The organism is Hymenobacter persicinus, from assembly GCF_004167665.1.
GTDB lineage: Bacteria > Bacteroidota > Bacteroidia > Cytophagales > Hymenobacteraceae > Hymenobacter > Hymenobacter persicinus.
The window spans coordinates 57672-113851 of sequence record NZ_SEWE01000003.1 but is presented as its reverse complement, the minus strand read 5'-3'; the positions used below and the strand labels follow the sequence as shown (position 1 = coordinate 113851).

Sequence of the window (56180 nt, the reverse complement as noted above, 5' to 3'; positions counted from 1 at the left end):
GGTTCAGGCGCAAAAAGTGAAGTCCGCCCCGTTCAGCTACTTGCCCGAGCAGGCGGAAGACCGCTACAACCAGCGCGTGACCCGCAAAATGCTGCCCCTGGAAAACGGCGGCTTTATTATCCTGGGCCATAAGTCGGCGGCGGAATATGCCGTGGAGCGCTACGACACCGACCTGAAGCTGCTCTGGACGGCCCCGGTGCCGGTGGCGGCCGGCGAAAGCATCGAGGCCTTCAGCCGCAGCCCCGAGCAGGCCTGGGTTATTATCCACCACAAGGATGCCACCAGCCAGAACCTGTCGGCGCTGGCCGTGGACCTGCGCAACGGCCAGAAGACGCCGCTCAAAAAGCTGGTTGATGCCTCGGCCCGCGACCGGCGCCCGAGCGTGGCCATTTCCCCCGACGGCACCAAGCTGGTAGCTTACCGCTACCTTACCCGGGAGGTGCAGATCAAGGCCATCAGCGCCACGATTTACGACCAGAAGCTTACTAAGCTCAAAGACCGCACCTACGATTTCCACGACCTGGGCGACTTCTTCTCCCCCACCGTATTCGTCGCCAACGACGGCACCCAGTACGCTACGCTCGTCAGCGACCATATGCAGAAGCTCACCGTGCGCCGCTACCGCAACGATAATCCCGATATCAAGGTGATGTCGGTGGCCGTGGGCGGCACGTTTGGTGGCAAGGCCGTAACCGTGTTCGACTCCCGCTTTAGCCTGCAGCCCGACAACATGCTCTACGCCGCGGCCATCTGCAACGAGCGGGAAAGCGGCCTTTACTACAGCCTGAAGGTGGTCAAGTTCGACTTCACGGATAAGGGCGACATGAAGTTTGCCCCCGAGTTCCGCTTCACGCCCGAATACCTGGCCGAAGTCAACAAGGCCACCCAGGGTAGCGCTAAGCGCCTCGAAGACGTGTACATCTCCGACTTGTTGCTTTCCGACGACAAGCAGCTGGTGGTGATGGCCGAGAAAAAATACGAGGAAGGTGGCGACGACTCCCCGGTGCACGCCCGGGAACTGCACCTGTTCGGCTACAATGAGTTTCAGAGCCCGGCCTGGCACAGCATCATCGCCAAGGATCAGGTGGCACCGCCGGCCGAGTCGTTTACCGGTATCGGCTACCGCGCCACCGTCTTTGGTCCTGACCTGCAGATTCTGACCCAGGAAAAGCTCGGCGGCAAGTCGGATCTGTACCTGCGCCGGGTGAATACCCGCACCGGCGTGGTCCAGCCGGCCAAGGCCCTCGGCCTCACCGTGGCCGCCGACCAGAACCTAGCTTACGTGAAGGATTTCACGGGCTGGCTCGACGCCAAAACCATCATCGGAGTAAGTCGGCCCAGCAAAAAATCGGCGGCGCTGATGCTCAATAAGATTGTGGTGAAGTAGATGCTACGCTTTTATCTGCTGGCCGACGAGGCCCCGAATCCGCAGCCGACGGCCCTGGAGCGCCTGCCGCCGGCCGGGGAGCTTACCGAAGACAGCTTTGCCCAGCTCCAGCACCAACGCCTCGTCGAAGGCCGCCTCGACTACCACACCGGATTCCGCTGGAGCAGCAGCGCCGTGCAAGCCAAGCTTCAACTGCTGCTCCAGCAGTTTCCCCAAGTCCGCCCCGCTACCGATCCGGGAGCTACTGCGGAGCAACAGCTGCTGCTGATCCTGCTCAATGCCTCGGCCCAGCACACCGGCGTTTTCGCCCTGGCCGGTTAACAGCCGCACCGACCCCAATAGAAAAGGCCGCTCCTGTAATCAGGAGCGGCCTTTTACTTATCCACATTTTCGAATCCGGATGTTGTGGATAACTGCCTGCCAGCAGCCCCCTCCAACGTCCGGCCGAAACCGTGGTCTAGTCTTAATACACGTACTCATTGGCCGAAATCTGCTTGTCGGCAATGCGGCGACGGGCTTCCTTGGCGTTGAACAGGTCGGCCTTGGTGAAGCGCTTCAGGCCCATGGCCAGCAGCTTCTGCTCGTCGCCCTCGGTCATGGAGGCCAGGGCGTCCTTGCCGGCTTTGTTCACAAGGTCCACGGTGTCGTAGAGGTAGACGCGGGCAATGTCGATTTGCGTGGCTACGGCTTCCTCGCCCTGGGCGGCAGCTTCCTTCTCCACGCGCAGCACGGTGCTTTCGGCCGTGTACACCTTGATGGCCATGTCGGCAATGTTCATCAGCACTTCCTGCTCTTTGGCCAGGGAGTTCATGTACTTCTGCACGGCCGTGCCAGCCACCATCAGAATGGCCTTTTTCAGCTTCTGAATCGTTTTTTTCTCGGCGGCAAACAGGCCGGTTTCCTCTTCCGCGTTGAAGTCCGGAATGGCCATCAGCTCGGCCTGCACGGCCTGGGCCGGCCCCATCAGATCCAGCTCGCCTTTCATGGCCTTCTTCAGGATCATGTCGACGGCCAGCATGCGGTTAATTTCGTTCGTGCCCTCGAAGATGCGGTTGATGCGTGAATCCCGGTAGGCGCGGTCCATGGGGTAGTCGGCCGAGAAGCCGTAGCCGCCGTAGATCTGCACGCCTTCGTCGACCACGTAGTCGAGCACTTCGGAGCCTTCCACTTTGAGAATAGCGCACTCCACGGCAAACTCGCGGGCGGCGCCCAGCAAGGCTTCGTTGTGGCTCTGGCCCTGACTGAGCAGCTCCTGCTCCATGCGGGCAATGTCCATGCCGGCGCGGTAGATGGCCGACTCCACGGCGTAGATGCGGATGCTCTGCTGAGCCAGCTTGTGCTTGATGGCGCCAAACTTGGCAATGGGCATCTTGAACTGCACCCGCTCGTTGGCGTACTTCACGCTCAGCGAAGCGGCCATCTTGGTGGCGCCCAGGCAGGCGGCAGCCAGCTTGATGCGGCCAATGTTGAGGATGTTGAAGGCAATCAGGTGGCCTTTGCCGATTTCGCCCAGCACGGCTTCCTTGCCCACTTTCACGTCGGAGAGGAACACCTGACGGGTCGAGGAACCCTTGATACCCATCTTGTGCTCTTCGTTGCCCAGGCTCAGGCCGGGCGTGTTGCGCTCCACGATGAAGCCGGTGAACTTGTCCCCGTCCACCTGGGCAAACACGATGAACACGTCGGCGAAGCCGCCGTTGGTAATCCACATTTTCTGGCCGTTGAGCACGTAGCCGCCGTCTTCGGTCGGCATGGCCTTGGTCTTGGCGCCCAGGGCGTCGGAACCGGAGCCGGGCTCGGTGAGGCAGTAGGCCCCCATCAGCTCGCCGTTGGTAAGGCCGGGCAGGTACTTGGCTTTTTGCTCCTCGTTGCCGAAGTACAGAATGGGCAGCATGGCAATGCCGGTGTGGGCCGCAAAGGCCACCGGGAACGAGTGGCCGCCACCCACGCCTTCCGTCACGCGCAGGGACGTGGTGAAGTCCATGTCGAGGCCGCCGTACTGCTCGGGGATGCTTACGCCGAACAGGCCCAGCTGGCCGGCTTTTTCCATTAGGCTGCGCATCAGGCCCTCCTCGTGGTTGTCGAGGCGGTCCAGCAGGGGCTGTACTTCCTTATCCACGAAATCCAGGGCGGTCTGGTGCATCATGTTCTGCTCCTCCGAGAAGTCAGCGGGGGTGAATACGTCCTGGGCGTCAGTTTCTTTGATGATAAACTCGCCGCCTTTAACAAGCTTGTGGGATACTTCCATGACTAAAGGGAGTTTTTGGAGTTGGGTGTTGAAGTCGAAAGAAGGCAAACTGTTCGGCTTGCCGAGTAATATGGCCGCCCGGGGCGGTAGAGTTGTCGTACCGAAATATACGAAGAAAATGGTATGCTTGCCGAGTACTTTTTGAAAAAAGAAGCTCCGAACGAGTCAGAGCTGCTTTTTCAACGCGCTACTGCGGGAAAGGTCCGTACCAGGCGTCGGTCAGGGCCGAGCTGGTAGCCTGAGCTACCTCGGGCCGCTGGGTGAGCCACTGCTGGAGTTGCTGCTGACGGTCCTGGGTTTGCTCCTGGCTCATGCGCACCACGGGCTGCACGAAGAAGGAAACGATAGAGCCGCCCATCATCAAATCCAGCGCATCCATCTGTTCCAATAGCGGCTCCCGCAGGGCTTCCTTGGTCTGGGCGTCATCGTTCTTCAAGACCAGCGTGACGTACCAGCCGAACTCCTGGAACTCGCCGATGTACTTCTTCTTGCGCAGGCGCTTTTTCATAGCTCAGGAAAAAATCGGGGCGGCAGGCGGGCTCCAGCTTACCGCCCCGGGGTTGACTTACTTCAACAGCTCGTAGATGCCGGCTACGCCCTGACCGCCGCCCACGCAGGCCGTGACCATGCCGTATTTCAGGCCGCGGGCCCGCAGCTCGTGGAAAAGCTGAATGCTGAGCTTAGCACCCGAGCACCCCAGCGGGTGCCCCAGGGCAATGGCGCCGCCGTTCACGTTCACCTTGCTCTGGTCCATGTCCAGCTCGCGCATAACGGCTAGGCTCTGGGAAGCAAAGGCCTCGTTAAGCTCAAACAGGTCGATGTCGCTGAGCTTCATGCCGGCTTGCTTCAACGCCTTCGGCACGGCCTTGATCGGGCCCATGCCCATGATGCGCGGGTCGATGCCTTCGGTGGCGTAGGTGACCATGCGGGCAATGGGCTCCAGGTTCAGCTCCTTCACCATGCGCTCCGACATCACCAGCACGAAAGCCGCGCCGTCGGAGGTCTGGGACGAGTTGCCGGCCGTCACGGTGCCATTGGCGGCAAATACCGGACGCAGCTTGCTCAGGGCTTCCACCGAAGTGTCGGCGCGGGGGCCTTCGTCGGTATCCACCACGAAGGAGCGGTTTTTCTTTTTGCCGGTGGCTTGGTCGAGGTAGGTTTCCTCTACCGTCACGGGCACAATCTGCTCCTTGAACTTACCCGCCTCAATGGCTTTGATGGCCTTCTGGTGGGAGTTGTAGGAAAACACGTCCTGGTCTTCGCGGCTGATTTTGTAGTCGTTAGCCACGGCCTCTGCGGTCAGGCCCATGCCCAGATAGTAGTCGGGGTGCTTCTGCGACAGTTTGTAGTTGGGCACCGTTTTCCAGCCCACGGTGGGCACCAGGCTCATGCTTTCGGTACCGCCGGCCACGATGCAGTCGGCCATGCCGGCGGCAATCTTGCCGGCGGCCATGGCAATGGTTTCGACGCCCGAGCCGCAGTAGCGGTTCACAATCAGGCCCGACACGTTCATGGGCAAAGCCAGCAGCGAAATCAGGCGGCCCATCTGCAAGCCCTGCTCGGCTTCGGGCACCGCGTTACCGACAATCACGTCGTCGATGCGCGTGGGGTCGAGGGCGGGCACGGAGGCTACCAAGTGCTTGATAACGTCCGCGGCAAGGTCATCGGGGCGGGTGAAGCGGAAGCCGCCGCGGTTGGCTTTGCCAACGGCCGTGCGGTAACCGGCTACGATATATGCATTCATGGGGAAGTTGTCAGTTATTAGTTGTCAGTTGTTCGTTGCTAGCTGGTAGTTGTCAGTCATTAGGCCGTTGTGCTTTCGGTGTACCTAACAACTGACAACTACCAACTATGAACTACTAATTGCGCAGCGGTTTGCCGGTGGTCAGAATCGACTGAATCCGCTCCAGGGTTTTCCGCTCACCGGTTAGGCTTAGGAAAGCTTCGCGCTCCAGGTCCAGCAGGTACTGCTCCGATACTTCGGTGGGGCTGCTCAGGTCGCCGCCGCACATGATGTAGGCCAGCTTGTTGGCAATTTTCACGTCGTGGTCGGAAATGTAGTTGCCCACCCGCATGGCGTGCACGCCGGTCATGAACATGCCCAGGGCGCTTTTGCCGTGCACCTTGATGTTGGTTTTCTGCACCGGCTGGGTGTAGCCGTCCTCGGCCAGCTCAATGGCCGCGGCCTTGGCCTGGGCAATAACCCGGTTGGAGTTGACGACGATTTCGTCGCCGCGGCGCATGAAGCCCAGGTCGAAGGCCTCGGCAGCCGAGGTCGAAACTTTGGCCGTGCTCACGGTCATAAACGAGTTGCGGAGCAGGTTGAATTCGGGCTCCCCTTCCTCGTACTTGGCCGCGGTGCGCAGGGTCATTTCCTTGGTGCCACCGCCGCCGGGAATCAGACCCACGCCGAATTCCACCAGGCCCATGTAGGTTTCGGCCGCGGCCACCACCCGGTCGGCGTGCAGGTTCAGTTCGCAGCCACCGCCCAGGGTGAGGCCGTGCGGGGCGCTGACCACCGGAATGCTGCTGTAGCGCATCCGCATCATGGCCTGCTGAAACTGCGCAATCATCAGGTTCAGCTCGTCGTACTCCTGGTCGAGGGCAAACATGTACACCAGGCCCAGGTTCGCGCCGGCCGAGAAGTTCGGTGCGTCGTTGCCAACCACCATGCCGCGGAAGTCCTTTTCGGCCAGCTCCACGCCTTTCAAAAGGCCCTGAATAACGTCGGAGCCCAGGGCATTCATCTTGGAGTGGAACTCCACGTTCAGGATACCGTCGCCGAGGTCGAGCACCGAGGCCCCCGAGTTTTTCCAGATGACCTTGCCCGTCGCGCGCAGGTTGTCGAGAATGATAAAGTTCTCCACGCCGGGAATGGCTTTATAGGCCTTCGACTCCAGGTCGTAGAACTGCTTCACGCCCTGCTCGCTCACCTTGTAGAAGGTGGTATTGCCGGCAGCCAGCATTTCCGCTACCCACGGGGCCACGGTTTTGCCCTCGGCCTGGGCTATTTCCAGGCCCTTCTGCACGCCTATGGCATCCCAGGTTTCAAACGGGCCCAGCTCCCAGCCAAAGCCGGCGCGCAGGGCGTCGTCAATCTTGTATAGCGAGTCGGTGATTTCCGGAATCCGGTTCGACACGTAAGCAAACAGGCCGGCGAAAGTCTTGCGGTAGAAGTCGCCAGCCTTGTCTTTGCCGGCGGCCAGCACCTTGAAGCGGTCCGCCAGCTTTTCAATCGGCTTGGTGGCTTCCAGGGTGGCAAACTTGATTTTGGCGCTGGGCTTATACTCCAGCGTATTCAGGTCGAGGGCCTGAATTTCGGACTTGCCGCCTTCGCCCTTCACTTTCTTGTAGAAGCCCTGGCCGGTTTTGTCGCCGAGCCACTTGTTCTCGCCCATCTTCTTGAGGAAGTCGGGCAACTGGAACACGTCCTTAGCCTCGTCGTTGGGCAGGCCCTGGGCCAGGCCGTTGGCCACGTTCATGAGCGTATCGAGGCCCACCACGTCGGAGGTGCGGAAGGTGGCCGACTTGGCGTGGCCGATAACGGGCCCCGTGAGCTTGTCGACTTCCTCCACCGTCAGACCCAGCTTCTGCATCACCTGCAGCACGTCCAGAATGGCGAAAACGCCGACGCGGTTGGCAATAAAGGCCGGGGTGTCCTTGGCCAGCACCGTGGTTTTGCCCAGGTACAGGTCGCCGTAGTGCATCAGGAAATCAACTACCGCCTGGTCCGTATCCGGGGTCGGGATGATTTCGAGCAACTTCAGGTAGCGCGGGGGGTTGAAGAAGTGGGTACCGCAGAAGTGCTTTTTGAAGTCCTCGGAGCGGCCTTCGGTCATCAGGTGAATCGGGATGCCCGAGGTGTTCGAGGTAATCAGCGTGCCGGGCTTGCGGAACTGTTCCACCCGCTCAAACAGGCTCTTTTTGATGTCGAGGCGCTCCACCACCACCTCAATCGTCCAGTCGCAGCCGGCAATGTCCTTGAGGTTGTCGTCGAAGTTGCCGGTCTTGATGCGCGCCGCGTCGGCCTTGCGGTAGAGCGGCGAGGGGTTGGCCGCCACGGCCGCCTGCAGCGAGGAGTTCACGATGCGGTTTTTCACCGCCGGATTGTCGAGCTTCAGGCCTTTGGCTTCCTCGGCCGGCAGCAGCTCCTTGGGGGCAATGTCGAGCAGCAGCACCTGCACCCCGATGTTGGCGAAGTGGCACGCAATGCGCGAGCCCATAACCCCGGAGCCCAGCACGGCTACTTTTTTGATGGTACGATTCATTCTTGGAGAGGAATGAGTGGGTGAGAAATGAAAGAATCAGCGGATGGAATCAGCACGCAAACTACTCGTCATGCCGAGCTTCTAAGAGCACGAAGGCCCCGTCGAAGGGTAAGTGTCAAAAAGCAAAGCCCCGAATCCGCGCGGCTAGGCCGCGGAGGATTCGGAGCGCAAAGGCTTAAGCTTGAAGTCGTCGAAGAGGTTTTTACCCTCAATCATACCCGTAATCTGGCTCACGACCTTGAAGAACACGGCCAGCTCGCTCTGGGGAATCTTGTCGCGCACCTTCAGGTTGAAGTGGCGCACCGTTTGGCGGGAAATTTCCTTTTTCTGCAGGCCTTCCTCGGTCAGGAAAATGCGCACCGAGCGTTTGTCCTGGGTGTCGGCCTGCTTGTAGATCAGGCCCTTTTCCTCCATGCTGCGCAGGATGCGGGTCAGCGACCGGGTTTCCAACCCCAGCAGGGGCGCGATTTTGGTCGCCGGAGTTCCGTTTTCCTGGTCTATATTCAGCAGCACAAAGCCAATGCTCGTGGTGATGTCGTGCTTGGCGGCCTGCGTATTGTACATGCGCGAAATGGCGTGCCAGGCAACTTTGATGTTATAATCGACGGTTTCTTCGGGGGTCATGGCGCAATAGAAGTCCGGTAAACATACAAAGAATATGTTATGCTTGCATACTAGTTCCGGAGAAAAAAGTTTGGGCCAGCTCCCGACCTCTACAGTTCGGAAGCTGGCCCAAAGCCGTGCTTACTGAGCACCGCCGGAATTCGGCTAGAGCACGAAGCTCACCACGTTGGAAGGCGTCGGATTCAGTGAAGGGTACACAAACCGGCCGGTGAGCGGATCTACGTAGCTGGCCAGGTTCACGGCGCTGCCATAAGCCACCAGATAAATAGTGGAGCCGGTGGCAAAGCCAACGTTTTGCAGGGAAGTACGGGCCAACGACAGATTCACCACTCCCCCGTTAGTGAGAATGAAAGTGGTTACCAGCGTGCCGGTGGCGGAAGTAACCCCGGGCGTGGTGCTGGCAAAAAACGACACCCGGAAGTTGGTCGCCGGGTTGGGGTTGGTGACCAGCATGGTCAGGGGAATGGACGTCGCGGTGGGCGAGCCCAGCACGAGGTTGCCGGCCACGGTATTGGAAACCTGCGACAAGGTGGCCAGCCCCAGGAACGTGGGCTGGTCGCCGCCGACGTGGGTGACGGCGAAGCGCCGCAGCGTGGCTAGGCCGGTGCGGGAATAGGTCATGTTGTAGGTGCCGTTGCGCACGCCGGGAAACTCGTAGCGGCCGTTAGCGTCGGTGGTCGCCGTCAAGGTCGTGGCGCCTTCCAGAGTCACGGTAACGCCGCTTTTTGCCAGCGTCGTGTTGCTGCCGTTTTCATCCACGGGGTTCACGAAGCCATACACGGTGCCAGTCAGGTTCTGACCCGACGGGCCGGTGGGACCGGTAGCGCCAGTGGCACCCGTGGCGCCGGCCGGGCCTGGTTCGCCCTTTTTGGTGCAGCCCGTCAGTAGCACGGCGGCCGTGGAAAGCGTAAACAATGCAGTGGTAATTCGTTTCATCAAGCAGGCTGATTTTTAGGAATAAAACAGACCCGAAAGTTACGCAGCAACCCGCTAAAATAATAGCCTTTCGCGGGAGCGGCGCGCACACAAAAAAGCCCTACTCCGGGGAGCAGGGCTTTTTTTGCGTCGAAAATAGCGGGGCCTTTACCGCCGCTCGTCGTGGTGGTAGAGGGCTTCGATGACGTCCTTGTTGTTTTCAGTGATGATTTTGCGCTTCACCTTCATGGTGGGCGTCATCTCGCCGGTTTCCACGGTCCACTGGTTGGGCATGAGCACAAACTTCTTGACCTGCTCCCACTGGGCGAAGCTCTGGTTGTACTTCTTGACCAGCTCGTCGTACATCTTGACCACCTTCTCGTTCTTGACCAGCTCCTCCTTCGGGCCGTTGCAGTCCACGCCGTTGCGCTTGCACCAGCCCTTGAGGTCGTCGAACGACGGGATGATGAGGGCAGCGGGGAACTTCTGGTCGGCGCCCACCACCATGCACTGCTCCACCAGCGGCGACTCCTTGAGCTTGCCCTCGATGACCTGCGGGGCAATGTACTTGCCGCCCGAGGTTTTGAACATCTCCTTCTTGCGGTCCGTGATTTTGAGGAAGCGGCCGTTGACGAACTCGCCGATGTCGCCGGTATGGAACCAGCCGTCGGCGTCGATTTCCTTGGCCGTCAGCTCGGGCTGGTTGTAGTAGCCCTTCATCACCGAGGCCGAGCGGGTCAGGATTTCGCCGTCTTCGGCAATCTTGACTTCCACGTTGTCGATGAGCGGGCCGACGGTGCCAATTAGGTTGTTTTCGGGCTCAAAGCCCCCCACGGCAATAACGGGGGAGGTTTCGGTCAGGCCATAGCCTTCCATCACCCGGATGCCGGCCGCCCAGAACACCCGGGCCAAGCGCGGCTGCAGGGCCCCGCCCCCGCTGACGATGCAGCGCAGGTTGCCGCCCAGGGCCTCGCGCCACTTGTTGAAGATGATCTTGTTGGCCAGGGCCAGCTGGGTGTTGTAGACAAAGCCCTGGTCTTTCTGGGTGTCGTACTTCAGACCCAGGTCCAGAGCCCAGAAAAACAGGCTTTTCTTGATGCCTTCCTGCTCGTGGCCCTTCGCCACAATCTTGTCGTAGACCTTTTCCAGCAGGCGGGGTACGGTGGTGAAAATCTGGGGCTTCACCTCGCGCAGGTTGTCCGCAATGACTTCCATGCTCTCGGCGTAGTAGATACTCACCCCATTAATCATGTAGAGGTAAGTCACCATCCGCTCGAAGATGTGGCAGAGCGGCAAGAAGCTCAGGGCCGTATCGGCGGCATTCACGGGCACAAAGCGCTGGGAGTTGCGGCAGTTGCTCAGGATATTGTCGTGACTGAGCATCACCCCCTTCGGGTTGCCGGTGGTGCCGGAGGTGTAGATAAGCGTGAGCAGGTCGTCGGGCTGCACGGCGGCCTTGAGGGGCTCAAGCGTGGCCGGGTCACCCTTTTTGCCCTTTTCGAGCAGCTCACTGAAGTGCGGAGCGCCCTGCACCTTGTCGAAGGTAAACACGTGCTTGACCTCGGGCAGGTCGGCGGTGGCTTCCTTCACTTTGGCGTAGAGCTTGTCGTCGGACACGAACACGGCCTTTACGCCGGCATCCTTGAAGATGTACTTGTAGTCCTCGACCGTGATGCTGGGGTACATCGGCACGCTGGTGGCGCCCACCTGGGCAATGCCGAAGTCGGCAAACATCCACTCGGGCCGGTTCATGGAGATGATAGCCACCTTGTCGCCCTTCTGAATGCCGAGCTCGAGCAACCCCAGGCTGACCTGGTTGACGTTGTCCTGGAGCTGCTGGGTGCTGATTTTTTCCCAGGTGCCGTTGATTTTAGCCGCCAGCGCGTCGGTTTTGGGCGTGGTGGCGAGTTGGTGAGTCAGGATGTCAAATGAACGACGAACTTCCATGGAGAGAGAAACACAAAGGGTGGGAAAAGCAGATTGCCAGGGCGCGCGAGGCGCAGCAAAATGCTCTTGGAGCGAACAATGCGGAGCGGGCCTGAAGGGTAAGGCTGCTTAAATAAATAGATTTTTTGCCGTAAAGCCTATTTACAGTGCAGCTTGCCGGCTTCTCTAACGCGGAACAGCGCGCGAGGGTGGCCGCTTTTGCGTAGTTTTGTTGGCCTGCTCTTTCCGCGCCCGATGAATCTGGCCATCTTCTTTGATCCGCTCCCCGAGGAGCTTACCGCGGCCGCCGCGGCCTCTACTACGCTGGCGAACTACGCCACGCGCTTCCAGGACACCACGTTCCCGGACTGGCGCACTGCCGATCTGGCCCTTATCGGGCTGGACGAGTGGCGCGGCAGTGCCGCCGGCGCCCCGGCCGCACACGGCGCCGACGAGGTGCGCCGCCGCTTCTACCAGCTACAGAAAGGCACCGGCACGCTGCGGCTGGTGGATCTGGGCAACCTGCGGCCCGGCCTGACGCTGGAAGACACCTACCTGCGCCTGCGCGAAATCATCAGCACCCTGCTCGAGCACAACACCGTGCCCATCCTGCTCGGCGGCAGCCACGACCTCGATTACGGGCAGTTCTTGGCCTACGAAAACCTGGACCGCCCCGTGAGCTTCGCCACCGTGGATTCGCACGTCGACATGGCCGAGCACGACTCGGCCGCGCCCGAGGCCGCCCACCTGCGGCGCATTCTGATGCACGAGCCCAGCTTTCTGTTCAACTTCGCCCAGCTCGCCCACCAGCAGTACCTGGTAGCCGCCGAGGTGCTGGCGGCCCTGGAAAAGCTGCACTTCGAAACCCTGCGCCTGGGCCAGGTGCGCGACGATATCCGCCAGGCTGAGCCCCTGCTGCGCCAGGCCGACTTCGTGAGCTTCGACGTGGCGGCCCTGCGCTGGAACGACGCGCCGGCGTATTCGCCCGCCAACCCCTTCGGCCTCACCAACGAGGAAGCCGCCAAGCTGGCCTGGTACGCCGGCCACAACGACCAGCTCAGCTCCTTCGGCCTCTACGGCTACCGCCCTGACCACGACGTGCACGGCCTGGCCGCTTCCACCCTGGCCACCATGCTCTGGTACTTCGTGGAAGGCTTCTACCACCGCCGCGGCGAAACTGACTTTCAGAGCCGCCGCTTCACCCGCTACGCCGTGGGCCTGCCCGGTTCCCCGGCCAAGCTGGTGTTCTACAAGGCTAAGCGCACCGAAAAGTGGTGGCTGGAAGTGGAAAGCCTGGCCAACAGCGACATCAAGCGCATCGTCCCCTGCAGCTACGAGGACTACTTCAAAGCCGCCCAGGGCGACCTGCCCAACCGCTGGATCCTGACCCAGGCGCTGTTGGGGTAGTTGTTAGTTGTCCGTTGCTAGTTGTCGGTTGTTAGTTTGTTCTGCCCCGCCCGGCGAAAGGGTAACACCAAAGCTCAGCTTCACCAATCGACTAATCACCTTCCTCTTCCACAACTGGCAACGGACAAAGGACAACTGAATGACCCTAACAACTAACAACGGACAACTAACAACCAATGACCTCCCCGAGTACTCCCGCGCCCAGCTGGCCCTGCGCAATGGCCAGGACCGGGACGAAATCTGGGTGGGCTACCAGGGTCTGATCTACGACGTAACCAAGTCGCGGCTCTGGCGGCGCGGCAACCACTACGAGCACTGGGCCGGCCAGGACCTGACCCGGGAGCTCCAAAAGGACGCCCCCCACACCGAGCACGTCTTCGACAAGTTCCACGCCATCGGCCGCCTGAAATGAGCAGAAAACGTAGTAGCAGCTATACCAGTAAGAACGTCATGCAGAGCGAAGCGAAGCATCTCGCGGGCTCACGTCTGATTAGTAACTCAACATCAGCCCGCGAGATGCTTCGCTGACGCTCAGCATGACGGCCCAACAAACGGCTCTGCTTATCCCGACCCACCCCTCCTCTCCCTCCTTCACCCTTTCCCCAACTCCTCTCCCGTGAGCACTGAAAGCCCCTCCCAATTCGACAACCTCGAAACGCTTTCCACCCGTGAGCTGCTGGCCGGCATCAACAGCGTGGACCAGACCGTGCCGCAGGTCGTGGCCGGGGCCCTGCCGCAGATTGAGGCGCTCGTCGAGGCCACCGTGGCCCGCCTGCAGCGCGGGGGGCGGCTGTTCTACATCGGGGCCGGCACCAGCGGCCGTCTCGGCATTCTGGACGCCTCCGAGTGTCCGCCCACGTTCGGGGTGCCCGCCGGGCTGGTGGTCGGCATCATTGCCGGCGGCGACTCGGCCATCCGCAAGGCCGTGGAAAACGCTGAGGACGACCCCGCCCAGGCCTGGCGCGACCTGAAGGCCTACGACATCACCGCCGACGACATGCTCGTGGGCATTGCCGCCTCGGGCCGTACGCCCTACGTGGTGGGCGGCCTGGCCATTGCCCGCCGCCACGGCATTGCCACCGGCTGCATCGTCTGCAACCCCGCCTCCGCCGTGGCCGCCGTGTCCGACTACCCCGTCGAAGTCGTCACCGGCCCCGAGTTCCTAACGGGTAGCACCCGCATGAAGGCCGGCACCGCCCAGAAGCTGGTGCTCAACATGCTCACTACCGCCACCATGATCCGTCTGGGCAAGGTCAAAGGCAACAAGATGGTCGACATGCAGCTCTCCAACCACAAGCTCGTGGACCGCGGCGAAAAGATGATCATGGACGAGCTGGGCATCCAACAGGAAGAAGCCGCAGCGCTGCTCAAGCAGCACGGGTCGGTTAGGGCGGCTATTGAGGCGCGGCGGTAGGTAGAACTTCTTCACTCCATCTGGAAACAAAGAGGGCCCTCGTGTAAGGGCCCTCTTTGTTTTTGATTACTTCCTCTAGGCTAGCCGGTGTGTTTTCTTACTTCTGCGTCGCGGCCCAGGCGTCCATGGCCTTTTCGGCAATGGCCAGGGGCATGGCGGCGTTGGCCAGCAGCTGGTCGTGGAAGGCGCTGAGCCGGAACTTCGGGCCCAACTGCTTTTCGTACTTGCGGCGCAGCTCCAGAATCTTGAGCTGCCCGATCTTGTAGCTCAAGGCCTGCCCGGGGTTGGCCATGTACCGCTCAATCTCGGCCACGGCGGCCTGCTCCGAAATCGGGCGGTTATCCATCAGGTACTTAATAGCCTGCTCCCGGGTCATGCCCTTGCTGTGCATGCCCACGTCCACCACGAGGCGGATGGCGCGGTGAATTTCGGTGTTCAGGGCGCCCACGCGCTGGTAGGGGTCAGTGTAGAGGCCCAGCTCCTTGCCCAGGCTCTCGGTGTAGAGGGCCCAGCCCTCCACGAAGGCCCCGTAGCCCCCGAAGCGGCGGAACTTGGGCAGGCTGGTGTTTTCCTGCTGGAGCGCAATCTGGTAGTGGTGGCCCGGAATGGCCTCGTGCAGAAACAGCGCCTCCATGCCCCGGGTCACGTTGTACTGGGTCGGGTCGAGGATGGGCACGTAGAAGATGCCGGGGCGGGTGCCGTCGGGTAGGCCGCGGTTGTACTGGGCGCTGGCCGAGGCGGCCCGGAAGGCTTCGGTCTGCCGCACCTCGAATCCGGTTTTGGGCACCTTGCCGAACATCTTCTTCAGGTTGGGGTCAATCTTGGCCTGAATGCCCCGGTACACGGCCAGCACCTCGTCGGCTGTCCTGAAAGGCATGAACTGCTTGTCGGTGCTCAGGTAGGTGAAAAAGGCGTTCAGGTCGCCCTGGAAGCCTACCTCCCCCCGAATCTTGTCCATCTCCGCCCGAATGCGCTTTACCTCGCTCAGGCCGGTCTGATAGATCTGGTCGGGGGTCTGGTCGGTGGTGGTCCACTGCTTCACGGCGTAGCGGTACAGCTTTTCCCCGCCGGGCACAGCGCTGATGCCGGTGCTGGGGCGGGCCTTGGGCAGGTATTCGTTCTGCAGAAAGTCGTGTAGCTTCTGGTAGGTGGGTGCTACCTGCTCCCGGATGGCCTGCTGGTAGGCCGCCGTCAGGCGGGGCTGGTCGGCGGCCGGCACGGTGGCCGGAAACTTCGCCACGGGCCCGTAGAACGCGCTTTTGGCGGGGTCGGCCGTCACCAGGGCCTGGAGCTGGGGCAGCATCTTCTCCACCAAAGCCCGGGGCAGCACCACGCCCGCGCGCATCCCCCGGCGAAAGTTGCTGATGGCCGTATCGGCCCACGCCGGGTAGGCCCGCACCCGGCTCAGCCAGTTGTCGTAGTCCTGGGTCGTCTTGAAGGGCTGGTCGCCGGTGCCCGCGCCTAGCTGGGCCAGCGAAATCGGCAGGCCATTGACCTGGGTGAAGGGCATCATCCAGGTGGGCTGCCGGAGCCCTTCCAGCCGCATCTGCATCTCGTAGAGAAAGATGTCGTAGCTCACCCGGTCGTGGTCGGAGAGCTTGGCGCGGTCGAACGTGCGGACTTGGGTGAGGTAGCGCTCGAAAAACTGCTGCTGGGCCGCGCGGTAGGCCGCGGTGCCGGAGTTGGGCAGCTGGTCGTTGTAGCGGTTGTCGCCCAGGCCGGTAGCTTCGAGCGGGTAGAGCCGGGCGCGCTCATCCCAATACTGGTCAAACAGCTTGGCCAGGGCCGGGGAGTCGGCGGGCGCCGCGGCCAGGGCCGAGGCCGCAGTCGGGCGGGTATAGCTCATCAACGGGCCCAGCAGGGTCGCGGCCAGCGTCGCCGATAAAAACAGATACTTCACGGGAAGGGGGGGAATGGTGGTGGCAGCCCAAGGTAACGCCGTTTGGGCCGGAGTTGCAGCCCGCGCCGCCCAACAGCTCGGTTTTCCCGCCCGGCGCCGCATTTCCGGCCTTCCGCAAAGCCGCTCACACGCCCGGTAGTTCGCCAACGCCAGCAGAATCCCCGTAGGAGAAGGAGCTTTTTGCGCCGCTAGTTGTTGCTATTCCGTACCACCACACCCGCGTCCTGCCGTGCATACCATTGAGCCGCACTACAACTGGATTGACCAGTACTCCGCCTCCGAGGACCCCCGGTCCCCCCTCTTCGAGGCCGAAAACAGCCTCGACACGTTCACCAACACCATCTACGGCTACTACATCCACCCCCAGTGGGACAGCCTCGACTCCGACACCCTATTCCTCAAGATCCTGTTCGTCGACTACGACGAGGGCATCGGCATCATCGAGCTGATCGGGGAGTGGAACGACGCCATCGAAAACGACATCATGCAGCTCAAGCGCAACATCATTGATTTGATGGTGCACGAGGGCATCCGCAAGTTTATCCTCGTCGGGGAAAACGTGTTCAACTTCCACGGCTCCGACGACTCCTACTACGAGGAGTGGTTCGAAGACGTGGAGGACGGCTGGATTGCCGGTGTTAATTTCCAGGAGCACGTCATCCGCGAAATGCGCCAGTACAACGTCGACAGCTACGTCAACTTCGGCGGCCAGCTTGACGAGCTACCCTGGCGCACTTACCCCCCGCGCAAGCTTTTCAAGGCCGTTGACAAGATTATCGGCCACCGTCTGGGCTAAGGGCCACTGGCAGCCACAAAAAAAGAGGCTCCCCGGGTTGGGGAGCCTCTTTTATGCCTTTGCAGGCAAGATCAACTACTTGGTAGCGCCTTCAGCGGGAGCTGGAGTAGCCTGGCTTGGCATAGCGTCAGCGTTGTCTTCCATAGCGTCAGCCTTAGCATCGGCCGAGTCACGTACGGCGTCAGCCTGGTCTTCCATAGCGTCAGCTTTGGCTTCGCCGGAAGCTTCTACGTTCTCAGCAGCATTCTCCTGAGCGTTTTCTTTCTTGCTGTCGCACGAAGCGAAGGTAAACGAAGCAGCAGCCAGGGCGAGGAACAGAACTTTTTTCATGATGAGGGTTTGTTGGGGGAAATGAAAAATCAGTTTTTGAGCGAATCCGGCGGCTTTCCACGCGGGGCCGCCGCCAGATTCTGGTCTTTATATCAAGCTCCTCAGAAGGTAACCCGCCCGGCCCGAAAAATTTTTCATCATTTCCTCATCCGTTGGCCTGACCGGAAAGCCAAAACGCCCTGCCCGACAAAGTCAAGCAGGGCGTTCTTCACTCAGAAATCGGAGCTTACTTCTTGCGGAAGATGACGCCAATCGGGACGCCTTCGAAGCCGAAGTTCTCGCGCAGGCGGTTTTCCAGGTAGCGCACGTAGGAGTCGCGCACGTACTGGGGCAGGTTGCAGAAGAAGGCAAACACCGGGTTGTGGGTCGGCAGCTGGGTCACGTACTTGATGCGGACCATCTTGCCCTTCACGGACGGCGGCTGGTGCTCCTCGATGGCGCGCAGCATTACCTCGTTGAGCTGGGACGTCGGGATTTTCTTGGTCTTGTTCTCGTACACCTGGATGGCCGTTTCGATGGCCTTGTGCACGCGTTGCTTGGTGGTGACGGAGGTGAAGATGATGGGCGGATACGCAATGGGCGCAATCTTCTCGTAAATCTCCTCCTCGATTTTCTTGGTCGAGTTGGTTTCCTTGTCCTCCACCAAGTCCCACTTGTTGACCAGAATCACGATGCCCTTGCGGTTTTTGTCGGCCAGGGCAATGATGTTCACGTCCTGGGCCTCAATGCCGCGGGTGGCGTCGAGCATCACGATGCAGACGTCGGACTCTTCCATAGCCCGGATCGAGCGGAGAACGGAGTAGAATTCGATGTCTTCCTTCACCTTGGTCTTGCGGCGCAGGCCGGCGGTGTCAATCAGCACAAACTCGTTGCCGAAGGCGTTGTAGCGGGTTTTGATAGCGTCGCGGGTGGTGCCGGCAATGTCGGTCACGATGGTGCGCTCCTCACCCAGCAGCAGGTTTACCAGGCTCGACTTGCCCACGTTGGGGCGGCCGACCACGGCAATCTTGGGCAGGCCCTCGTCCTGCACCTCTTCCCACGGATCTTCGAAGTGGGCCACCACGGCGTCGAGCAAATCACCCGTGCCGGAGCCGCTCTGGGAGCTGATGGTGAAGATGTCGCCGTCGCCGACGCCCAGGGCGTAGAACTCGCCAGCCGCGTGGGCCCGGGCGTTGGTGTCGGCCTTGTTGGCCACGAGGTAAATGGGCTTTTTGCCCTGGTAGCGGCGCAGGAAGCCGGCAAACTCCTCGTCCAAGCCGTGCATGCCCGCGTCCACGTCGACCATGAACAAGACCACATCGGCCTCTTCCACGGCCAGCTTCACCTGCCGGCGAATGCTTTCCTCGAACACGTCGTCGGAGCCGTGCACGTAGCCGCCGGTGTCGATGACCGTGAAGTGCTTCCCGATCCAGTCGCCGTAGCCGTAGTGCCGGTCACGGGTCACGCCGCTCTGGTTGTCCATGATGGCCTTGCGCTGGCCAACCAAGCGGTTAAAAAGGGTGGATTTGCCCACGTTCGGGCGCCCCACAATGGCAATGGTATTCTTCATACATCTGACTCCAGCCGCCGGCCCGACCAAGTTCGGCAGTGCCCGGAGTAGTTAAGTGAGTGTGAGGTCGGAAATGGTGAGATGGTGAGATGGTGAGGTGGTGAGATGGTGAGTTTTCTGTTCCGCTTGCGCCAGTGGCACAGAAGGCGCAAACCGCGCCAGCCGAACATCAACTCACTATTTCACCATCTCACCATTTCACCTTACTGCTTATACCCAAACTTATTCAGCGCTTTGGGGTCGGTGCGCCAGTTTTCGTTGACTTTGACGTAGGTTTCGAGGAAGACCTGCTTGCGGAAGAACTTCTCCATTTCCTCCCGGGCCCAAGTGCCGACTTTCTTCAGCGCGGCGCCTTTCTGACCGATGATGATGCCCTTCTGGCTGGCCCGCTCCACGTAGATGACGGCCCGCACGTGGATGATGGTTTCCTCTTCCTTGAACTCCTCGATTTCGACCTCGCAGCTGTACGGGACTTCCTTTTTGTAGAGCTTGAAGATCTTCTCCCGGATCATCTCGGCGGCGAAGAAACGCTCGGGCTTGTCGGTGAGTTCATCCTTGGGGTAGTAGGCCGGGTGCTCGGGCAAATAGCCGAGAATCAAATCCAGCAGCTCCCCGGTGCCGAACTGCTCGAGAGCCGAAATGGGCAGCACCCGGGCCGCGTTGGGTAGTTGCTCCCGCCAGTACTCCACCTTGGCCTCCACCTCGGCCTGGTCGGCCTGGTCGATTTTGTTGACTAAGAGCAGAATCGGCGTATCGGTCATCTTGCGCAGGCGCTCCACCACCGGCTCCTCGTCGTGCTTTTCGTAGATGTCGGTCACGAACAGAATCACGTCGGCATCTTCCAAGGACGAGTAGACGAACGACATCATGGCGTTGTGCAGTTCGTACTTGGGCTGAATGATGCCGGGCGTGTCGGAGTACACCAGCTGGAAGTCGTCGCCGTTCAGAATGCCTAGAATGCGGTGGCGGGTGGTCTGGGCCTTGCTGGTCACGATGCTGAGCCGCTCGCCCATCAGGGCGTTCATCAGCGTCGACTTGCCCACGTTGGGCTTGCCGATAATACTCACGAAGCCAGCACGGTGCGGTTTGGGGTCAGTCATGATTTCCGGTTCTGAAATTGGGCCCGCAAAGGTACAACTTTTACGCCGCCGCGCCGCCGGTGCCCAAAACATCGGGGCCCGGAAGATTGTCTGCGGTCTACAGTTTCACTTCGCCCCGCGTTGTACGACCTTTGCAGCCGCTTCGCCCGGGCTGACTTTCGACCCGGTCCCGGAGTAGATTTCCGCATTACCCCTTTCGATTATGCCCGCTCCCGCCTCCGCCCAACGCCGCACCGGCGTGCTGCTCGTCAACCTCGGCACGCCCGACTCGCCCCAGACGCCCGACGTGCGCCGCTACCTCAACGAGTTTCTCACCGATGCCCGGGTGATTGACATGCCGGCCGCCGTGCGCTACCCGCTGTTTCGGGGCTTGGTCGTGCCGCTGCGGGCGCCCAAGTCGGCCAAAATCTACCAGCAGCTCTGGACCGAGCGGGGTTCTCCCCTACTCTACCACGGCCTGGATTTGCAGAAGCTAGTGCAGGAAAAGCTGGGCAAAGATTACGTGGTGGCCTTCGGCATGCGCTACCAGAACCCGAGCATCGAAAAGGCGCTGGAAGAGCTGCGCGAGGCGTCCGTTGAGCGCATCATCGTGCTGCCGCTGTTTCCGCAGTACGCGGCGGCCAGCACGGGCTCGGTGCAGCAAAAGGTGATGGAAATTGTGGGCCAGTGGTGGGTGGTGCCCAGCATCAGCTTTATCAGCACCTTCACCGACGACCCGGGCTTTATCGGCACCTTCGTGACCCTGGGCAAGGAGGAAATGGCTAAGCGTACCTACGACCACGTCGTGTTCAGCTACCACGGCATCCCGGAGCGGCACGTGCTCAAGGGCAGCCACAAGGGCTACTGCAAGCTGGGCAGCTGCTGCAACAGCTACAACAAGAACAACCGCTACTGCTACCGGGCCCAGTGCTTCGAAACCTCCCGTCAGCTGGCCGCCGGCCTGGGCCTGGCCCCCGACCAGTACACCACCACTTTCCAGAGCCGCCTGCAAAGCCGCCTGCGCGACCCGTGGCTGCAGCCCTACACCGACGAGGTGCTGAAGGAGCTGCCGGCCAAGGGCATCAAGAACGTGCTGGCCTTCAGCCCCGCCTTCGTCGCCGACTGCCTGGAAACGACCATTGAGGTGGGCACTGAGTTCAAGGAAATGTTTGAGGAAGCCGGGGGGGGACACTGGCAGCTGGTGCCGTCCCTGAACTCTCACCCGCAGTGGGTGGAGGGCGTGGTCAACATGATCCGGCAGAATTAAGGCTGGTCGGCGGTAGCGGCGGCCCCGCCGAAGTGGTACTGTACGCCCAGGCCTACGGCAAACGGCATCACGGAGGGAAACTCCGTCCGCAGCGGAATGTACAGGCTTCCGCTGAAAGTGAGCCGCAGGTGAGGTGCTATTTCCCGAAACGTGCTGAAGCCCGGCTGCAGCACCAAGCTTCCGTAACCGGCCCGGCTCTGCACCACCGTGCCCCCAGCGACCCGGACCGAGTCGTTGAGGAAGTTATCCGGGTAATACGTCGATTTCTCCAGGCGCCGAAAGTCCACGAGCATGACTTTCACGGCGGTGCTGAAGCCGGAAGAAGCATCCGGCCTCCAGCGGTAAGTGGGCTGCACGTAGGCGTAGCCGTAGCCAACCCGGTAGGAACTGACCGAGCCGCACAAATCCAGGCAGAGCGTGCCGCCCGACTGCCCAGTGCCGTAGCCCAGTCCGCCGTACACGCCCAGCGTCTGCCCGGCCGAGCGGCCCCAAGTGCGCCCCGCCCCTGCTTCGCCCTGATAAGTCCAGCTGCCCCGGCCACTCAAAACCCGCTGGTGGTAGCTGCCGAGCAGCGTGACCCGGTCGGTAAGAGCGTGCGCCGCCTGCAGATCGGAGCCGTGCAGGCCTGTGTTCAGGGCCAGCTCCGTCTCGCCCCGCCGGCTCACCCAGGGCGTTTGCAGAGTGTGGGGCTCCACGGCGGCGCAGGCGCTCAGGCCGGCCAGGCCGCTCCAGATCAGATAATGGGTAGAAACTCGCATAGGCCGGCTACTGGATAAGGGTAGTGTCTGGTGAGTCCGGCCGGCCCGCATCGGTTGGCAAGGGCAGCTATGTTTTCAAATTTGATCTGGTGGAAGCTAGGCGGTTACCTTCGAAAAATCTCTACCTTAGGGGCCCTTTTTTCATCCTGCCCCTTACATGCGCCTTTTTACTTTTCTGACGGCTGGCCTTCTGCTGACGGCCGGCCTGAGCTACGCTCAACAGCAACCCCTCAAAGTTCTTTTCGACGCCACCCGGGCCGAAATGGCCAACAATGCCGACTGGGTTATCGACGCCGACCTGCACAACCTGGGCGTGGGCTCCAACGGGGCCATGACCACCGGCGCGGGCTCCGACTCCAACCCGCAGCGCTTTCCCAACCCGGCCCAGAGCGGCATCACGGCCAACACCCCGGAAACCTACTGGCAGGGCGCTATTTCGTCCTGGGGCGTGGCCTTGGTGAAGCGGGGCTTTCAGGTGGAAACGCTGCCCTACAATGCCCGCCTCACCTACGGCGACGCGTCCAACGTGCAGGACCTGAGCAACTATCAGGTCTACATCGTGGATGAGCCCAACATCCGCTTTTCCACGGCTGAGAAGGCCGCCCTGCTCAACTACGTGCGCAACGGCGGCGGCCTGCTGATGATTTCGGACCACGACAACTCCGACCGCAACGGCGACGGCTGGGACTCTCCCGAAATATGGAACGACTTGATGCAGCCTACCGCGGGCGCGCCCAGCGTGTTCGGCTTCACCTTCGACCTGAACAATCTGGTGGTAAACACGACCAACGTGGCCGCCCTGCCCACCGACTCGCTGCTGCACGGCCCGGCCGGCCACGTGGCGGCCATGGAATACCACAACGGCGCCACCATGACCCTGAACCCCACGGCGAATCCGTCGGTGCGGGGCATCATCTACAAGCCCGGCGTCGCGGCGGGCGGCACTACCGGCGCCTTTATGGCCTACGCCCGCTACGGCAAAGGCAAAGTGGTAGCCCTGGGCGACAGTTCCCCCGCCGACGACGGTACCGGCGACCCCGGTGACAGCCTTTACAACGGCTGGAGCGCTGAAGCCAACGGCGACCACGCCCGGGTGCTGCTCAATGCGACCATCTGGCTGAGCATTCCCAAACGCACTACGCTGGCTACCCGCAACGCGGCCCAGGCGGGAATCCGCCTCTATCCCAACCCCGCCACCGACCGCCTGCACCTGAGCAGCCCCACGAAGCCCGCGCAGGTGCGCTGGGTGAATTCGCTGGGGCAGGCCGTAGCCGTGGCGCCGGTGGCAGAAACGTCCGGCGAGTTGGTGTACGACCTGACTGCGTTGCCCGCCGGGCTGTATCTGGCGCACATCACCCTGGCCGATGGGCAGGTGGTGAGCCAGCGCGTGGAGCGGCGCTAAACGCCTTCGCTGGGCACGTCGGGTTCCGGACCGCTCAGGCGCTGGCGCGACTGGTAAAACCGATGGTCGTTGTAGGAATCCTGGTCGTAGAAGCTTGCGGCGGAGGCTGTCGGTACGGGCAGGCGCAACGAGCGGAGCATGGCTTCCTCGTACTCGCGGGTAATCTGAATTTCGACGTAAGGCGGGTATTCCAGCACCGATTCCAGCGTGAGCGAGGTCACAAAAACGTTGTCGCCGTCTTCGTCGAGGGCGGCCACGCCGATAGGCAGCAGGATGTGCCGCTCGTGCTCATTCACCTGCAGGCCCGCGTCGAGTTCCACGTCGAGGTAGCGCACCTTCAGGGCCTGGGTATCGACGATAAGCTCGAAGACTTCGCCAAACTTCTTGCCGTCGCCGCCGCGCACCGACCAGCCCCGCACGTCGGGGTTGCCGTCGGCTACTTCAAACTCGGTCAGGTCGCGGAGGCGGCGCAGGTGCATGCCGGCAGCCGGCGGAATGGTGGGCGTGTCCATGAAGGGCAAAAGGGGCTTGGTTGATGACGGAAAAAAGTACTGCCTCTAAGCAGCGGGCTGGCTGAAGCTGCGTACGACCTCGGCGGCTTTGGTGAAAAAGCTTTGGAGCGGAGCCTGGTCGGCCGCCGTTTGCCGCCCCGATAGTTCCCGGGCCTGGTCGGCCAACTCCCCAACGGGCCCTTCCAGATCTGGATACGCTTTCTGCTGCATGGCCTGCATCAGGGCCGTGGCGGCCACTAGCCCCGGCTTGAGGTTGGCTCCGGGCTCGTCGAGGCGGCTGATGGCGCTGGTCAGGTCGTTGCGCTTTTCGCTCACGGCCGCGTCGCGCAGGTCGGCGCGGTCAGCTAGGTCGGAGAGCGTGGCGCTGAGCATGCGCAGACCGCGGCGGCCGTAGTCGGGGGCCGCGGCTTCGTTGGCGGCAAAGCTGGCCAGTTCGTCGGGCGTGGCGGGGGCCTCCTCAGCGGCCATGTCGGCCACGGCGGCGTTACCCGAACCATCAGCGGGCGGCGGTGTGGCGCGGGCCATGGACTCGGCTTCGGCGTCGGTGGCGGGCGTGCTGGTGGCCGTGGCCGGCGCGGCGGCCGGATCCGGGGCGCTGGCGTTGTCGGCGCGGAGGAAGAAGTAGGCAATCAGACCCAGCACGGCCAGGGCCAGGATAATGAGCAGCCAGGGGCTGGGGGAAGACTTTTTGCGTTGAATGTTGATTTCGGCCATGCGAGCAAACCAGTTAGGCGAGTGAATGCTGCCAATGGCAGCCAGTACTGGCGAATAATACGCATTCCGCAAGAGTTGGTATGTTTACCCGCACCGTATTGGCTTCCGGCCGCTGCCCATGTCTTCCGACCAAATCATTGCTGATCTGACTGCCAAGGGGTTACTACCTCCCGAGCAAGCCGCCGCAATTGCGCAGCACGAGCGCACCCGGCCGTTTTCGGTGCACTACGAGCTGCGCACCCTGCTGTACCTGGGCATTACCTTACTCAGCGGCGGTCTGGGGGTGTTGCTCTACCAGCACCTCGACGACATCGGGCACGGCGTCATCATTGCCGGGCTGGCGGCGCTGATGCTGGCAAGCTTCACGTACGCCTTCCGCCACCGCCGGCCCTTTACCTGGGGGCAGGCGCCGCCGGCCGGCGTGGTTCCCGATTATCTGCTGCTGCTGGGCTGCCTCACGTTTCTGACCCTGGAAGGCTACCTGCAGGCCCAGTATCGGCTATTTGGCACCCGCTATGGCCTGGCTTTGTTTCTGCCGGCGGCGCTGTTTTTCGTTCTGGCCTACCGCTTCGACCACCGTGGGGTGCTGTCGATGGCCATCACGGCGCTAGCCTCGTGGGTGGGCGTGAGCATCGCGCCGGTGTCGGCTTTGCACCTCAATGACTTTTCCCGCGTCGATTTGAGCACCAGCGCCATGCTACTGGGTGCGTTGCTGGTGGGCGCGGGCTGGGCCTCCGAGCACCTGGGCCGCAAGGCGCACTTTGCCTTCACCTACTTGTCGTTGGGCGGCAACCTGGCCCTGCTGGCCGCCACGGCCGCGCTGTTTTCCTTTTCGCCGGCTGCGTTGCCGCCCGTGGCCGCCGGCGCGTTTATTCTGCTCGTCAGCGGCTTTCTGATCTGGTACGCCCGACGCGCCCACTCCTATCTGCTGCTGCTGATGGGCGTCGGGTACGGCTACATAGTGGTGACTTATCTATTTTTCTGGCTCGTGGGTCTCTTCGCCCGGGATGCCTGGGGCCTGCTGACGTTGTATTTCCCGCTGTCGGCGGCGGGGGTCGTGTGGCTGTTTTCCAACCTCAAGAAAATTCTGCGTCTGGTATGAGCATCAAAGCCTACAATCCGGTCTGGGCCTACCACCAGGCCGTGCGGCGGGCCGCCACCCGCTGGCAGCAGCAGGAGTTGATTTCGGCGCCCCAGCTGGCCGCCATTGAGGCCGCGCACCCGCTCAGCTACTCCCGACCAACCCTGTTTATCCGAGTGGGCATCTTCCTGTTTACCCTGCTGGCCTGCTCCACCTCAACCGGCCTGATTACGCTGCTAACTGGCTTTCGGGAAGGCAGCTTCGTCGGTGCGGGGCTTATCGGTGGCTTGCTGAGCTTGGCCGTATTGGAGCTCGTAATTCGGGAGTCGCAGCTCTACCATTCAGGCGCCGATAATGCCCTGCTTTACTTCGCCCTGGGCTGCCTGATTTCGACTGTGGTCTACGTGGTGGGAACTGCCACGCCGGCGCTGTACCGCTTTTCGCTGGCCAATTCGTTTCTGACCCTGGTACTGGTGCCCACCATTGGCTTGCTGGTGCTGGCCGTGGTGCGCTACGCCGACCGGTGGGTGGCCGCCGCCGCGTACGGGGCTTTGCTGGTTTGGCTTGCCAACGGGCTGCTGCAATTCGGGGCCGGCCGGCTGCTGCTGCCGTTTGCCCTCATGCTGACGGCCGTGGCGGGCTATGCCCTGGTTCAACACCTGATCCGGCGCCCCGACTACCTGTACTACAAGCCCTGCTACGACCTACTGAAAGCGCTGCTGCTGGCCACGTTCTACCTGGGCGGCAACTATCTGGTGGTGCGTGAAGGCAATGCTGCCCTGAGTGAGGCCGGCGCCTCCCAGCAAATTCCCTTCGCCGGGCTGTTTTACTTTTTCACCGCCGGCATTCCCCTGCTCTACATTCTCGTCGGGCTGCGGCGGGCCCGGCGCACCTGGCTTATTCTGGGTCTGCTGACGCTGGCTTTTTCCCTGTACACGGTGCGCTTTTACCGCTCCCTGCTTCCGCCGGAAGTGGCCGCGGCCCTGGCCGGCGCCGTGCTGACGGGTTTCACGGTCTGGGCATTCCGCTACCTGCGCACCCCACGCCACGGCCTCACCGCCACCGCGCCCGCCGACGACAAGCAGCAGCTGTTCAACCTCGAATCCCTGATTGTAGCGCAAACGGCTCACGTCCCGGCTCCGCAGGCGCCAGGCTTCGAATTCGGAGGCGGCAGTTCGGGCGGCGGGGGCGCCGACGGCAGCTACTAAAGCCGCCGCCGCGGGCTTATACCGATACCTTGCGGTACATTTTGGCCAGCTGCTCCACGGCAAAGTCAACCTCGGGCACGGTGTTGTACTTGCTCATGGAAAAGCGGATGGCCCCGCGGCTGGGGTCGCAGCCCAGCGCCGTCAGCACGTGGGAGCCGGCGTTGGCCCCGCTCGTACACGCCGAGCCTCCCGACACCGACACGTGGCTGATGTCGAGGTTGAAGAGCAACATCTCGTTGAGTTCGGAGGGCGGCAGGCTCACGTTCAGCACCGTGTACAGGCTGGCGTCGGCAATGGCGGAGCAGCCGTTGAAGCTGACGTCCTCGATTTCGGCCTGCAAGCGGCTGATAAACCGGTCTTTCAGGCTCTGAATGTAGCGGTGGTGGTCGGCCATGTTGCTACAGGCAATTTCCAGGGCCTTAGCCAGTCCCACAATGCCGTACACATTTTCGGTGCCCGCCCGTACGTTGCGCTCCTGCGACCCGCCGTGAATCAGCGGCTCGGCCTGCACCCCGGCCCGGCGGTAGAGAAACCCGACGCCTTTAGGACCATGGAATTTGTGGGCTGAGCCCACCAGAAAGTGGTTTTTGAGCTGCTGCACGTCGTGGCGGTAGTGGCCCATCGTCTGCACCGTATCGGTGTGGAAAATGGCGTCGTGCCGGGCGCAGATGTCGCCGATGGCCTGAATGTCGTTCAGGTTCCCGATTTCATTGTTGCCGTGCATCAAGCTCACGAAGGAGCGCGGGTGCGTGCCCAGCAGCTCGTCGAGGTGCTCCAGGTCGAGGCGGCCCTGGGCGTCGTGGCGCACGTAGCTGAGCTTGATTTCGCCGCTCTTTTCCAGGGCCTGGAGCGTGTGCAGCACCGCGTGGTGTTCGAGTGAGGAAGTAACAGCGTGCTTGAGTCCCAGGGTCCGCACGCTGCCAAAAGCGGCGTAGTTGTCGCCTTCCGTACCGCCCGAGGTAAAGGAAATTTCGGCCGGGGCAGCGTTGATCAGGTGAGCAATGGTCTTGCGCGCATTCTCAATGGCCGCCCGCACCTTGCGCCCGTGCCCGTGGATGCTGCTCGGGTTGCCGAAATGCTCCCGCATGAAGGGCAGCATGGCATCGAGCACTTCCGGATCGAGCGGGGTGGTGGCGGCGTTGTCAAAGTAAGCGGCCGTGGGGGCGGCTGCCGATGCGTGCAGGTCTGGGGTGGGGTGCATACCGGGCGGTTTGGGGTGGAGTGCCGCAAGCAGCACGGCACAAAAATAAAGGATTCCGGCGTGCCGCCGGAATCCTTTATAGCATTGACCTGATACGTGCAATCCGCTGCCCCTCAGCCCCGCCTCGTGGGTTGGGTTGAAAGCTGCGCGGTACTCGGGCTAGGCGGAAATAATTTCCTTGATGTCGGCAATGATTTTATTGGCCAGGTGGTCGGCCGTGGCGTTGGATTCCGACTCAGCGTAGATCCGGATGATGGGCTCCGTGTTCGACTTGCGCAGGTGCACCCACTCCTTGTCGAACTCGATTTTCACGCCGTCAATGGTGTTCACCGGCTGCTTGGCGTAGCGCTTGGCCATCTTTTTGAGCACCAGGTCGGTGTCAATTTCCGGGGTCAGCTCAATCTTATTCTTCGAAATGAAGTAGCTCGGGTAAGAGTTGCGCAGGCGCGTCATGGTCAGGCCGGTTTTGGCCAGGTGGCTCAAAAACAGCGCAATGCCTACCAGAGAGTCGCGGCCGTAGTGCAGCTCGGGGTAGATGATGCCGCCGTTGCCCTCGCCGCCGATAACGGCCTGGGTTTCTTTCATCTTCGTTACCACGTTCACCTCACCCACGGCGGCGGCGGCGTACTGTCCGCCGGCCTTCTCGGTCACGTCGCGCAGTGCGCGGGTGCTGCTCAGGTTGCTGACCGTGTTGCCCCCGCCGTTCTGCTGGAGCACGTAGTCGGCCACGGCCACCAGCGTGTATTCCTCGCCGAACATGGTGCCGTCCTCGTTTACCAGGGCCAAGCGGTCCACGTCGGGGTCCACCACAATGCCCAGGTCGAAGGCGCCTTTCTCCATCGTCTTGGCAATTTCGCGCAAGTTTTCGGGCAGAGGCTCGGGATTGTGGGCAAAGTCGCCGGTAGGCTCGCAAAACAGCTTTTCCACGGTTTCCACGCCCAGCGCTTCCAGCAGCATCGGCACGGCAAAGCCCCCGCAGGAGTTCACTGCATCCACCACCACCCGGAACTTCTTGGCCTTGATGGCGGCCGCATCCACCAGCGGCAGGCGCAGAATGGCATCGATGTGCTGCTGCAGGAACGTGTCGTCGGTGGAATACTGGCCCAGCTTGGTCACGGGCGCAAAGTCGAAGGCCTCAGTGTCGCCCAGGTGCAGGACCTGCTTGCCGTCCTCGTCCGAGATAAACTCGCCCTTGCCGTTGAGCAGCTTCAGCGCATTCCACTGCTTGGGGTTGTGCGAAGCCGTCAGGATGATGCCGCCGCCGGCCTTCTTGGCGGGCACGGCCATTTCCACGGTAGGCGTCGTGCTCAGGCCCAGATCAATAACGTCGATGCCTAAGCCCTGCAGCGTGGCGGCTACGAGCTTGCTGACCATCTCGCCCGAGATGCGCGCATCGCGCCCGATGACGATGGTGTTGTTCTGGGTTGTATCCAGTACCCAGGTGCCAAAGGCCGCCGCATACTTCACTACATCGAGTGGGGTGAGGCCTTCGCCGGCCGCGCCGCCGATAGTACCCCGAATGCCGGAAATTGATTTGATCAGTGCCACAATCTATGTCAGTGTTTGAGTCCGCAAAAGTAGAGAAAGCCGCCTGCTTTCCCTACGTAAGAATCGGGGCCGCCGCCGTAACTGCGGCAGTAGATGGACCGGTTCGGCCGCAGGAAGCGCAAATAATGCCGCAACAAACCCAAGGTTGTATATTTGGCTAATGGAACTCCACGACCTCCCCGCCTCCCCCTCCCCGCGCCGCGCCGACCAGCTGGCCGCCTTCGGCCGTCTGCTCGACGTGCTGGACCGGCTGCGCGCCGAATGCCCCTGGGACCGGAAGCAGACCATGCAGAGCCTGCGCCACCTGACCATCGAAGAAACCTACGAGCTGTCGGACGCCATTCTGCGCGACGACCTGCCCGACGTGAAAAAGGAGCTCGGCGACGTGATGCTGCACCTGACGTTTTACGCCAAAATAGCCTCCGAAACCAACCAGTTCGACATTGCCGACGTACTCAACGCCCAGTGCGAGAAGCTCATCTTCCGTCACCCCCACATCTACGGCGACGTGAGCGTGAGCAGTGAGGAAGACGTGAAGCGCAACTGGGAGCAACTGAAGCTCAAGGAAAAAGGCAATTCCTCGGTGCTCGGCGGCGTGCCGACTTCTTTGCCCGCGCTGGTTAAGGCCATGCGCATCCAGGAAAAGGCCCGGGGCGCCGGCTTCGACTGGGAACGGCAGGAGCAGGTCTGGGAAAAGGTGCAGGAGGAACTGGCCGAATTCGGGGAGGAGTTTGCCAATGCCGACCCCGAAAAGATGAACCAGGAACGCGCTACGGCCGAGTTTGGCGACTTGCTATTCTCGCTCGTCAACTTTGCGCGCTTCGCCAACATCAACCCGGAGGAGGCGTTGGAACGTACAAACCGAAAGTTTATCCAGCGCTTTCAGTTTCTGGAAACCGAGGCCGCCCGGGAGGGGCACCGCCTCGCCGATTTGAGCTTGGCCCAGATGGACGTTTACTGGGAGAAGGCCAAAAAGCTGCCCCCATCCGTGACTACCCACTCACCTCAGAAATAGCCTTTTTTTGAGTTACAAACCGTTTTAAAGCGTTTAAACGCATTTTTCATTTGGCAGCACGTTCCTTTTTATTTAGGTTTGCCAAGGATAGACTGAATTCGCAAGGGGCCCCGCGCACGAGCAGACCCACGATTTCCGCCACCCTTGGGGAGCGGAGCGTGCGGGTGAGCGGGGCCGCCGCCGTCTTCGGGGGTATCCAACCCAGTTGTTCACTTTTTACTACTTAATTCAACCTTTCACCACCAACCCACTAATTCTCCGGAACAATGGAACAAAAGAATGCCATGAACAAGAACGTGCGGCCCGCCGCTCCTGCAGCACCTAAAGGTGAAGCAAAAGGTGGGTCAGCGTTTGCTGCCATCGTGATTCCCCTCGCATTTGTTGTCTCAGTTATAGTTTACCTCTTCGTGTTTGGTAACGGCAGCAACTTCCAGGGTGGCGACAACGCAAACAACCCATTGCCCGGCAACTACCTCGGCGTAGTGTACAAAGGTGGTCCGATCGTGCCCCTGCTGCTGACTTTCTTCCTGTTGGTATTCACGTTCTCGATTGAGCGTTTCCTGACCATCAGCAAGGCTAAAGGCACCAAGAGCATCGAAGCTTTCGTGCGCACTATCCGTCAGAAGCTGAACGTGAACGACATCACCGGTGCCATCGCCGCCTGCGACCAGCAGAAAGGTTCGGTTGCCAACGTGGTGAAAGCCGGTCTGGGCAAGTACCAGGAGATGGCTCGTGAGCGCAACATGGAAAAGACCAGAAGATCCTGGCAATCCAGAAGGAAATCGAAGAGTCGACGGCTCTCGAACTGCCTATGCTGGAGAAAAACCTCGTTATCCTGTCCACCCTGGCTTCTATCGCCACGCTGGTAGGTCTGCTGGGTACGGTATTCGGTATGATCAAGGCCTTCGCCGCTCTGGCCCAAGGTGGTGCTCCCGACGCAGTTGGTCTGGCCAACGGTATCTCGGAAGCTCTGATCAACACGGCACTGGGTATCGGTACGTCGGCTCTGGCCATCGTAGCCTACAACTTCTTCACCAGCAAAATTGACGAGCTGACCTACAGCATCGACGAGGCTGGCTTCAGCATCATTCAGACCTTCGCTGCTCAGCACGGCGAAACGGAGCACGTTGCCTAATTAGCGCCCGCAAGGCACTAATTACCAACCATTCCACGTTTCTGAATCATCGCTATTAAACCACGCCAGAAATGCCCAAAGTAAAGCCCCATAGAACGTCCCCTTCGTTGGATATGACTCCGATGGTGGACCTGGCATTCCTGCTGGTGACGTTCTTTATGCTCACCACCAAGTTTGCTCCCGAGGAAGCTGTGGTGGTTGACACGCCATCGTCTACTTCCGAGTTGCGCCTACCCGAAAGCCACGTTATCACCATTTCGGTGGACAAGGACAAGCGCGTATTCTTCGGCATGGACGATGCCAAGCCCAAGATGGACATGTTGTCGCGCGTTGGCGCCAAGTACGGGGTGAGCTTCACGGCAGCCCAGGCCAAGACGTTCTCCAACCTCTCCAGCTTTGGCGTACCGGTGCAGCAACTGCCCGATTTTCTGAGCCGCGACAACGAGCAGCGCAAGACCATCAAGCAGCCCGGCATCCCTGCCGACTCGCTCAACAATCAATTCATTGATTGGGTGGTAGAGGCGCAGGCCGCCAGCCGCAAGGAGTTTGGTAAGCCCGCCTACGTTGCCATCAAAGGTGACGGCAACGCGGACGTACCGACCGTAAAGAAAGTCATCAAGCTGCTGCAGGAAAAGAACATCAACCGTTTCAACCTGATTACGGACTTGGAAACCAAGCCCGTAGCCGGTAAGTAACCCCGCAGAGCCATGGCCGAAATACAACAACAAGACAAAGGCGGCGGAAAAGGCGGTAAAAAGAGAGCCAAAAAAATGTCGACCAAAATCGACATGACCCCCATGGTCGACTTGGCTTTCCTGCTGCTTACCTTTTTCATGCTGACCACCACGTTCAGCAAGCCCACCGTCATGCAGATGACGATGCCGGTGAAGCCGAAGCCGAATGATCCTCCCCAGGAACTGCCTGCTTCAAATGCTTTCACCATTCTGATGGATGAAAACGACAAGATCTATTATTACGAAGGCCTGCTCAAAGAAGGCGAAGCCAAGCCGGAACTGATTCCGACCAGCTACGCCGCCGATGGTATTCGTAAAGTCTTGTTGGAGCGCCGTCGTCGGGACCCCAAAACGGTGGTTCTGATCAAGCCGGCCGACAAATCCAATTACAAGAACATGGTTGACATCCTCGACGAGATGAACATCACCGACCAGAAAAAGTACGCGCTGGTGGATATCTCGAAAGCGGATGAGGACCTCATAAAAACCTCTGGCAAATGATGGATAACACGCAACTGGCGCGTGCATCGTTCGACGACATCGTTTTTGAAGGCCGTAACAAGGCCTACGGAGCGTATGTGTTGCGGCGCTTGTACGGTAGCCACGTTACGCGGGCCCTTCTCATTGCAGTCGCCATCTTTGCTATCATGGTCAGCTTCCCGCTCATCGCGCGGATGTTCGCTGACAAAGACGTTAAGCAGGACGACAAGATGCTGAAGGTGAACGAGCTTATGGAAGCTCCACCGCTGGACGAAACGAAACCCCCACCGCCCCCACCACCACCGGAGGCGCCACCGCCGCCACCGCCGAAACTTTCCACCATCAAATTCACGCCTCCGGTGGTGAAGAAGGATGAGGAAATCAAGAAGGTGGAAGAGATTCCCGACCAGGAAGAACTCAAGGAAAAGACGGTAGCTACCGAAACCGTGAAAGGCAACACCGACAACCCCGCTGACCTCAGCGGCTTGGAAGGTGAAGGCAACAAGGTGGTAGAAGAGGTAGTTGAGCAGAAGGTGTACACCTACGTAGAGCAGATGCCGGTATTCCCCGGCGGACAGGAAGCGTTGCTCAAGTACATTGCCCAGAATATCAAATACCCCGCCCTGGCCCTGCGCAATCAGGTGGAAGGCAAAGTATTTATTGCATTCGTAGTTGGTCCTGACGGACAGGTTTCGGATGTGAAGGTGCAGAAAGGCATTGGCGCAGGCTGCGACGAAGAAGCATCCCGCGTTATCAAGAACCTGCCGAAGTTCGCTCCTGGTAAGCAGAATGGTCGGGCCGTAAGTGTTTCGTACACCGTACCGGTAACCTTCGCCATTCGCTAAGCCTAGCGAATCTCCCTTTCTGGAGAACCTACTAAAGACCCAAATCAGCCGACGAGCTGGTTTGGGTCTTTTTTTTGTCGAAGACAAACCTAGCTAGGTCGAAAACGCGGTTTTTGAGGGCACCATGCAGTTTATAGGTTTCGTTCCTTACCTGAAAGCCAGCGGGAACGAGCCTTGAGGTTCGGGAAATGGCTTGGCTAACGATGCGCTGACCACCATTTTTTCACCTAACCTTTTGCCCTATGAACACCCTGCAACTCAGTACCGCCTCCCTCGACGATATTGTCTTTGAAGGCCGCAACCAATCGTATGGCGCCTACGTGCTGCGCCGCATCTACAGCCGCCACCTCGTGACGGGGCTAACCGTCTCCGTGCTGTTGTGCCTGCTGCTGGTTGGAGTTCCCCTGGCCGCGTACCGGCTCTGGCCCGCCGCGGTGGTCGTGCCCGAAATCCCCAATGACGTACTCATCGAGCCGGGCCGTTATGATTTTGAGCGGCCTAAAGAAGCCACGCCGCCGCCCGCTCAGCCCCAGCGGCGCCAGGTGGTCGTCACTCCCCCTGCTGAGTTGGTGCCGAAAATTGTGAAAGAGCTCAAGGAGGTGCCCAAAGAAACCGTTGAACCCGCGGTGCCGACCGATCCGAATGCCGAGACGGGACCCGTCGCAATACCCGGCAGCACCGCCCCGAATGCGGGCAGTGGCCCCGGTACGGTGGCCGGCAACGATTCGAACGTGACGGCCGCCCCGGCGCCGGCTGCGCCCTTTGTGCACGTGGAAGTGATGCCCGAGTTCGCCGGGGGCCTGGAGGCCCTGCGCAAGTACATGCAGCGCAATCTGAAGTACCCGCGCCAAGCCCTGGCCAACGGCGTTTCGGGCAAGGTATTCGTCGCCTTTACGGTGCAGGCCAGCGGCGACATTTCCGACGTGCAGGTACTCAAGGGCTTGGGGTACGGTACAGAAGAAGAGGCCTCGCGCGTTATCAAAGCCATGCCTGCCTGGACGCCCGGTCGGCAAAACAGCCACCCGGTGGCCGTGCGCTACACCCTGCCGATTACTTTTCACTATGAGTAACGAGCATAGCCCGAAATAGCGGCCTAGCAGTATATTTGCTGAAATTGGTTTTTCAAAAGTCAGAAAGTAGCCGGTTGAATTTCCACCGGCCACTTTCTGACTTTTTTGTGGTGATGCAGCAGCGCGCCGGGTGGCCCACCCGGTCAGAACGAACAATCTGCCCGGGGTTTTGCGTTATAGCCCTACTTCACTGCTTCATTCCTTCTTCACTGTGCTATGCTGAATCGTCCTACCACGGATGAACGCCTGGGTAAGTCCCCCCAACGCTTGGTGCCCTACTTTCTACTGGCAATGGCCCTTATCTATATGGGTCTGGGCGTATTTCTCTGGCTTGCCAACGGCATGATTACGCTGCCCGTGGGTACGCGCCGGATTCTGGGCACCGTTTTCTTGTTTTACGGAATCATTAGATTTGTCCGCACCTACGGACAGCATTTCAAACGCAAACCGACCTACGATGATGAGCAGTAACCGGTGGAAAATGGGCTTGACCGTCGCCCTGAGCAGCCTGCTGCTGGCGGCCTGTAACAACGGCGGCACCCCGGGGGCGGCAGCCGAAACGGATACCACGACCAGCGGCAGCATCAACATCAGCGTTGATGAGACGTTTGCGCCCATCCTCACCTCGCAGGTCGATACCTTCCAGAAGCTGTACCCAGCTGCCAAGATTCAAGCCTCCTATAAGCCCGAGGAAGCGGCTATCCAGGATTTGCTCTCCAACAAGGCCCGCGTCATTGTGGTGGCCCGGCAGCTTTCCGCCGCCGAAAAAGGCAGCTTCGACCGCCTCAAACTCGTGCCGCGCGCCGTCAAGCTGGCTACTGACGGCTTGGCTATCATTGTGCACCCCAGCAATGCCGACTCACTGCTGACCACGGCCCAGTTGCGAGACATCTTCACGGGCAAAACTGCGGAGTGGAGCCAAATCAGCGGCAAGAAGAAGTTGGGGGCCATCAACGTTGTCTTTGACGCCAACCGCTCCAGCACCGCCCGCTACGTGCAGGACTCCGTAACCCGCGGCGCGGCGCTGACTCAACGGGTATTTGCGGCCAAATCGAACCCTGCCCTTCTTGATTACGTTGCTACACATCCCAGTGCCATTGGCATTATCGGCGCCAACTGGATTAGTGACCGGGATGATGCAGCCGTGCAGCGCTTTTTAAAGAAAGTGCGCGTTGTGGGCATCAGCTCCAATCCGAATCCACAGAAGGCCGATGATTACGTACAGCCCTACCAGGCCTATATGGCCCTCAAGACGTATCCGCTGCGCCGGGAGGTGTATCTGATCAGTCGGGAAGCCCGGGCTGGGCTTGGCACCGGTTTTGCATCCTTCGCAGCAGGCAACAAAGGCCAGCTCATCGTTCTCAAGTCGGGGCTGGTACCGGCCGTAGGCCAGACGCGAATCATTAACACGAATAAGCTCTAGCCTTCACCCTTCAACTTTCCACACGCTTTTTCACCCAAACCTTTTGCTCATGAACATCAAGCCCTGGAAGCTTTCGCTCCTCGTTGCCTTGTCTGTTTCCGGCTCTGCCGCTGTTGCTCAAACCTCGAGTGCTCAGAAATCTATTGAATTGGAGCGCTATAACGAGGCCCGCGCGGCTTTGTTGAAGCAAGGCCAGTCGGCCGACGCATCATTTGAGTTAGGCCGTTTGTACCAAATGCGCGACATGCCGGACTCGGCCGCGTACTATTTCAACCGTATTCCCCTGAACCAGAAGGATGCCACCACGATGGTAGCTGCCGGCCGCGCCGCACTGGCTCAGGGCAAGAATGCCGAAGCTGAAATCCAGTTCGATAACGCCGTAAAGGTTAGCAAAGGCAAAGACGCCAAGGTTCTCACGATGATTGCCCAGGCCTATGCCGAATCGGACGTGAAGGACGTAACCAAGGCGCTTTCTTACGTGGACGCGGCGCAGAAAGCCAACAAAGGCAAGGATGACGCCGCCCTGATGATTGCCCGCGGCGACATCTACCTGAAGCAGGAAACCGGTGGTGGCGAGGCCATGTCGAGCTACGAGCGCGCTTCGCTGGCCAACCCCAACGATGCCCTCTCCTACTACCGCAAAGGCCAGTTGAACGTTCGTTCGCGCAACTACAACGAAGCCCGCACGGCCTTCGAGAAGGCTTTGAGCCTGGACCCAAGCTACGCTCCCGCCCAGCGCGACCTGGCCGAAATGTATTTCTACGCCGGTAAGTACGACGAGGCTCTGGCTGGCTTCCAGAAGTATATGGCCGCCGCTGAAAAGACTCCGGACACGGATGCCAAGTACGCGTCATTCCTGTTTCTGACCAAGAAATACCCCGAGGCACTGACCGAGATTGACAAAGTCTTGGCCCGTGACCCCAACAACCTGACCATGAACCGTCTGCGGGCCTACTCGCTGTACGAGACCGGCAAGAACGATGAGGCTATTGCCGCCATGGATAAGTTCATGAAGCTCGCTCCGGCTGGCAAGGTTCTGAAGGAGGACAACGTGTACTATGCCAAGATGCTCTCGAAGTCGGGTAAGGGTGGCGAAGGTATTTCCCTGCTCGAAAAGGCCGTGGCTGCTGACCCAACCAACATGGACCTGCGCAAAGACCTGGCCCAAGCTTACCTGAGCAGCAAGAACTATCCCGCTGCCATTGCTCAGTATAAGATGCGCATGAAGGACGGCAAAGGCGACTTGGCCGACAACGTACTGCTGGCTCGGGCTTACGAGTCCAACAAGCAGTACACCCAGGCCGACAGCCTCTACAACGTGGTTATCACGGCTCGTCCGACCTACGTACCCGGCTACCAGATGCGCGCTCGGGTGAACACCTACCTGGACCCAACTTCGACTCAGGGTACGGCCAAGCCTTACTATGAGAAATACATCGAGGTAGCTTCGGCCAACGACCCTTCGAAATACAAAGAAGGTTTGGTGGAAGCCAACAACTACCTGGGTTCCTACTACCTGTTCACCAAGAAGGATAAGAATGCAGCTCTGCCCTACTACCAGAAAGTACTGGTGTTGGACCCTGCTAACAAGGACGCCAAGGTAGCCGTGGACGAAATCACCGGCAAGAACAAGCCGAAAGCTCCGGTTAAGAAAGCTCCTGCTAAGAAATAGCTGGCGGTTTCTTAACGGCTCATTAAAAAGCCCCGCTACCGAGTAGCGGGGCTTTTTTGTGGACTTCTGCTAGTTCTAGCTGGCTTCGGCCGCGTACTTTTCCCAGAGTTCCAACACAGAGGCAAAGTCGTGCGGTAGCTCTACTTCGAACTGCATGGTGGCGCCGGTTTGGGGATGCACAAAGCCCAGCGACTTGGCGTGCAAAGCCTGCCGGGGCATCACCTCAAAGGCATTATCAACAAAAGCCTTGTAAGCGCCCGTCCGCTGGCCGTAGAGGACCTTATTGCCGCCATAGGTAGCATCGGAGAAGAGCGGATGGCCAATGTGCTTCATATGCACCCGAATCTGGTGCGTGCGCCCCGTTTCGAGGTTACACTGCACCAACGACACGTGCTGGAAGGTTTTGAGCACCTTGTAGTGCGTCACGGCGTGCTTGCCCTGGTCGCCCTCAGGAAATACGGCCTGCACCTTGCGGTCCTTTATGCTGCGGCCAATGTTGCCAGTAATGGTGCCCTCCGTTTCTTTCGGAATGCCCCACACCAGCGCCAGATACGTCCGCTCGATGGTGTGGTGGAAGAACTGGTTGGATAGGTGGGTCATGGCCAGTTCGGTTTTGCCAATCACCAACAGCCCCGAGGTGTCCTTGTCGATGCGATGCACGAGACCGGGGCGAATTTCGCCGTTGCGGCCCGTGGGTAGGTTGTTCAGGTGGTGGGTCAGGCCATTAACCAGTGTACCGTGCCAGTTGCCGAAGGCCGGGTGCACCACCAGGCCCGCGGGCTTATTGACCATCAGCAGCGCCTCATCCTCGTAGCGGATGTCTAGATCCATGGGCTCGGGCAGCACCCGGAAATCGATGGGCGGCTCGGGCAGCGTGATGGTGATGACGTCGAAGGGCTTGACGCGGTAGTTCGACTTGACAGGCCGCTCGTTGACCTGCACCGCTTCGGCATCTATGGCGTTCTGAATCTTGGTGCGCGAGGTGTGCGAGAGGCGGCGCATCAGAAACTTGTCGATGCGCAGCAGCTCCTGCTTCCGGTCTACCTTGATGCGGTGGTGCTCGTAGAGCTCATCGCCTTCGCCCTCCTCTTCGGGCAACTCCAGGTTGGGTAGGTCTTGTTCTTCGTCCAGTTCCGTCGTCATGGGGGCGGCGTTGGGTGAAAGGGTAAAACAAGAAAGCCGGAGCCCAGGGCCCCGGCTTTGCTTGCCGAAAAAGCGCTAGGCGCTTACTTCTTCGATTTGGTTTTGGTTTTGGTGGCAGCGGGAGCAGCAGCCGGAGCGGCGGCTGGGGTCGTCACCTTAGGCGCAGCGGCGGCAGCACCCGGCGTTACGCCCATTTTCTTCAGCACCAGATCCGAGATGTCACCATCCTTGGGGCCGTGCAGCAGCACGGGGCTGGCGCCGTCCGAGTTCAGCACGTAGGTGTAGCCATTCTCTTCGGCTACGGCGTCAATCGTCTTCTGGAGCTTGTCGAGGGCGGGCTTGAGCAAGGTCTGCTGCTTCTGCTGCAGGCTCTGGTCGGCGCTGCGCTGAAACTCCTGGATGGAGTTCTGCAGGCCGGTCAGCTCTTTTTCTTTGTCGGCGCGCACTACCTCGGTCATCGTGCTTTGTGCCTTGGTGTAGGCTTCAGCTTTGGCCTGGTAGTCGGCGTACTTGCTTTTCAGCTGAGCTTCGAGCTGGGAGCTATAAGCTTTCAGATCGGACTCAATCTGCTTGCTTTCCGGCATCTGGCTCAGCACATATTCCACGCTGGTATAGCCAATCTTCAACGGAGCTTGCGCCAGGGCAGCGGTGGAGGTCGTGAGGGTGAAAACGGCCGCAATCAGGGCAAGACGGAATTTGTTCATGGTAATCATTAAGGGGAAAACTGTCAGAGAGTTGATGTTGCGAAGGCAAAGTTAATTTTTTCCGCCAGCTGCGCGCTGTCCGGCCGCCCGGGTCGGTTTGCGGGGCGTGGGCGCCGGAGCCTCGTCGGTATCGGTATCGTCGGTGGGCGTGGCGGGCTTAGTTACGGTTTTTACCGCGCCCTTCTGCGCGGGCTGGTTGCGGTCTTCGGAAGCTAAACCCAATTCCTCCATTACAAATTCCGTGTAATCGTGGATGGGGTTGGTGTAAAGCATGGTCAGGTCGCCGGACTTGTCGAACACGATGCCGAGCTGCTTTTTCTTGGCCACCTTCTCAATGGCTTCGAACACCTGATCCTGCACGGGCTTGGTAAGCTCCTGACGCTTCTTAAAGAGCTGGCCTTCGTAGCCGAAAATCTTGTTCTGGTAGGCCTTCACGTCCTGCTCCTTCTTCAGAATTTCGTCCTGGCGCTTCTTCTTCATGGGCTCAGTCAGCAGCACCTCTTCCGACTGGTAGGTGCGGTAAAGCTTGTCGAGGTCCTTCTTCTGGCTCTCGATATCCTTCTGCCAGTTGGCCGACAGCGTGTTGAGCTCCTGCTGGGCCTGGCTGTAAGCCGGCATCTTGCTCATGATGAACTCGGAGTCAACGTAGCCAAACTTCTGGGCCTGGGCCGCGGAGCCCGTCAGGAGCAGCACCAGAGCCGCGGAGAGCAGACAAAGTAGTTTTTTCATAGCACCTGCGTGAGAGAAGTGGTTCGGCGGCAGCTCCGCCGGAACCTTAGCGAATCTGCTGCCCAATGATGAAGTGGAAGTGGCCCTTCTGCTGCGCCGCCTGGGTAGGCGTGTACAGGTCGACCTTGTCGAAGCCGTAGCCGTAGTCGAAGCCCAGCAAACCGAATGCCGACATAAAGATTCGGGCGCCGATACCCGCCGAGCGGTACAGCTTGTAGGGGTTGTACTGCGTGTACTGCTCGAAGGCGTTACCGGCCTCGGCGAAGCCCAGCACGTACACCGTAGCGGCCGGGTTCAGCGAGACTGGATAACGCATTTCCAGCACGTATTTATTGTAGACAACGCCCCCGCTCGAATTTGGGTTCTGAATGGAGTTGGCCGTATTTGGGTCGTCGTAGCCGCGCAGGCCCACGTACTCGGTACCCACCAGGAAGTTCGACGAGCCGCCGTAGCCCAGGCCCGAGCCGCCGAGCTTGAAGCGCTCAAACGGACCGATTGGCCGGCTGGAGTTGTAGGAGCCAATGAAGCCGAAGTGAGCCCGGGTGTTGAGCACCAGCTTGCCCACAATCGGGGTAAACCAAGAGGCGTCAAACATCCACTTGTGGAATTCAATCCACTCGTTCACGTTCGGGTGCGAGCCTTTAAACACCGAGTACGGCGGAGTCAGGCTCACGCTCAACGCCAGCGAAGAGCCCCGACGCGTGTAAGTCGGGTTATCGATGCTGTTGCGGGAGAGGGTCGTGTTGAGGGTGATGTTGTTGGCGTTACCGTTGTTGAAGCCCTGGAAGTACGGGTAGTTGTTGAGCTGATAGCGGCTAATCGACAGCGAGTTGCTGAGCGTGAAGTAGTCGTCGGGCACCCGCAGGCGACGGCCCAGGCCGATGGTGGCGCTGTTTACCTTGATCGACTGGTCATTCTTGGCGTCGAAGTTGGTGCCCACGCGCTGAATGCTGCGGTTCAGACTCACCGACAGCGAGTTGGGCTTGCGGCCACCCAGCCAGGGCTCCGTGAAGGAGAACGAATACGCCTGGTACTGGGTACCGTTGGCCTGCACGTTCAGCGCCAGGCGCTGACCGTCACCGGCGGGCACCGGCGTCCAGTTACGGAAGTTGCCGGCTTTGCGCAGCGAGAAGTTGTTGAACACCAGACCCACCGTACCGATGAAGCCTGCGTAACCACCCCAGCCGCCCGAGAGCGTAATCTGGTCGGAGGGCTTTTCTACTACCGTGTAATTGATGTCCACGGTGCCGTCGTTCTGGTTGGGCACGGGGTTCATCCCGATTTTCTCGGGGTCGAAGTAGCCCAGCGTGGCAATCTGGCGCTGGGAGCGAATCAGCAGCTCGCGGTTGAACTTGTCGCCGGGCAAAGTCTGCAGTTCGCGCCGCAGCACATGGTCACTGGTTTTGGTGTTGCCGGCAATGTTGATTTCCTTGATCCGGGCCTGTACGCCTTCGCTGATGCGCATCTCGATGTCAATCGAGTCGCCTTCCACTTTGGTTTCGACCGGGTCAATCTGGAAGAACAGGTAGCCGTCGTTCATGTAAAGCGAGGTCACGTCCTGGCCCGTCGGGTTGTAGTTCAGGCGCTTGTCGAGAGTTTCCTTGCTGTAGACGTTGCCTTCCTTGATGCCCAGCACCGACGACAGCGTTTTGTTGTCGTAGAGGTAGTTGCCGGCCCAGGTGATGTGGCGGAAGTAGTACTTGGGGCCTTCGTCGAGCTTGATGGTCAGGGCCAGGCCGTCGGCCGTGCGCACCAGCGTGTCCGACACGACGGCTGCGTCGCGGTAGCCTTCGCCGTTGTAGAATTCGATGAGCTTCTTCTTGTCCTCCTCGTACTCGTTCTTCTGGAACTTGCCGCTGTTGAGGAACTTGTAGCTCTTCCGCTCGTTCGTTTTCTTGAACTTGCTTTTCAGCTTGCGGTCCGTGAAAGCCGTGTTGCCTTCGAAGTCGATACTGCGGATGCGGATTTTGCTGCCCTTATCCACGTTGATGTTCAGCACCACGCTGTTCGACAGGCTCGAATCCGGGGTTTGGGTGATGGTTACCTTGGCGTCGAGGTAGCCCTTGTTGGTGTAGAACTTGCGCACCTGGGTGCGGGTGTTGTTGAGCAAAGCATCGGTTACGACTTTGCCGCGGATCAGCTTGATCTTGTTCTTGAGGTCGTCCGCCTGACTTTTGCTGTTGCCGGTAAACTCAAACTTCGACAGCCGGGGCCGCTCCTTGAGGTTGAAGTCGAGGTAGATCTTGCTGCCTTCGGTGCGGGCAATGGACACGCTCACGTCGCCCAGAATCCCCTGCTCCCACAGGCGCCGGATGGCCTTGCCGATTTCCTCGCCGGGCACGTTGATCGGGTCCCCGATTTTCAACCCCGTCAGACCAATCAGCGTATTCGTATCGAGGTAGCGGGCGCCACTTACCGTAATGCCACCCAAGGTATAATGCTGCGGTTCGGGCAGGCCGGGAGTGCCGTCGGCGTTGGTCTGCGCCCACGCAGTCTGCGCCGTTGTGCCCAGCACCAATAGCAGCACCGCCAGGGCCCGCAAAAGCGTATTAGAGAAAGAAATCATTGAAAAACTTACGAAACGGTTAGCTGCTCACTGGTTTTGCCAAAGCGCCGCTCCCGGCGCTGATAGGCTTGAATGGCGTCGTAGAAATGCTCCCGCCGGAAGTCTGGCCAGAGTAAGTCCGTAATGTAGAGTTCGGTGTAGGCCAGCTGCCACAGCAAAAAGTTGCTAATGCGCTGCTCCCCACTGGTCCGAATCAGCAGGGCCGGGTCAGGAATGCCGGCCGTTGAGAGGTAGCCGGCAATAGTCTGCTCGTTGATCTGCTCGGGCTGCAGCTGGCCGGCGGCTACTTCCCGCGCCACACGCTGGGTAGCCTGGGTCAGGTCCCAGCGGCCACTGTAGCTCAGGGCCAGAATCAGCGTCATGCGCGTGCCGGCCTTGGTGAGCTCCTTGGCCTCGGCTAGCTCGCGCTGGCAGGACTCGGGCAGGCTGGCGGTGTCGCCAATGGATTGCAGGCGGATACTGTTTTTGAGCAGCGTCGGCGTTTCCTGCCGGATGGTGTGCACCAGCAGCTGCATCAGGGCCATTACCTCGTGCTTGGGGCGGGCCCAGTTCTCGGTGGAAAAGGCGTATAGCGTCAGGTACTGCACGCCAACTTCCGCCGCGGCTTCCACCGTATCCCGAACTGCCGTAATAGCATTCTGGTGCCCGAAGATGCGCAAGCCACCTTTCTGCTTGGCCCAACGGCCATTGCCATCCATGATAACGGCAACGTGGGCGGGTAAATTCTGGGAGTCTATTTCGGACCGGGCGGCCATCAGTGCTGTTTGCGTAAAAGAGGCCGCAAGGTACGCAAATGGTTGCATTAAGCCCGGCTACTGCTGACTACTACTGCAGTAACTGCTTATTTTCTTTGTACGACTCCGGGCAGTGGATCTTGTAGAAAGTATAGGAAATACTCACCCCGTTGTAGAAATACCAGTCCTGGTCGTGGCTGTTTACCAAGACCGGCGTCTGGGTACTGGCGTGGTCAAGCTCGTCGGTGAAGGTTTTGCGCGCGCCGGCTTCCAGACCCAGGTTCCAGTGCCGGGACAGCGCCAGCTTAAGGCCGAAGCCCGCGGGCACGGCCAGGCCCAGCATGCCGCCCTTCTTGTTGAACTGCTCAGCTCCCGCCGCGGTGCTCTGCGTGGTGGTATTGGCGTAAAATGCCGCCAGCCCGACCAGCACGTAGGGCGTGAAATGCACCTTGTCCTTGCGGTTGTGAAAGTCGAAGAAGTTGTACTCCAGCGCACCCGACACTTCATAGAGGCTGCCCTTCATGCTGGCCTGCCGAGCAGCCGACAGTGGTGCCGTGGTGCCCGTCACGCCCTGCACGTTGGCATCGTCAGCTCGCAGCAGGCCGCCCATTAGGCCCCCCCGCAGCGTGATGGGAGCTGAAATGTCGCGGCGGTAGAAGGCCGTTAGGGCAGGTCGGTTGTTTTTAAACTGGTAGCTCGGGGCCAAATCCCCTTTATACACCAATCCCCCGAGTCCGATTCCAACCTCGCTGGTAGACTGCGCGTGGGCACCAAGGGCAAAAAAACACTCCCTGCTTGCACCAGGCAAACAAGGAGTGTTTTTGAGAGAGACGAATTCGTCATTAGACTAGCTGAGAGTGAAACCAGACAGCCAGGAGCGGCCGACTAGCGGAATTTGGGGCTCTTAACGCGGGGCGCCAAGATGTAATTCAGGTTCAGACCCGTAACGATGTACCAGTCCTTTTCATTGCCCTTGCCGCGCATTTCGCCGGGAGCGTTGAAGTTCGGGTAGTCGCCGTCGCCGGTGCGGGTGATGCCGCCACCGAAGTATTTGGCTGCGTCGCTGGTCAGTTTGGTCTGGTCAACATACACACCGCTCACGTCGTCGAGGTAGTCGGTGAAGGTCTTGCGCCAGCCGATTTCCAGGCCGATGTCGAAGCTCTTGTTCAGCTTGTAGCGAACACCACCACCGAACGGAATCGATACCTGCGTGAGGCTGTACGACTGGCCTTCGGTCTGCAGGGGCTGCAGGTTGATGTACTCGCCTTCCTGGCCGACCAAGTGCGTCTGCGTGGGGCTGTTAGCGCCGCCTACCAGGCCCTTAGGGTTGTGGTGGAACACGGCCACCCCGGCGAATACATACGGTACGAAGTCCGGACGCTTGATGTAGTTGTTACGGTTGGCAATCAGGTCGAATACGCCCACAGCCGATGCCTCCAGAATATCGTTCCGGAAGTTCATGTTGCGGTGGTAGCGGAAACGAGCGTCAGCATCGTTGCGGTCCGCAGCTTTGCTGTCTTCGCCGGTGATGCGGCCGTAAGCCAGGGCTACCCGAGCGGAAATCCGGGGGGTGAAGCGGTGGGTGGCATTGATACCGATGTTGGGACGGGTAGCAGCGAAGCGCAGGCTAGGAATGCTGGTTTTCGGCACGATGTCGCCGAAGTAGTTCATAGCGTTCAGGCTGACACCTACGGAGTTATACTGCTTCCGCTTGCTGAATTGCTGCGCATTCGCCGCCGTAGAGACCAGCGCAAGCGCCAGCGCCAGAGTCAGGGTGTTGGTGAAGAATTGCTTCATATGGAGCGAATTTTATGGATATGCAAAGTGGAGGAACGCACTAAATCCGTCAGGACATGGCCGCAGTCGGCAACAAAAGTAGGACTTGCCGGGAACTTAAAAAACAAATATTTGAAAAACTCAACTTATTAAAGAGGGGTCCCGGCCGGATTGCGACGGTCAAGTCCCCAATTCAGTTTACTACGCAAGGTGCTCAGAAAGTTAACATGGTTGAGTTTGACCAACCGGGCCGCAAAATTCTCGCGGCGCACGGCAATCTGAATTCCGGCGTCGACTGGCACGGCCCGCGAGTCGAGGGAGAGCAGGAAGTTATTGCTCCGCCCCTCAATCTCGAAGGAAATCACGCTCCGGTCGGACACGATAAGTGGTCGGACATTCAGATTGTGCGGACATACGGGAGCAATGATAAAATTGTTGGTTTGCGGCAGCATTACTGGTCCGCCGCAGCTGAGGGAGTAGCCCGTGGAGCCCGTGGGCGTGGCCACAATCAGCCCGTCGGCCCAGTACGAGTTGAGATACTCGCCGTCGATGTACGTGTGAACCACAATCATGGACGACGTGTCGCGCTTCAGAATCGAAAACTCGTTGAGACCGAAGTTGATACCGTCGAAAACTTCCGGATCCGTCTCGACCCGAATCAGGCTGCGCTCCTCGATGACGAAGTGACCCTTGAACAGCGCGTCGATGGCCTGCGGAATCCGGTCGGGAATGATGGTGGCCAGAAAGCCCAGCCGGCCGGTGTTGATGCCCAGAATCGGAATCTGCAGGGCCCCCACGTAGGTCACCGTGTCGAGCAAGGTCCCGTCGCCGCCGATGCTGAACACGAACTGCACCCCGCGCAGGGAGTCGCCGCGGCGGAACGTGCCCACGCCCTCAGGCAGCTGAAGCCGGTTGTCGAGGTAGGTACGGAAGGCCTCGACAATCAGAATTTCAGTGCGGCGGCCGACAAGATCGTCGAGCAGGGCCTGCACAAACGGCAGGGTCTCTTCGTCGAAGGGCTTACCCAGAATGGCAATTTTCATAACAAAATCGTAATCTGACGAGAGGGTACTACGGGGTCAGATGGGAAACTCACTGCGGAAAAAGAAGCCGCCCTGTCCGCGGCCGTTGCGGGTGTACTCGATGGTCAGCACCCGGTCGTAGAACGTCACTAGGTGCAGGCCCACGCCCGCGGAACTCAACAGCTGGTTAGGCAGCCGGTTGGTGGCGGCCACCGTGCGGGCAGCAACATAACCGGCATCGACAAAGGTATTTAAATAAAGCACCAGCGGGATGCGGTTGATTTTGGGGTTGTCGATGGCGTTGAGCTTAACCTGGCCTAGGTCGAAAAGGCGGTACGAGACGCTCTGCTGCGCCAAGCCGTAGTGTCGGCCATCCACAACGTAAGGATCGTAGCCACGCACGAGGTTGTCGTAGCCCAGGGCCCGGTTGTCGGCGTACGATACCCGCTCGGCCAGGCGCAGCTGCCCCTGCAGGCTGAAGTTGTAGTAAAATCCGCGGCCCAGCGCGAAATACTGGGCGTACTGGGCCCGCGCCGTAGTAATGGCCGGCGTGGCGGGAGTCAAGAAAGTGCGGTACACGAGCACAGCCTGCACGAAACGCCCAGTCAGGGGGTAAGCAAACGTGTTGCGCTGGTTCAGGGTTGAGCTCAAACTGAAGTCGAGGTACTCGCGGCGGGTGCGGCCGAGGAAGTAGTCGGGATTGAGGTCCAGCACGGCATCCGAAATCTGCTCCCGGTGGTAGGCCACGTCCAGGGCCGTGCGGCGCTGCACGGTGTGGCGCCAGCGCAGCCCCGCCGTGAGGTAGCGCCGCTCGATGGGAAAGCCTTTTTCGTCGCGGAAGGCCACGAGGCGGTCCTGCTGGGTGGCGTAGTCCAGGGCGTGGCTGCGGTAGTACGACACGCCAAAGCCCGCCCCCAGCCGGCGGCGCCGACCGTAGCCGGGCGCCTCATAAAACAGCTCGTACTTACGGTTGAAGCCTAGTTGCACGTTGCCAGTCAGGTCTTCGTTGCGGCCGCGGAAGTTGCGCCGCACCACGTGCAGGCCGTAGTCGACCCGCTGCCACTTGTCCGCCCGGTCGAGCCAGGAGCGGAAGTTGCGGTCGGCCAGGGAGAAGATGGGTACGGGAAACGTGTACCAGCGCTCCTGCACGCTGAAGAGCACCGTTATCTCACCATCGCGGCACACGGTTTCGGTCAGGACCTGGTGGAATAGCTGCAGGTTGTAGATGCGGCGGCGGTTGGCCTCGAGCCGACTGGTGAGCTCCGCGGCCGGCAGGGTGTCGCCCTCGCGAAAGTCCAGTTCGGCCCGCAGAATCCGCTCCTTGGTGACGCCGTTGCCCACGAACAGAATTGAGGCCACTCGCAAGGCGGTATACTGCGGACACTGGGCGCGCACGAGGCTATCGGGGGCGGCGCGGCGGGCAGTGTCTGGGGCCGCGGCCCGCACGGGAGCAACGGTGGGCAGGCCCAGCAGCAGAAAAAGCAGGCAGGCCAGCACTAGTGGGATTCTGAATTCTGAATTCTAAATTCTGAGTTGCTTTCCGCTAAAGCCACGCCACGCCGGTTACAGACAAACCCTGAAGAAGCGGCTAATTCATAATTCATAATTCCCTACAGGCTCAGGTACTTAAGCAGGGCATCGAAACGATCCTGCTCGCCGGCACTGATTTCGCCAGCTCCGCTAAACTGGGCCGTAATGACGTAGCCAAACCGCTCCAGCGTGGCCACAATACGGCTCAGGTCGGGCGTGTTGAGCTTCAGCGTGAGCCGAATCTTGTAGGGGTCGTGCTCGTCCTGGGCCACGTGGGCGCTGAGAATCTTGGCGTTGTTCTCCTCCACGTACCGACTGATCTGGGTCAGGGAGTAGTCGCGCTCCGCCATCGACAGTACCACGATGCCGCCCTGGCCGACGGCAATAGGCATCTGCCCAAAAGCGGCCAGCGTATCCCCCACCGTAACGACACCCATGTACTCGCGCCGCTCATCGAGCACGGGCACGAGCTGAAGCTTGTTTTGAATGGCCAGCTCCATGATGTTGTAGAAGTGCTGGTCGTGCTGCACGTGCACGTCGGCAAAGCCGAAGGGTACGCTGGTCAGGGGCACGTCAGAATTTTCGTAGTCCAGCAGGTCGGCTTCGGTAATCAGGCCGCGGTATTGCCGGTTTTCCAGCACGGGAAGCTGCCCCACGTGAAATTCTTCCAGCCACTTGGCGGCTTTGCTGGCCGGGTCAGAGACTTTAAGCGGTGGAATCATCTGGTTGAGCAGGTCTTCGGCAATCATCGAGTGCATCGGCAAAAAGAGCTGGAAGGCGGATAAGAACTGCTTACGAAACGATGACTAAGCGCGGGAGCCGCTACTTTGTTCAGAAGGACGAAATCAGGCCGCTACTACGGCCGGCTGCGGGGCCGTTCGATGCAGAAACTGCCGCAGGTAGGCATTAAATTCCCGGGGCCGCTCCATCATGGGCGCGTGCCCGCAGTGGTCAAGAAAGCGCAACTCGGAGCCGGCAATGAGGCGGTTGAATTCGTGGGCTACCGGCGGCGGGGTGATGGTATCGTTAAGCCCCCAGACCAGCAGCGTGGGCACCTTGATGCCGCCCAGGTCCTTGCCCAAGTTGTGGCGCTGGGCCGAGCGGGCAATGCTGATAATGCGCAGGCACTTAGCGTTGGAGTTGGTCACGTTAAAGACCTCATCAACCAGTTCCTTGGTGGCCAGCGTGGGGTCGTAGAAGGTGTAGCCCACCCGCTCCTGCACGAAGGCATAGTTGCCACGCTTGGGGAAGGAGCCGCCCATGGAATCCTCAAACAGGCCGCTGCTGCCGGTGAGCACCAGGCGGCGCACCCGCGCGGGGTTGCGCAGGGCATACACCAGCGCCACGTGGCCGCCGAGCGAGTTGCCGAGCACGGTAGTAGGCTCCGTCAGGCCAATGGCGGCCAGAAAATCCTCCACGTAGTTCATCAGGCCCGGCACGCCAGCCTTGGTCAGGGGCATGTCGTAGATGGGCAGCAGGGGAATGATAACGCGGTAATCCGGGCTGAATTCGCGCACTACGTCTTCCCAGTTGCTGAGGGCCCCAAACAGGCCGTGCAGCAGCAGCAGTACCTCGCCGGTACCTTCATCCACGTAACTGAATCCGTCTTTTTCCTTTATCTGCAATTCCATCTTCTCGGGGTGGGCGGCTCAGGCGCTTACCGACTGACCGTCCTTTGCAATGATACAACACTTGACCCAATTGCCTAGCAGGGCCAGGCCGTGGGTGGTTAAGAGGGCTTCCGGGTGAAACTGCACGCCATAGACTGGAAGCGTACGGTGCCGGAAGGCCATCAGTTCGCCGGGCTCGTCGGTGGTGAAAGCCAATGGCTCGAGCACGGGCGGCAACTCTTTGAGCACCAATGAATGGTAGCGCGTCACGGCCATCCGAGCGGGCAGGCCGGCAAACAGCGGGTCCTCAATGGCGCAGCTGATGGTCGAAACCTTGCCGTGCATGGGCCGGGCGGCCCGGGTGAGGCGGGCGCCGAAAAACTCGCCCAGGGCCTGGTGCCCCAAACACACGCCCAGCACCGGCAGCCGCGCGTGGTAGGCCTCGACGACGGGCATCAGGTTGCCGGCCGCCGCCGGAATGCCCGGGCCCGGCGAGAGCACAACCGCGTCGAAGGCCAACTGTTCGATTTGCGCCAGCGGCACGTCGTTGCGCACCACGTGGGCACGCACGCCCAGCTGCTCGAGGTAATCGAGCAGGTTGTAGGTGAAGGAGTCGAAGTTGTCGAGCAGCAGTACTTGCATAGGCTACTTACCAGATACCCCTTAACGGCATTTGGTTGGTAGATACTCGGGTTGGGAACCGAAAAAGTTGGCGTCGGCCTAGAAAACCCCGCGCAGCCGCTCCAGCAGCGTGCCGGCAAAGGGCATCACAAACCCAACCACCTCCAGGGCCACCGGCGTGGCCTGCTGCACCAGGGGCAGCACCTGCGACTCGGCCACGAGCTGGGGCGAGAGCAGCTTTAGGCCGGCCAACCCCACGCCGTGCAGCAGCAGGCTCAACCCCAGAATCCACTTCAGCGCCCCGGCCGCCCCGCCCAGCAGGTGGTCGAGCATGCCCAGGGGCGTCAGGTGCACGGCAGTTTTAATGACGCCGCCCAGCAGGTGCACGCCCCAGGTGATACCCACGAATACGAGCAGGAACGACACCAGCGGCAGCGCCCCAAAGGCGTCGCCGACGTAGTGGCGCACCAGGGGAATGGCGTCGTTGAGCAGAGCCAGCCCGCCCACGGCGCCCAGCACGAAGGCTAGCAGCGAAGCTACTTCCAGCACCAGTCCGCGGCGGAAGCCCTTCACGGCCCCCACCCCTAGCGGCAGCAGCAGCAGAATGTCGAAGCCGGTCATGCGGGGAGGTGGTGAAATGGTGAGATGGTTAAATAGTGAGTTGACGTTCCAGCGGCGTGGTTTTGCGCTATCTGCGCCACTGGTGCCGCCTAAACATCAAGTTCACAAGTTCACCTTCCCCCTATTTCACCAGTTAGACATTCGTGTTGTTGAGCAGGTTGCTGACAACTTGCGAGATGACGCGGCCGTCGGCCTGGCCAGCCAGCTCCCGGGCAGCCACGCCCATCACCTTGCCCAGGTCGGAGGGACCGGTGGCGCCCACGCGCTGGATGATGCCCACCACATGCTCCACGATGTCGGCTTCCGACATCTGCTGGGGCAGGTATTCCTCGATAATGGCCAGCTCGGCCAGCTCGGTTTCCTCCAAGTCGGAGCGGAACTGCTTCTGGTAGGTTTCGGCGGCTTCGCGGCGCTGCTTGGCGGCTTTGGTGAGCAGCTTGATTTCGGCGTCAGAGGTCAGGGCGGCGCCGTGGGCTCCTTCGGCCGTTTCGGCCAGCAGAATCTGGGACTTGATGCTGCGCAGCGTGAGCAGGCGCACCTTGTCCTTGGCCAGCATGGCTTTCTTGATGTCGGCGTCGATGGTTTCTTTCAGAGCCATAATCGGGGGCTTAAGTAACGAGGTAAATGAATGACGGGTCGGCCCGAAGCAGGACGGCACCTTCTTCGCCCCAGGAACGTAACTTTGACCCGCGGGGCCGGGTGAGGCCCTTAATTTCGCCTTTGATCATGACGAAACTCAGCGTAAACATAAATAAAATAGCCACGCTACGGAATGCGCGCGGCCACAACCGCCCCGACGTAGTACAGGCCGCGCTTGACTGTGAGCGGTTTGGCGCCGAGGGAATCACGGTGCACCCGCGCCCTGACGAGCGGCATATTCGCTTCCAGGACGTGCGCGACCTGCGCCGCGTTATCAGCACCGAGCTCAACGTGGAGGGCAACCCCACGCCCGAGTTTCTGGCGTTGGTGCGCGAGGTGCGGCCCGAGCAGGTCACGCTCGTGCCCGACGCGCCCGACGCCATTACCTCCAACGCCGGCTGGGACACCGTGCGCCACCAGATTTATCTGACCGGCATTGTGACCGAGCTCAAGAGCCTGGGCTGCCGGGTCAGCATCTTCCTCGACCCGGACCTGGCCATGGTGAAAGCGGCCGTGGGTACCGGCACCGACCGGATTGAGCTCTACACCGAAGACTACGCCCGCCTCTACCCCACCGACCCGGCTACGGCCATCGAGCCCTACCGCGCCGCGGCCGTTTTAGCCGGGCAGCTGGGCCTGGGCCTCAACGCCGGCCACGACCTGGACCTCGACAACCTGGCTTACCTCAAGCAGAACTTACCCGGCCTGGCCGAGGTTAGCATTGGCCACGCCCTGATCTGCGACGCGCTGTACCTGGGCCTCGAAAACACCGTCCAGCTCTACAAGCGGCAGCTGCGGTAGGGTGATATAGTGCCTCCGTGAGGTAGCGAATTGTTGCGCTGGCTGCGCTACATGCGCCGGCAGAACGACTCACTAAATCCTTGAAGCACTACCGCACCATTTTACAACTTCACCATTTCGCCTCATGCCCCGCCTTCCGCTCTCCGATTTTCTGCAAGGCCCCGCCGACGCCCCGATTTTGGACGTGCGGGCCCCCATTGAGTTTGCGCAGGGGCATATTCCGGGAGCGTTGAGTCTGCCCTTATTTACGGATGAGGAGCGGGCCCGTATCGGCACGGCCTACAAGCAGGTCAGCCAGGACCGCGCCGTGCACCTCGGGCTGGAGTTTTTCGGGCCTAAGATGAGCCGCATGGTGAAGCAGGCCCAAAAGCTGGCGCCCCACAAGGAAGTACGCCTGCACTGCTGGCGCGGGGGCATGCGCAGCGGGGCCGTGCTGTGGCTGCTGGAGCTGGCCGGCTTCAAGGTGCACCTGCTCGACAAAGGCTACAAGGACTACCGCCGCTGGGCCCTGGCCCAGTTCAGTGAGCCCCGGCCCCTGCTCATTCTGGGCGGGCTGACCGGCTCGGGCAAAACTGACACCCTCCACGAGTTGGCCCGGCAGGGCGAAACCATCGTGGACCTGGAAGGACTGGCCCACCACAAGGGCTCCTCGTTCGGGGCCATCGGCCTGCCGCCCCAGCCTACGCCCGAGCAATTTGAGAACAATCTGGCCTTGGTACTCGACGCGCTGCCCGCCCAGGTGGTACCCTGGCTCGAAGACGAAAGCCTGACCATTGGCCGCCTGACCATCCCCAAGCCCTTATTTGAGCAGATGCGGCGCGCCCCGCTCGTGGTACTCGACATTCCGAAGGCGGTGCGCACCCGCAAGCTGGCCGCCGAGTACGGCAAGGAAAACCCCGCCCAGCTGGCCGAAGCCATTCAGCGCATCAGCAAGCGGCTCGGGGGCCTGGCCACCAAGGAAGCCCTGGACGCCATCGGTGCCGGCGACATGGAAAAGATGGTCGACATTGCCCTGAGCTACTACGACAAAACCTACGGCTTCGGGCTCGACAACAAGGCCAGCAGCCGGGTGGTGCGCGTGCCCTCCGCCACCTGCGACCCGGCGGTGAATGCTGCTCTGGTGCTTGCCGCCGCGAAGCGGGAAGGCTTGGTAGAGTTGGCGAAAAATGTCCCGCAGCATGCCGGCGCCTAAGCTGCGCGTAGCCCGCCCCACGAGCCAGCTGCCGGCCCTGGTGCGCTTCTACCACGACGGACTCGGGCTCCAGATTTTATATAGCTTCGAAGGCCACGACGGCTTCGATGGGGTGATGCTCGGTCACCCGCAGGCGCCTTACCACCTCGAATTCACGGCCCAGCCCGGCCACGAAATCGGGCGGGCCCCAAACCCGGAGCACCTGCTCGTGTTTTACCTTCCCGAGCCGGAAGCTTGGCAGACGGCCGTGGCGCGCCTGCACGAGCACGGCTACGCCCCGGTGCCGGCCTACAACCCTTACTGGGACCGACAGGGCCTTACTTTCGAGGACCCCGACGGTTACCGCATAGTCCTGCAAAATGCCGACTGGCAGCAGTAAAACTTCTTCAACTCGCCGCTTTTTCTTTGCCCTGATATGTCCAGCAACGCTCCTTCGACCACCGAGTACCGCCTCACCCAGTACAGCCACGGCGCGGGCTGCGGCTGCAAGATTGCGCCCAAGGTGCTCGACCAGATTCTGCACACTACCGTCCCGCAAATCCACGACGAGAAGCTACTGGTCGGCAACGGCAGCCGCGACGATGCGGCCGTCTACGACATCGGTGGCGGGCAGGCTCTGATTTCGACCACCGACTTCTTCATGCCCATCGTCGATGACGCCTACGACTTCGGGCGCATTGCCTCGGCCAACGCCATTTCCGACGTCTACGCCATGGGCGGACGGCCCCTGATGGCCATTGCCGTGCTGGGCTGGCCCATCGACAAGCTGCCGCCGGAAGTGGCCCGCCGGGTACTCGAAGGTAGCCGCAGCATTTGCGCCGAGGCCGGCATCCCGCTGGCCGGCGGCCACAGCATCGACTCGCCCGAACCCATCTTCGGCTTGGCCGTGACCGGCATGCTCGATATCAAAAACCTCAAGCAGAACGACACGGCCACGGCCGGCTGCGAGCTGTACCTGACCAAGCCTCTGGGCGTGGGCATGCTCACTACGGCCCAGAAGCGCGGCATTCTCCAGCCCGAGCACGAGCAGCTGGCCCCGCAGAGCATGATGCAGCTCAACAAAATCGGCTACGAGCTGGGCCAGCTCGAGGCCGTGCGCGCCATGACCGACGTGACGGGCTTTGGCCTGCTGGGTCACCTCTCGGAGGTGTGCGAGGGCAGCAACCTGACGGCCGAGGTGGAGTTCAGCAAAGTGCCCCTGCTGGCCGAAGCCGAGCAGTACCGCCTCCAGGGCTCAGTACCCGGCGGCACGGTACGCAACTGGGACAGCTACGGCCACAAAATTGGCGAGGTCACGGATGAGCAGCGCACCTGGCTCTGCGACCCGCAGACTTCCGGCGGCCTGCTCGTGTGCGTGGACCCCGCTGGCCGGCCGGCCGTGCAGGCCGTATTCGAGCAGTATGGGCTGGCCCTGGAACCCTTCGGCACCCTGCGCGCCCACACGCCCGGCGAGGCCTGGATTCAGGTGCGCTAGGTGAAGCTGCTGCCATTTCTGCGGCCCCTGCTGGAAATCAGCGGGGCCGTACTGGTCATAGTTTTCGGACTGCGACTGATTACCAGCTTTTTCACCAAGGCCAGCCGGGTGTACCGGCCCACGTTTCTGCGGCAGTTTTACCTGCTGTTCTGGCCCCTGCTGTGTTTGGGCGTGGGGCTGCCGTTTCTGGCGTCGTTCTTCCTTTTTGGCGCCCTTTCCACCTACGAACTGGTGCTGCTCACGGCGCTGGCGGCAGTGGTGCTAGGTTTTTCGGTGCCCGCCCTGCTACTGCACGCCCAGTACTACATCCGCAACCTGCACACGGCGCTGGTATTCGAGCCCAAGAAAAACGTGTTCGAAGTGTACCAGAACCGGCAACTGGTACCCTTCCGGCAGCGCGACCTACTGCGGGTGGAATGGGTGACCTGCGTCTCGCCGCGGCTGTTTTGGAGCAACTACAATTTTTTGCGCCTGCACCTGCGCGACGGCCGCGTACTCACCCTAACGGCCCTGCTGACCAACCTGGAACCAGTGGCGGATTTTTTGCGCAATTCTAATGTCGAGCATCAGCAGCGCTGGCTGTGCTTTTTGTAAATATTCCGTTTCAAATATCTATTTTTCTTTATTTTATTCAAGTTTAAACTGACTTATACCATGCGTCAAGTCAGGCCGTTATATTTAAAATAAGTATTACTTTTACAGAAGTCTCCGCCCTCCTACCTGCTTCAATGCGGCACCTGTTTGTAGTCATTTTTCTGACCTTACAGTTCCTGGCTCCGTCTCTGCGGGCCCAGGATACGACCGTATTGCACCGGCAGCGCACCCTGCTCCGAACTCTGCCCGCCAGTCCGCGCCGGGTGGCGGTGCTCGACTCGCTTTCCTACGCCCTCCACGAAACGGCGGTGCCCCAGGCCCTGGCCTACGGGGAACAGGGCGTGGCCCTGGCCCGCCGCCTGGGCGACTTCCGCGGGCTGATGCGTTGCCTGCTCAGCCTGGGCAACTGCTACGCCTCGTCTTCCGACGGCCCGCACGCGCTGGCGCTCTACAACGAAGCCCACGGCCTGGCCCGCCGCCTCAACGACGCCGACGGCCTGGTGCGCAGCTATTCGT

54 protein-coding genes and 1 pseudogene (2 of these 55 cut by a window edge) are annotated in these 56180 nt (G+C 60.6%); 25 read left to right on the top strand and 30 right to left on the bottom strand.

Translation table 11 applies throughout. From position 1 onward, the window contains the following. Both EWM57_RS02210 and EWM57_RS02205 read left to right on the top strand, forming a co-directional pair. Positions 1 to 1387, top strand: partial view of a hypothetical protein gene (locus tag EWM57_RS02210; RefSeq protein WP_129919494.1) — the 3' portion only. The gene continues 65 nt to the left of window position 1, outside the view; the window shows 1387 of its 1452 coding nt (coding positions 66-1452); its start codon lies off the left edge, out of view; it ends in the stop codon at positions 1385 to 1387. Further along, positions 1388 to 1708, top strand: coding sequence for a hypothetical protein (locus EWM57_RS02205; RefSeq protein WP_129919493.1), 321 nt, complete (start codon positions 1388 to 1390; stop codon positions 1706 to 1708). A gap of 142 nt (positions 1709 to 1850) precedes the next feature. Here EWM57_RS02205 and EWM57_RS02200 read toward each other — a convergent pair whose 3' ends face one another. From EWM57_RS02200 to EWM57_RS02170, 7 genes are all read right to left on the bottom strand, one after another. Further along, entirely contained in the window at positions 1851 to 3635 is a 1785-nt protein-coding gene (locus tag EWM57_RS02200; protein ID WP_129919492.1) for an acyl-CoA dehydrogenase family protein, read from the bottom strand. Positions 3636 to 3822: 187 nt separating this feature from the next. Then, entirely contained in the window at positions 3823 to 4143 is a 321-nt protein-coding gene (locus EWM57_RS02195; RefSeq protein ID WP_129919491.1) for a 50S ribosome-binding protein YggL, read from the bottom strand. A gap of 57 nt (positions 4144 to 4200) precedes the next feature. Beyond that, positions 4201 to 5379: an acetyl-CoA C-acyltransferase gene (locus EWM57_RS02190; RefSeq protein ID WP_129919490.1), complete on the bottom strand. Its 1179-nt coding sequence runs from the start codon at positions 5377 to 5379 to the stop codon at positions 4201 to 4203. Positions 5380 to 5494: 115 nt separating this feature from the next. Then, positions 5495 to 7903, bottom strand: a complete 2409-nt coding sequence (locus tag EWM57_RS02185) for a 3-hydroxyacyl-CoA dehydrogenase/enoyl-CoA hydratase family protein (RefSeq protein WP_129919489.1) — start codon at positions 7901 to 7903, stop codon at positions 5495 to 5497. 144 nt (positions 7904 to 8047) lie between these two features. Further along, positions 8048 to 8527, bottom strand: a complete 480-nt coding sequence (locus EWM57_RS02180) for a MarR family winged helix-turn-helix transcriptional regulator (RefSeq protein ID WP_129919488.1) — start codon at positions 8525 to 8527, stop codon at positions 8048 to 8050. Between the two features lie 144 nt (positions 8528 to 8671). After that, positions 8672 to 9463 (bottom strand): carboxypeptidase regulatory-like domain-containing protein, encoded by a 792-nt coding sequence (locus EWM57_RS02175; RefSeq protein ID WP_129919487.1) that lies wholly within the window; start codon positions 9461 to 9463, stop codon positions 8672 to 8674. Positions 9464 to 9610: 147 nt separating this feature from the next. Continuing rightward, positions 9611 to 11389, bottom strand: coding sequence for an AMP-dependent synthetase/ligase (locus EWM57_RS02170; RefSeq protein WP_129919486.1), 1779 nt, complete (start codon positions 11387 to 11389; stop codon positions 9611 to 9613). A gap of 234 nt (positions 11390 to 11623) precedes the next feature. Between EWM57_RS02170 and EWM57_RS02165 the strand changes: the two genes are divergently transcribed. The 3 genes from EWM57_RS02165 (at position 11624) to murQ (ending at position 14189) form a co-directional block, all read left to right on the top strand. Beyond that, positions 11624 to 12775, top strand: a complete 1152-nt coding sequence (locus EWM57_RS02165) for a formimidoylglutamase (RefSeq protein ID WP_129919485.1) — start codon at positions 11624 to 11626, stop codon at positions 12773 to 12775. 139 nt (positions 12776 to 12914) lie between these two features. Next, complete coding sequence (locus EWM57_RS02160) at positions 12915 to 13187, top strand: cytochrome b5 domain-containing protein (RefSeq protein ID WP_129919484.1); 273 nt, start codon at positions 12915 to 12917, stop codon at positions 13185 to 13187. A 204-nt stretch (positions 13188 to 13391) separates the two neighbouring features. Further along, on the top strand, positions 13392 to 14189 hold the full coding sequence (murQ, locus tag EWM57_RS02155; protein ID WP_129919483.1) for an N-acetylmuramic acid 6-phosphate etherase: 798 nt from the start codon (positions 13392 to 13394) through the stop codon (positions 14187 to 14189). A 97-nt stretch (positions 14190 to 14286) separates the two neighbouring features. Here the strand turns inward: murQ and EWM57_RS02150 are convergent, their stop codons facing one another. Beyond that, positions 14287 to 16089: a DUF885 domain-containing protein gene (locus EWM57_RS02150; protein WP_242509957.1), complete on the bottom strand. Its 1803-nt coding sequence runs from the start codon at positions 16087 to 16089 to the stop codon at positions 14287 to 14289. Between the two features lie 229 nt (positions 16090 to 16318). On the opposite strand from EWM57_RS02150, the gene EWM57_RS02145 reads away from it, so the two are divergent. Continuing rightward, positions 16319 to 16885, top strand: a complete 567-nt coding sequence (locus EWM57_RS02145; RefSeq protein ID WP_129919482.1) for a hypothetical protein — start codon at positions 16319 to 16321, stop codon at positions 16883 to 16885. Between the two features lie 75 nt (positions 16886 to 16960). Here EWM57_RS02145 and EWM57_RS02140 read toward each other — a convergent pair whose 3' ends face one another. The 3 genes from EWM57_RS02140 to era form a co-directional block, all read right to left on the bottom strand. After that, complete coding sequence (locus EWM57_RS02140) at positions 16961 to 17215, bottom strand: hypothetical protein (RefSeq protein ID WP_129919481.1); 255 nt, start codon at positions 17213 to 17215, stop codon at positions 16961 to 16963. A gap of 226 nt (positions 17216 to 17441) precedes the next feature. Beyond that, positions 17442 to 18764, bottom strand: a complete 1323-nt coding sequence (gene der, locus EWM57_RS02135) for a ribosome biogenesis GTPase Der (protein ID WP_129919480.1) — start codon at positions 18762 to 18764, stop codon at positions 17442 to 17444. Positions 18765 to 18967: 203 nt separating this feature from the next. Beyond that, positions 18968 to 19864, bottom strand: a complete 897-nt coding sequence (gene era / locus EWM57_RS02130; protein WP_129919479.1) for a GTPase Era — start codon at positions 19862 to 19864, stop codon at positions 18968 to 18970. A 202-nt stretch (positions 19865 to 20066) separates the two neighbouring features. Between era and hemH the strand changes: the two genes are divergently transcribed. Then, positions 20067 to 21110: a ferrochelatase gene (hemH, locus tag EWM57_RS02125; protein WP_129919478.1), complete on the top strand. Its 1044-nt coding sequence runs from the start codon at positions 20067 to 20069 to the stop codon at positions 21108 to 21110. Here the strand turns inward: hemH and EWM57_RS02120 are convergent. Next, positions 21107 to 21868: a hypothetical protein gene (locus EWM57_RS02120; protein WP_129919477.1), complete on the bottom strand. Its 762-nt coding sequence runs from the start codon at positions 21866 to 21868 to the stop codon at positions 21107 to 21109. The genes hemH and EWM57_RS02120 overlap by 4 nt on opposite strands. 157 nt (positions 21869 to 22025) lie before the next feature. Here EWM57_RS02120 and EWM57_RS02115 point away from each other — a divergent pair, with 157 nt between their 5' ends. Next, positions 22026 to 23270 (top strand): T9SS type A sorting domain-containing protein, encoded by a 1245-nt coding sequence (locus tag EWM57_RS02115; protein ID WP_129919476.1) that lies wholly within the window; start codon positions 22026 to 22028, stop codon positions 23268 to 23270. On the opposite strand, the gene EWM57_RS02110 is transcribed toward EWM57_RS02115, so the two are convergent. Both EWM57_RS02110 and EWM57_RS02105 read right to left on the bottom strand, forming a co-directional pair. Then, positions 23267 to 23782, bottom strand: coding sequence for a PRC-barrel domain-containing protein (locus EWM57_RS02110; RefSeq protein ID WP_129919475.1), 516 nt, complete (start codon positions 23780 to 23782; stop codon positions 23267 to 23269). The genes EWM57_RS02115 and EWM57_RS02110 overlap by 4 nt on opposite strands. 45 nt (positions 23783 to 23827) lie before the next feature. After that, positions 23828 to 24496, bottom strand: coding sequence for a PLDc N-terminal domain-containing protein (locus tag EWM57_RS02105; protein ID WP_129919474.1), 669 nt, complete (start codon positions 24494 to 24496; stop codon positions 23828 to 23830). A 118-nt stretch (positions 24497 to 24614) separates the two neighbouring features. Here EWM57_RS02105 and EWM57_RS02100 point away from each other — a divergent pair, with 118 nt between their 5' ends. Together EWM57_RS02100 and EWM57_RS02095 are read left to right on the top strand one after the other, a co-directional pair. Continuing rightward, positions 24615 to 25598: a DUF2157 domain-containing protein gene (locus EWM57_RS02100; protein WP_129919473.1), complete on the top strand. Its 984-nt coding sequence runs from the start codon at positions 24615 to 24617 to the stop codon at positions 25596 to 25598. Then, a complete protein-coding gene (locus tag EWM57_RS02095) occupies positions 25595 to 26785 on the top strand; it encodes a hypothetical protein (protein WP_129919472.1) in 1191 nt (396 codons plus the stop codon). Before EWM57_RS02100 ends, EWM57_RS02095 begins: the two co-directional genes overlap by 4 nt. 16 nt (positions 26786 to 26801) lie before the next feature. Here the strand turns inward: EWM57_RS02095 and EWM57_RS02090 are convergent, their stop codons facing one another. Together EWM57_RS02090 and glmM are read right to left on the bottom strand one after the other, a co-directional pair. Next, complete coding sequence (locus EWM57_RS02090) at positions 26802 to 27986, bottom strand: cysteine desulfurase family protein (RefSeq protein WP_129919471.1); 1185 nt, start codon at positions 27984 to 27986, stop codon at positions 26802 to 26804. 159 nt (positions 27987 to 28145) lie between these two features. Continuing rightward, complete coding sequence (gene glmM, locus EWM57_RS02085) at positions 28146 to 29534, bottom strand: phosphoglucosamine mutase (protein ID WP_129919470.1); 1389 nt, start codon at positions 29532 to 29534, stop codon at positions 28146 to 28148. Positions 29535 to 29694: 160 nt separating this feature from the next. Between glmM and mazG the strand changes: the two genes are divergently transcribed. The 9 genes and pseudogenes from mazG to EWM57_RS02040 all read left to right on the top strand — a co-directional run bounded on the left by mazG (position 29695) and on the right by EWM57_RS02040 (position 37908). Further along, the gene (gene mazG, locus EWM57_RS02080) at positions 29695 to 30549 is read left to right on the top strand and encodes a nucleoside triphosphate pyrophosphohydrolase (RefSeq protein ID WP_129919469.1); all 855 of its coding nucleotides are present in this window, start codon (positions 29695 to 29697) and stop codon (positions 30547 to 30549) included. Positions 30550 to 30833: 284 nt separating this feature from the next. Continuing rightward, positions 30834 to 31684: pseudogene (locus tag EWM57_RS21880) on the top strand (MotA/TolQ/ExbB proton channel family protein). 71 nt (positions 31685 to 31755) lie between these two features. Further along, positions 31756 to 32379: an ExbD/TolR family protein gene (locus EWM57_RS02070; protein ID WP_129919468.1), complete on the top strand. Its 624-nt coding sequence runs from the start codon at positions 31756 to 31758 to the stop codon at positions 32377 to 32379. A 12-nt stretch (positions 32380 to 32391) separates the two neighbouring features. Continuing rightward, the gene (locus tag EWM57_RS02065) at positions 32392 to 32919 is read left to right on the top strand and encodes an ExbD/TolR family protein (protein ID WP_129919467.1); all 528 of its coding nucleotides are present in this window, start codon (positions 32392 to 32394) and stop codon (positions 32917 to 32919) included. After that, a complete protein-coding gene (locus tag EWM57_RS02060) occupies positions 32916 to 33743 on the top strand; it encodes an energy transducer TonB (RefSeq protein ID WP_242509954.1) in 828 nt (275 codons plus the stop codon). The genes EWM57_RS02065 and EWM57_RS02060 overlap by 4 nt, the downstream gene beginning before the upstream one ends. Positions 33744 to 33985: 242 nt before the next feature. Next, positions 33986 to 34813, top strand: a complete 828-nt coding sequence (locus EWM57_RS02055; RefSeq protein WP_129919466.1) for an energy transducer TonB — start codon at positions 33986 to 33988, stop codon at positions 34811 to 34813. 216 nt (positions 34814 to 35029) lie between these two features. Then, positions 35030 to 35284 (top strand): hypothetical protein, encoded by a 255-nt coding sequence (locus EWM57_RS02050; RefSeq protein WP_129919465.1) that lies wholly within the window; start codon positions 35030 to 35032, stop codon positions 35282 to 35284. 10 nt (positions 35285 to 35294) lie between these two features. Then, positions 35295 to 36236 (top strand): PstS family phosphate ABC transporter substrate-binding protein, encoded by a 942-nt coding sequence (locus tag EWM57_RS02045; protein WP_242509953.1) that lies wholly within the window; start codon positions 35295 to 35297, stop codon positions 36234 to 36236. A gap of 235 nt (positions 36237 to 36471) precedes the next feature. After that, on the top strand, positions 36472 to 37908 hold the full coding sequence (locus EWM57_RS02040; RefSeq protein ID WP_165370380.1) for a tetratricopeptide repeat protein: 1437 nt from the start codon (positions 36472 to 36474) through the stop codon (positions 37906 to 37908). A 75-nt stretch (positions 37909 to 37983) separates the two neighbouring features. Here the strand turns inward: EWM57_RS02040 and EWM57_RS02035 are convergent, their stop codons facing one another. From EWM57_RS02035 to EWM57_RS01970, 14 genes are all read right to left on the bottom strand, one after another. Next, positions 37984 to 39051 (bottom strand): RluA family pseudouridine synthase, encoded by a 1068-nt coding sequence (locus EWM57_RS02035; RefSeq protein WP_129919462.1) that lies wholly within the window; start codon positions 39049 to 39051, stop codon positions 37984 to 37986. 83 nt (positions 39052 to 39134) lie between these two features. Beyond that, positions 39135 to 39755: an OmpH family outer membrane protein gene (locus tag EWM57_RS02030; protein ID WP_242509952.1), complete on the bottom strand. Its 621-nt coding sequence runs from the start codon at positions 39753 to 39755 to the stop codon at positions 39135 to 39137. Positions 39756 to 39806: 51 nt separating this feature from the next. After that, the gene (locus EWM57_RS02025) at positions 39807 to 40484 is read right to left on the bottom strand and encodes an OmpH family outer membrane protein (RefSeq protein WP_129919460.1); all 678 of its coding nucleotides are present in this window, start codon (positions 40482 to 40484) and stop codon (positions 39807 to 39809) included. Between the two features lie 46 nt (positions 40485 to 40530). Continuing rightward, complete coding sequence (bamA, locus tag EWM57_RS02020) at positions 40531 to 43050, bottom strand: outer membrane protein assembly factor BamA (RefSeq protein WP_129919459.1); 2520 nt, start codon at positions 43048 to 43050, stop codon at positions 40531 to 40533. 8 nt (positions 43051 to 43058) lie between these two features. Further along, entirely contained in the window at positions 43059 to 43805 is a 747-nt protein-coding gene (locus EWM57_RS02015) for an isoprenyl transferase (RefSeq protein WP_129919458.1), read from the bottom strand. A 70-nt stretch (positions 43806 to 43875) separates the two neighbouring features. Further along, the gene (porG, locus tag EWM57_RS02010) at positions 43876 to 44592 is read right to left on the bottom strand and encodes a type IX secretion system protein PorG (RefSeq protein WP_129919457.1); all 717 of its coding nucleotides are present in this window, start codon (positions 44590 to 44592) and stop codon (positions 43876 to 43878) included. Positions 44593 to 44669: 77 nt separating this feature from the next. Then, positions 44670 to 45581, bottom strand: a complete 912-nt coding sequence (locus EWM57_RS02005; protein ID WP_129919456.1) for a DUF6089 family protein — start codon at positions 45579 to 45581, stop codon at positions 44670 to 44672. Positions 45582 to 45709: 128 nt separating this feature from the next. Continuing rightward, the gene (locus EWM57_RS02000) at positions 45710 to 46603 is read right to left on the bottom strand and encodes an NAD kinase (protein WP_129919455.1); all 894 of its coding nucleotides are present in this window, start codon (positions 46601 to 46603) and stop codon (positions 45710 to 45712) included. A 36-nt stretch (positions 46604 to 46639) separates the two neighbouring features. Further along, on the bottom strand, positions 46640 to 48079 hold the full coding sequence (locus EWM57_RS01995; RefSeq protein WP_129919454.1) for a BamA/TamA family outer membrane protein: 1440 nt from the start codon (positions 48077 to 48079) through the stop codon (positions 46640 to 46642). A 113-nt stretch (positions 48080 to 48192) separates the two neighbouring features. After that, entirely contained in the window at positions 48193 to 48861 is a 669-nt protein-coding gene (locus EWM57_RS01990) for a CBS domain-containing protein (protein ID WP_242509950.1), read from the bottom strand. Positions 48862 to 48957: 96 nt separating this feature from the next. Beyond that, positions 48958 to 49743 carry an alpha/beta fold hydrolase gene (locus EWM57_RS01985; RefSeq protein ID WP_129919452.1) on the bottom strand — a complete coding sequence of 262 codons (786 nt, stop codon included), beginning with the start codon at positions 49741 to 49743 and terminating at the stop codon, positions 48958 to 48960. Between the two features lie 18 nt (positions 49744 to 49761). Beyond that, on the bottom strand, positions 49762 to 50364 hold the full coding sequence (locus EWM57_RS01980; protein ID WP_129919451.1) for an anthranilate synthase component II: 603 nt from the start codon (positions 50362 to 50364) through the stop codon (positions 49762 to 49764). Positions 50365 to 50442: 78 nt separating this feature from the next. Then, the gene (locus EWM57_RS01975) at positions 50443 to 50964 is read right to left on the bottom strand and encodes a CvpA family protein (protein ID WP_129919450.1); all 522 of its coding nucleotides are present in this window, start codon (positions 50962 to 50964) and stop codon (positions 50443 to 50445) included. 133 nt (positions 50965 to 51097) lie between these two features. Next, a complete protein-coding gene (locus EWM57_RS01970; protein ID WP_129919449.1) occupies positions 51098 to 51562 on the bottom strand; it encodes a GatB/YqeY domain-containing protein in 465 nt (154 codons plus the stop codon). A gap of 128 nt (positions 51563 to 51690) precedes the next feature. Between EWM57_RS01970 and EWM57_RS01965 the strand changes: the two genes are divergently transcribed. The 6 genes from EWM57_RS01965 to EWM57_RS01940 all read left to right on the top strand — a co-directional run. Then, complete coding sequence (locus EWM57_RS01965; RefSeq protein ID WP_129919448.1) at positions 51691 to 52404, top strand: pyridoxine 5'-phosphate synthase; 714 nt, start codon at positions 51691 to 51693, stop codon at positions 52402 to 52404. Positions 52405 to 52528: 124 nt separating this feature from the next. Next, a complete protein-coding gene (mnmH, locus tag EWM57_RS01960; protein WP_129919447.1) occupies positions 52529 to 53596 on the top strand; it encodes a tRNA 2-selenouridine(34) synthase MnmH in 1068 nt (355 codons plus the stop codon). Then, a complete protein-coding gene (locus tag EWM57_RS01955; protein WP_129919569.1) occupies positions 53583 to 53975 on the top strand; it encodes a VOC family protein in 393 nt (130 codons plus the stop codon). The genes mnmH and EWM57_RS01955 overlap by 14 nt, the downstream gene beginning before the upstream one ends. Positions 53976 to 54011: 36 nt before the next feature. After that, positions 54012 to 55070 carry a selenide, water dikinase SelD gene (gene selD, locus EWM57_RS01950; RefSeq protein WP_129919446.1) on the top strand — a complete coding sequence of 353 codons (1059 nt, stop codon included), beginning with the start codon at positions 54012 to 54014 and terminating at the stop codon, positions 55068 to 55070. Next, on the top strand, positions 55071 to 55664 hold the full coding sequence (locus EWM57_RS01945) for a hypothetical protein (RefSeq protein WP_129919445.1): 594 nt from the start codon (positions 55071 to 55073) through the stop codon (positions 55662 to 55664). It abuts the gene before it with no gap. A gap of 134 nt (positions 55665 to 55798) precedes the next feature. Continuing rightward, on the top strand, positions 55799 to 56180 hold the 5' portion of the coding sequence (locus EWM57_RS01940; protein ID WP_129919444.1) for an ATP-binding protein. 1532 nt of this gene lie beyond the right edge of the window; the window shows 382 of its 1914 coding nt (coding positions 1-382); its start codon is at positions 55799 to 55801; its stop codon lies off the right edge, out of view.

What these genes read in the sequence shown, in the direction of transcription:
- EWM57_RS02105 (WP_129919474.1), bottom strand. Translation starts at nt 24,496, where the DNA reads ATGGCCGAAATCAACATTCAACGCAAAAAGTCTTCCCCCAGCCCCTGG.
- EWM57_RS01975 (WP_129919450.1), bottom strand. Translation starts at nt 50,964, where the DNA reads ATGACCGGCTTCGACATTCTGCTGCTGCTGCCGCTAGGGGTGGGGGCC.
- EWM57_RS02015 (WP_129919458.1), bottom strand. Translation starts at nt 43,805, where the DNA reads ATGGCCGCCCGGTCCGAAATAGACTCCCAGAATTTACCCGCCCACGTT.
- EWM57_RS02195 (WP_129919491.1), bottom strand. Translation starts at nt 4,143, where the DNA reads ATGAAAAAGCGCCTGCGCAAGAAGAAGTACATCGGCGAGTTCCAGGAG.
- EWM57_RS02175 (WP_129919487.1), bottom strand. Translation starts at nt 9,463, where the DNA reads ATGAAACGAATTACCACTGCATTGTTTACGCTTTCCACGGCCGCCGTG.
- EWM57_RS01990 (WP_242509950.1), bottom strand. Translation starts at nt 48,861, where the DNA reads ATGATTGCCGAAGACCTGCTCAACCAGATGATTCCACCGCTTAAAGTC.
- EWM57_RS02115 (WP_129919476.1), top strand. Translation starts at nt 22,026, where the DNA reads ATGCGCCTTTTTACTTTTCTGACGGCTGGCCTTCTGCTGACGGCCGGC.
- era (WP_129919479.1), bottom strand. Translation starts at nt 19,864, where the DNA reads ATGACTGACCCCAAACCGCACCGTGCTGGCTTCGTGAGTATTATCGGC.
- EWM57_RS02160 (WP_129919484.1), top strand. Translation starts at nt 12,915, where the DNA reads ATGACCCTAACAACTAACAACGGACAACTAACAACCAATGACCTCCCC.
- EWM57_RS01980 (WP_129919451.1), bottom strand. Translation starts at nt 50,364, where the DNA reads ATGCAAGTACTGCTGCTCGACAACTTCGACTCCTTCACCTACAACCTG.
- EWM57_RS02090 (WP_129919471.1), bottom strand. Translation starts at nt 27,986, where the DNA reads ATGCACCCCACCCCAGACCTGCACGCATCGGCAGCCGCCCCCACGGCC.
- EWM57_RS02070 (WP_129919468.1), top strand. Translation starts at nt 31,756, where the DNA reads ATGCCCAAAGTAAAGCCCCATAGAACGTCCCCTTCGTTGGATATGACT.
- EWM57_RS02200 (WP_129919492.1), bottom strand. Translation starts at nt 3,635, where the DNA reads ATGGAAGTATCCCACAAGCTTGTTAAAGGCGGCGAGTTTATCATCAAA.
- EWM57_RS02030 (WP_242509952.1), bottom strand. Translation starts at nt 39,755, where the DNA reads ATGAACAAATTCCGTCTTGCCCTGATTGCGGCCGTTTTCACCCTCACG.
- EWM57_RS02170 (WP_129919486.1), bottom strand. Translation starts at nt 11,389, where the DNA reads ATGGAAGTTCGTCGTTCATTTGACATCCTGACTCACCAACTCGCCACC.
- selD (WP_129919446.1), top strand. Translation starts at nt 54,012, where the DNA reads ATGTCCAGCAACGCTCCTTCGACCACCGAGTACCGCCTCACCCAGTAC.
- EWM57_RS02060 (WP_242509954.1), top strand. Translation starts at nt 32,916, where the DNA reads ATGATGGATAACACGCAACTGGCGCGTGCATCGTTCGACGACATCGTT.
- EWM57_RS02165 (WP_129919485.1), top strand. Translation starts at nt 11,624, where the DNA reads ATGAATCTGGCCATCTTCTTTGATCCGCTCCCCGAGGAGCTTACCGCG.
- EWM57_RS02065 (WP_129919467.1), top strand. Translation starts at nt 32,392, where the DNA reads ATGGCCGAAATACAACAACAAGACAAAGGCGGCGGAAAAGGCGGTAAA.
- EWM57_RS01955 (WP_129919569.1), top strand. Translation starts at nt 53,583, where the DNA reads ATGCCGGCGCCTAAGCTGCGCGTAGCCCGCCCCACGAGCCAGCTGCCG.
- EWM57_RS02035 (WP_129919462.1), bottom strand. Translation starts at nt 39,051, where the DNA reads ATGACGACGGAACTGGACGAAGAACAAGACCTACCCAACCTGGAGTTG.
- EWM57_RS02185 (WP_129919489.1), bottom strand. Translation starts at nt 7,903, where the DNA reads ATGAATCGTACCATCAAAAAAGTAGCCGTGCTGGGCTCCGGGGTTATG.
- EWM57_RS02045 (WP_242509953.1), top strand. Translation starts at nt 35,295, where the DNA reads ATGGGCTTGACCGTCGCCCTGAGCAGCCTGCTGCTGGCGGCCTGTAAC.
- EWM57_RS02095 (WP_129919472.1), top strand. Translation starts at nt 25,595, where the DNA reads ATGAGCATCAAAGCCTACAATCCGGTCTGGGCCTACCACCAGGCCGTG.
- bamA (WP_129919459.1), bottom strand. Translation starts at nt 43,050, where the DNA reads ATGATTTCTTTCTCTAATACGCTTTTGCGGGCCCTGGCGGTGCTGCTA.
- EWM57_RS01965 (WP_129919448.1), top strand. Translation starts at nt 51,691, where the DNA reads ATGACGAAACTCAGCGTAAACATAAATAAAATAGCCACGCTACGGAAT.
- EWM57_RS02005 (WP_129919456.1), bottom strand. Translation starts at nt 45,581, where the DNA reads ATGAAGCAATTCTTCACCAACACCCTGACTCTGGCGCTGGCGCTTGCG.
- EWM57_RS02000 (WP_129919455.1), bottom strand. Translation starts at nt 46,603, where the DNA reads ATGAAAATTGCCATTCTGGGTAAGCCCTTCGACGAAGAGACCCTGCCG.
- EWM57_RS02100 (WP_129919473.1), top strand. Translation starts at nt 24,615, where the DNA reads ATGTCTTCCGACCAAATCATTGCTGATCTGACTGCCAAGGGGTTACTA.
- EWM57_RS01970 (WP_129919449.1), bottom strand. Translation starts at nt 51,562, where the DNA reads ATGGCTCTGAAAGAAACCATCGACGCCGACATCAAGAAAGCCATGCTG.
- mazG (WP_129919469.1), top strand. Translation starts at nt 29,695, where the DNA reads ATGGAACTCCACGACCTCCCCGCCTCCCCCTCCCCGCGCCGCGCCGAC.
- mnmH (WP_129919447.1), top strand. Translation starts at nt 52,529, where the DNA reads ATGCCCCGCCTTCCGCTCTCCGATTTTCTGCAAGGCCCCGCCGACGCC.
- EWM57_RS01985 (WP_129919452.1), bottom strand. Translation starts at nt 49,743, where the DNA reads ATGGAATTGCAGATAAAGGAAAAAGACGGATTCAGTTACGTGGATGAA.
- EWM57_RS02205 (WP_129919493.1), top strand. Translation starts at nt 1,388, where the DNA reads ATGCTACGCTTTTATCTGCTGGCCGACGAGGCCCCGAATCCGCAGCCG.
- EWM57_RS02190 (WP_129919490.1), bottom strand. Translation starts at nt 5,379, where the DNA reads ATGAATGCATATATCGTAGCCGGTTACCGCACGGCCGTTGGCAAAGCC.
- hemH (WP_129919478.1), top strand. Translation starts at nt 20,067, where the DNA reads ATGCCCGCTCCCGCCTCCGCCCAACGCCGCACCGGCGTGCTGCTCGTC.
- EWM57_RS02025 (WP_129919460.1), bottom strand. Translation starts at nt 40,484, where the DNA reads ATGAAAAAACTACTTTGTCTGCTCTCCGCGGCTCTGGTGCTGCTCCTG.
- EWM57_RS02180 (WP_129919488.1), bottom strand. Translation starts at nt 8,527, where the DNA reads ATGACCCCCGAAGAAACCGTCGATTATAACATCAAAGTTGCCTGGCAC.
- EWM57_RS02140 (WP_129919481.1), bottom strand. Translation starts at nt 17,215, where the DNA reads ATGAAAAAAGTTCTGTTCCTCGCCCTGGCTGCTGCTTCGTTTACCTTC.
- der (WP_129919480.1), bottom strand. Translation starts at nt 18,764, where the DNA reads ATGAAGAATACCATTGCCATTGTGGGGCGCCCGAACGTGGGCAAATCC.
- EWM57_RS02040 (WP_165370380.1), top strand. Translation starts at nt 36,472, where the DNA reads ATGCGCGACATGCCGGACTCGGCCGCGTACTATTTCAACCGTATTCCC.
- EWM57_RS02055 (WP_129919466.1), top strand. Translation starts at nt 33,986, where the DNA reads ATGAACACCCTGCAACTCAGTACCGCCTCCCTCGACGATATTGTCTTT.
- EWM57_RS02120 (WP_129919477.1), bottom strand. Translation starts at nt 21,868, where the DNA reads ATGCGAGTTTCTACCCATTATCTGATCTGGAGCGGCCTGGCCGGCCTG.
- EWM57_RS02110 (WP_129919475.1), bottom strand. Translation starts at nt 23,782, where the DNA reads ATGGACACGCCCACCATTCCGCCGGCTGCCGGCATGCACCTGCGCCGC.
- EWM57_RS02050 (WP_129919465.1), top strand. Translation starts at nt 35,030, where the DNA reads ATGCTGAATCGTCCTACCACGGATGAACGCCTGGGTAAGTCCCCCCAA.